Source organism: Streptomyces sp. NPDC023157 (assembly GCF_055560575.1).
In genome coordinates, this window is the sequence record NZ_JBVHIL010000009.1 from 215,202 (window position 1) to 272,385 (window position 57,184).

The 57,184-nt window shown below is 72.2% G+C and carries 49 protein-coding genes (1 of these 49 running past the window's edge); 37 read left to right on the forward strand and 12 right to left on the reverse strand.

What is annotated here, in order from left to right; translation table 11 throughout:
* Positions 1-118 precede the first annotated feature (118 nt).
* The 6 genes from ACZ3ZE_RS29630 (at position 119) to ACZ3ZE_RS29655 (ending at position 6,271) form a co-directional block, all read left to right on the forward strand.
* On the forward strand, positions 119-1,117 hold the full coding sequence (locus ACZ3ZE_RS29630) for an ABC transporter permease (protein WP_361175263.1): 999 nt from the start codon (positions 119-121) through the stop codon (positions 1,115-1,117).
* Entirely contained in the window at positions 1,114-2,217 is a 1,104-nt protein-coding gene (locus tag ACZ3ZE_RS29635) for an ABC transporter ATP-binding protein (protein ID WP_361175260.1), read from the forward strand. Before ACZ3ZE_RS29630 ends, ACZ3ZE_RS29635 begins: the two co-directional genes overlap by 4 nt.
* Complete coding sequence (locus tag ACZ3ZE_RS29640; RefSeq protein ID WP_361175257.1) at positions 2,214-3,332, forward strand: ABC transporter ATP-binding protein; 1,119 nt, start codon at positions 2,214-2,216, stop codon at positions 3,330-3,332. The genes ACZ3ZE_RS29635 and ACZ3ZE_RS29640 overlap by 4 nt, the downstream gene beginning before the upstream one ends.
* 87 nt (positions 3,333-3,419) lie before the next feature.
* Positions 3,420-4,097, forward strand: a complete 678-nt coding sequence (locus ACZ3ZE_RS29645) for a trimeric intracellular cation channel family protein (RefSeq protein ID WP_361175254.1) — start codon at positions 3,420-3,422, stop codon at positions 4,095-4,097.
* A 23-nt stretch (positions 4,098-4,120) separates the two neighbouring features.
* A complete protein-coding gene (locus ACZ3ZE_RS29650) occupies positions 4,121-4,960 on the forward strand; it encodes a thioesterase family protein (protein ID WP_361175251.1) in 840 nt (279 codons plus the stop codon).
* 147 nt (positions 4,961-5,107) lie between these two features.
* Positions 5,108-6,271: a cysteine desulfurase family protein gene (locus ACZ3ZE_RS29655; RefSeq protein WP_361175248.1), complete on the forward strand. Its 1,164-nt coding sequence runs from the start codon at positions 5,108-5,110 to the stop codon at positions 6,269-6,271.
* On the opposite strand, the gene ACZ3ZE_RS29660 is transcribed toward ACZ3ZE_RS29655, so the two are convergent.
* Positions 6,264-7,019 (reverse strand): N-acetylmuramoyl-L-alanine amidase, encoded by a 756-nt coding sequence (locus tag ACZ3ZE_RS29660; protein WP_361175244.1) that lies wholly within the window; start codon positions 7,017-7,019, stop codon positions 6,264-6,266. The genes ACZ3ZE_RS29655 and ACZ3ZE_RS29660 overlap by 8 nt on opposite strands.
* A gap of 60 nt (positions 7,020-7,079) precedes the next feature.
* Between ACZ3ZE_RS29660 and mnmA the strand changes: the two genes are divergently transcribed.
* Positions 7,080-8,213: a tRNA 2-thiouridine(34) synthase MnmA gene (gene mnmA, locus ACZ3ZE_RS29665; RefSeq protein ID WP_361623787.1), complete on the forward strand. Its 1,134-nt coding sequence runs from the start codon at positions 7,080-7,082 to the stop codon at positions 8,211-8,213.
* A 59-nt stretch (positions 8,214-8,272) separates the two neighbouring features.
* On the opposite strand, the gene ACZ3ZE_RS29670 is transcribed toward mnmA, so the two are convergent.
* Positions 8,273-8,896: an alpha/beta fold hydrolase gene (locus tag ACZ3ZE_RS29670; protein WP_361623784.1), complete on the reverse strand. Its 624-nt coding sequence runs from the start codon at positions 8,894-8,896 to the stop codon at positions 8,273-8,275.
* A gap of 97 nt (positions 8,897-8,993) precedes the next feature.
* On the opposite strand from ACZ3ZE_RS29670, the gene ACZ3ZE_RS29675 reads away from it, so the two are divergent.
* The 10 genes from ACZ3ZE_RS29675 to ACZ3ZE_RS29720 all read left to right on the forward strand — a co-directional run bounded on the left by ACZ3ZE_RS29675 (position 8,994) and on the right by ACZ3ZE_RS29720 (position 21,194).
* Entirely contained in the window at positions 8,994-9,536 is a 543-nt protein-coding gene (locus ACZ3ZE_RS29675) for an LOG family protein (RefSeq protein WP_361175235.1), read from the forward strand.
* 7 nt (positions 9,537-9,543) lie between these two features.
* The gene (locus tag ACZ3ZE_RS29680) at positions 9,544-10,242 is read left to right on the forward strand and encodes an SDR family oxidoreductase (protein ID WP_442304416.1); all 699 of its coding nucleotides are present in this window, start codon (positions 9,544-9,546) and stop codon (positions 10,240-10,242) included.
* Between the two features lie 35 nt (positions 10,243-10,277).
* Positions 10,278-11,300 carry a methionine synthase gene (locus tag ACZ3ZE_RS29685; RefSeq protein WP_361175229.1) on the forward strand — a complete coding sequence of 341 codons (1,023 nt, stop codon included), beginning with the start codon at positions 10,278-10,280 and terminating at the stop codon, positions 11,298-11,300.
* A 50-nt stretch (positions 11,301-11,350) separates the two neighbouring features.
* Complete coding sequence (gene ligA / locus ACZ3ZE_RS29690) at positions 11,351-13,528, forward strand: NAD-dependent DNA ligase LigA (RefSeq protein ID WP_361175226.1); 2,178 nt, start codon at positions 11,351-11,353, stop codon at positions 13,526-13,528.
* 273 nt (positions 13,529-13,801) lie between these two features.
* The gene (locus ACZ3ZE_RS29695; RefSeq protein WP_361175223.1) at positions 13,802-15,934 is read left to right on the forward strand and encodes a putative bifunctional diguanylate cyclase/phosphodiesterase; all 2,133 of its coding nucleotides are present in this window, start codon (positions 13,802-13,804) and stop codon (positions 15,932-15,934) included.
* Between the two features lie 119 nt (positions 15,935-16,053).
* Positions 16,054-16,350, forward strand: a complete 297-nt coding sequence (gene gatC / locus ACZ3ZE_RS29700) for an Asp-tRNA(Asn)/Glu-tRNA(Gln) amidotransferase subunit GatC (RefSeq protein ID WP_329424456.1) — start codon at positions 16,054-16,056, stop codon at positions 16,348-16,350.
* A gap of 6 nt (positions 16,351-16,356) precedes the next feature.
* The gene (gene gatA, locus ACZ3ZE_RS29705) at positions 16,357-17,859 is read left to right on the forward strand and encodes an Asp-tRNA(Asn)/Glu-tRNA(Gln) amidotransferase subunit GatA (protein WP_361175220.1); all 1,503 of its coding nucleotides are present in this window, start codon (positions 16,357-16,359) and stop codon (positions 17,857-17,859) included.
* Positions 17,860-17,921: 62 nt separating this feature from the next.
* Positions 17,922-18,101 (forward strand): hypothetical protein, encoded by a 180-nt coding sequence (locus ACZ3ZE_RS29710; protein WP_361175629.1) that lies wholly within the window; start codon positions 17,922-17,924, stop codon positions 18,099-18,101.
* 15 nt (positions 18,102-18,116) lie between these two features.
* Positions 18,117-19,628, forward strand: coding sequence for an Asp-tRNA(Asn)/Glu-tRNA(Gln) amidotransferase subunit GatB (gene gatB / locus ACZ3ZE_RS29715; RefSeq protein WP_361175216.1), 1,512 nt, complete (start codon positions 18,117-18,119; stop codon positions 19,626-19,628).
* Positions 19,629-19,784: 156 nt separating this feature from the next.
* The gene (locus ACZ3ZE_RS29720) at positions 19,785-21,194 is read left to right on the forward strand and encodes a ricin-type beta-trefoil lectin domain protein (protein ID WP_361175213.1); all 1,410 of its coding nucleotides are present in this window, start codon (positions 19,785-19,787) and stop codon (positions 21,192-21,194) included.
* Positions 21,195-21,201: 7 nt separating this feature from the next.
* Here the strand turns inward: ACZ3ZE_RS29720 and ACZ3ZE_RS29725 are convergent, their stop codons facing one another.
* A complete protein-coding gene (locus tag ACZ3ZE_RS29725; protein WP_467261438.1) occupies positions 21,202-22,434 on the reverse strand; it encodes an acyltransferase family protein in 1,233 nt (410 codons plus the stop codon).
* 247 nt (positions 22,435-22,681) lie between these two features.
* Here ACZ3ZE_RS29725 and ACZ3ZE_RS29730 point away from each other — a divergent pair, with 247 nt between their 5' ends.
* The 5 genes from ACZ3ZE_RS29730 (at position 22,682) to ACZ3ZE_RS29750 (ending at position 31,171) form a co-directional block, all read left to right on the forward strand.
* Complete coding sequence (locus ACZ3ZE_RS29730) at positions 22,682-24,790, forward strand: phosphocholine-specific phospholipase C (RefSeq protein WP_361175626.1); 2,109 nt, start codon at positions 22,682-22,684, stop codon at positions 24,788-24,790.
* A gap of 164 nt (positions 24,791-24,954) precedes the next feature.
* Positions 24,955-27,249, forward strand: coding sequence for an MMPL family transporter (locus ACZ3ZE_RS29735; RefSeq protein ID WP_361175207.1), 2,295 nt, complete (start codon positions 24,955-24,957; stop codon positions 27,247-27,249).
* Positions 27,227-27,784, forward strand: coding sequence for a GNAT family N-acetyltransferase (locus ACZ3ZE_RS29740; RefSeq protein ID WP_361175205.1), 558 nt, complete (start codon positions 27,227-27,229; stop codon positions 27,782-27,784). The genes ACZ3ZE_RS29735 and ACZ3ZE_RS29740 overlap by 23 nt, the downstream gene beginning before the upstream one ends.
* Positions 27,785-27,918: 134 nt before the next feature.
* Positions 27,919-28,092 (forward strand): hypothetical protein, encoded by a 174-nt coding sequence (locus tag ACZ3ZE_RS29745; RefSeq protein ID WP_361175202.1) that lies wholly within the window; start codon positions 27,919-27,921, stop codon positions 28,090-28,092.
* Between the two features lie 7 nt (positions 28,093-28,099).
* Complete coding sequence (locus tag ACZ3ZE_RS29750; RefSeq protein ID WP_467261440.1) at positions 28,100-31,171, forward strand: helix-turn-helix transcriptional regulator; 3,072 nt, start codon at positions 28,100-28,102, stop codon at positions 31,169-31,171.
* Between the two features lie 22 nt (positions 31,172-31,193).
* Here the strand turns inward: ACZ3ZE_RS29750 and ACZ3ZE_RS29755 are convergent, their stop codons facing one another.
* The 3 genes from ACZ3ZE_RS29755 to ACZ3ZE_RS29765 form a co-directional block, all read right to left on the reverse strand.
* Positions 31,194-31,448, reverse strand: a complete 255-nt coding sequence (locus ACZ3ZE_RS29755) for a DUF6191 domain-containing protein (RefSeq protein ID WP_467261442.1) — start codon at positions 31,446-31,448, stop codon at positions 31,194-31,196.
* 13 nt (positions 31,449-31,461) lie between these two features.
* Positions 31,462-32,628 carry a PQQ-dependent sugar dehydrogenase gene (locus tag ACZ3ZE_RS29760; RefSeq protein ID WP_361175193.1) on the reverse strand — a complete coding sequence of 389 codons (1,167 nt, stop codon included), beginning with the start codon at positions 32,626-32,628 and terminating at the stop codon, positions 31,462-31,464.
* A gap of 62 nt (positions 32,629-32,690) precedes the next feature.
* Entirely contained in the window at positions 32,691-33,695 is a 1,005-nt protein-coding gene (locus tag ACZ3ZE_RS29765) for an aldo/keto reductase (RefSeq protein WP_467261444.1), read from the reverse strand.
* Positions 33,696-33,770: 75 nt separating this feature from the next.
* Here ACZ3ZE_RS29765 and ACZ3ZE_RS29770 point away from each other — a divergent pair, with 75 nt between their 5' ends.
* From ACZ3ZE_RS29770 to ACZ3ZE_RS29805, 8 genes are all read left to right on the forward strand, one after another.
* Positions 33,771-34,733, forward strand: a complete 963-nt coding sequence (locus tag ACZ3ZE_RS29770; RefSeq protein ID WP_361175187.1) for a 2-hydroxyacid dehydrogenase — start codon at positions 33,771-33,773, stop codon at positions 34,731-34,733.
* A 668-nt stretch (positions 34,734-35,401) separates the two neighbouring features.
* Positions 35,402-38,161: a putative bifunctional diguanylate cyclase/phosphodiesterase gene (locus ACZ3ZE_RS29775; protein WP_361175623.1), complete on the forward strand. Its 2,760-nt coding sequence runs from the start codon at positions 35,402-35,404 to the stop codon at positions 38,159-38,161.
* Between the two features lie 241 nt (positions 38,162-38,402).
* Positions 38,403-40,256, forward strand: a complete 1,854-nt coding sequence (locus ACZ3ZE_RS29780) for an acetolactate synthase large subunit (protein WP_361175184.1) — start codon at positions 38,403-38,405, stop codon at positions 40,254-40,256.
* 40 nt (positions 40,257-40,296) lie between these two features.
* Positions 40,297-40,824, forward strand: coding sequence for an acetolactate synthase small subunit (ilvN, locus tag ACZ3ZE_RS29785; protein WP_046905405.1), 528 nt, complete (start codon positions 40,297-40,299; stop codon positions 40,822-40,824).
* Between the two features lie 128 nt (positions 40,825-40,952).
* Entirely contained in the window at positions 40,953-41,954 is a 1,002-nt protein-coding gene (gene ilvC / locus ACZ3ZE_RS29790) for a ketol-acid reductoisomerase (protein ID WP_361175181.1), read from the forward strand.
* Between the two features lie 236 nt (positions 41,955-42,190).
* Complete coding sequence (gene serA, locus ACZ3ZE_RS29795; RefSeq protein WP_361175178.1) at positions 42,191-43,780, forward strand: phosphoglycerate dehydrogenase; 1,590 nt, start codon at positions 42,191-42,193, stop codon at positions 43,778-43,780.
* Between the two features lie 89 nt (positions 43,781-43,869).
* Positions 43,870-44,448, forward strand: a complete 579-nt coding sequence (locus ACZ3ZE_RS29800; protein ID WP_361175175.1) for a TetR/AcrR family transcriptional regulator — start codon at positions 43,870-43,872, stop codon at positions 44,446-44,448.
* A 113-nt stretch (positions 44,449-44,561) separates the two neighbouring features.
* Positions 44,562-44,711 carry a hypothetical protein gene (locus tag ACZ3ZE_RS29805; protein WP_361175173.1) on the forward strand — a complete coding sequence of 50 codons (150 nt, stop codon included), beginning with the start codon at positions 44,562-44,564 and terminating at the stop codon, positions 44,709-44,711.
* 33 nt (positions 44,712-44,744) lie between these two features.
* Here the strand turns inward: ACZ3ZE_RS29805 and ACZ3ZE_RS29810 are convergent, their stop codons facing one another.
* Positions 44,745-45,923, reverse strand: a complete 1,179-nt coding sequence (locus tag ACZ3ZE_RS29810) for a PucR family transcriptional regulator (protein ID WP_361175170.1) — start codon at positions 45,921-45,923, stop codon at positions 44,745-44,747.
* Between the two features lie 193 nt (positions 45,924-46,116).
* Here ACZ3ZE_RS29810 and ACZ3ZE_RS29815 point away from each other — a divergent pair, with 193 nt between their 5' ends.
* Together ACZ3ZE_RS29815 and pruA are read left to right on the forward strand one after the other, a co-directional pair.
* Complete coding sequence (locus tag ACZ3ZE_RS29815) at positions 46,117-47,100, forward strand: proline dehydrogenase family protein (protein ID WP_361175167.1); 984 nt, start codon at positions 46,117-46,119, stop codon at positions 47,098-47,100.
* A 34-nt stretch (positions 47,101-47,134) separates the two neighbouring features.
* Positions 47,135-48,775, forward strand: a complete 1,641-nt coding sequence (gene pruA / locus ACZ3ZE_RS29820) for an L-glutamate gamma-semialdehyde dehydrogenase (protein ID WP_361175164.1) — start codon at positions 47,135-47,137, stop codon at positions 48,773-48,775.
* An 80-nt stretch (positions 48,776-48,855) separates the two neighbouring features.
* Here the strand turns inward: pruA and ACZ3ZE_RS29825 are convergent, their stop codons facing one another.
* The 3 genes from ACZ3ZE_RS29825 to ACZ3ZE_RS29835 form a co-directional block, all read right to left on the reverse strand.
* Positions 48,856-49,755, reverse strand: a complete 900-nt coding sequence (locus ACZ3ZE_RS29825) for an alpha/beta fold hydrolase (protein WP_467261446.1) — start codon at positions 49,753-49,755, stop codon at positions 48,856-48,858.
* Between the two features lie 113 nt (positions 49,756-49,868).
* Entirely contained in the window at positions 49,869-50,627 is a 759-nt protein-coding gene (locus ACZ3ZE_RS29830) for a hypothetical protein (protein WP_361175158.1), read from the reverse strand.
* Complete coding sequence (locus tag ACZ3ZE_RS29835) at positions 50,624-50,965, reverse strand: PadR family transcriptional regulator (RefSeq protein ID WP_361175155.1); 342 nt, start codon at positions 50,963-50,965, stop codon at positions 50,624-50,626. The genes ACZ3ZE_RS29830 and ACZ3ZE_RS29835 overlap by 4 nt, the downstream gene beginning before the upstream one ends.
* Positions 50,966-51,255: 290 nt before the next feature.
* On the opposite strand from ACZ3ZE_RS29835, the gene ACZ3ZE_RS29840 reads away from it, so the two are divergent.
* Positions 51,256-51,387: a hypothetical protein gene (locus ACZ3ZE_RS29840; protein WP_361175153.1), complete on the forward strand. Its 132-nt coding sequence runs from the start codon at positions 51,256-51,258 to the stop codon at positions 51,385-51,387.
* 50 nt (positions 51,388-51,437) lie between these two features.
* Here the strand turns inward: ACZ3ZE_RS29840 and ACZ3ZE_RS29845 are convergent, their stop codons facing one another.
* On the reverse strand, positions 51,438-52,214 hold the full coding sequence (locus tag ACZ3ZE_RS29845; RefSeq protein WP_363293437.1) for a class I SAM-dependent methyltransferase: 777 nt from the start codon (positions 52,212-52,214) through the stop codon (positions 51,438-51,440).
* A 135-nt stretch (positions 52,215-52,349) separates the two neighbouring features.
* Between ACZ3ZE_RS29845 and ACZ3ZE_RS29850 the strand changes: the two genes are divergently transcribed.
* Together ACZ3ZE_RS29850 and ACZ3ZE_RS29855 are read left to right on the forward strand one after the other, a co-directional pair.
* Positions 52,350-53,390, forward strand: a complete 1,041-nt coding sequence (locus tag ACZ3ZE_RS29850; protein ID WP_363293436.1) for a 3-isopropylmalate dehydrogenase — start codon at positions 52,350-52,352, stop codon at positions 53,388-53,390.
* A gap of 245 nt (positions 53,391-53,635) precedes the next feature.
* Positions 53,636-54,727, forward strand: a complete 1,092-nt coding sequence (locus tag ACZ3ZE_RS29855) for a branched-chain amino acid aminotransferase (RefSeq protein ID WP_361175144.1) — start codon at positions 53,636-53,638, stop codon at positions 54,725-54,727.
* 16 nt (positions 54,728-54,743) lie between these two features.
* Here ACZ3ZE_RS29855 and ACZ3ZE_RS29860 read toward each other — a convergent pair whose 3' ends face one another.
* The gene (locus ACZ3ZE_RS29860; protein ID WP_467261448.1) at positions 54,744-56,177 is read right to left on the reverse strand and encodes a cytosine permease; all 1,434 of its coding nucleotides are present in this window, start codon (positions 56,175-56,177) and stop codon (positions 54,744-54,746) included.
* 119 nt (positions 56,178-56,296) lie between these two features.
* On the opposite strand from ACZ3ZE_RS29860, the gene ureA reads away from it, so the two are divergent.
* Entirely contained in the window at positions 56,297-56,995 is a 699-nt protein-coding gene (gene ureA / locus ACZ3ZE_RS29865) for an urease subunit gamma (protein WP_361175139.1), read from the forward strand.
* A protein-coding gene (locus tag ACZ3ZE_RS29870) for an urease subunit alpha (protein ID WP_361175136.1) crosses the window boundary here: on the forward strand, positions 56,995-57,184 show its 5' end (the start). 1,493 nt of this gene lie beyond the right edge of the window; only the first 190 of its 1,683 coding nucleotides appear in the window; it begins with the start codon at positions 56,995-56,997; its stop codon lies off the right edge, out of view. Before ureA ends, ACZ3ZE_RS29870 begins: the two co-directional genes overlap by 1 nt.

Consider the following 57,184-nt stretch of genomic DNA (forward strand, 5'->3'; position numbering starts at 1 on the left):
TTCTAAACCCCCCGCCCCCCCCCGGCCCCCCCGCGGTTTGGGCCTCGGGGCGGGGGGGGGGGGGGGGGGGGGGCGGGGGGGCCGGGGGGGGCCCCCGGCCCCCCGACCGGCCGACCGCATGCTTGCATACATAATCCGACGGCTCTTCGCCGTCGTCATGATGCTGCTCGTCGTCACTCTGGTGACGCTCAGCATCTTCTTCCTCATCCCCAAGCTGACCGGCAGCGACCCTGCCGCGATGTTCGTCGGCAAGCAGGCGGATCCGGCTGCCATCGAGGGCGTCCGTCAGAAGCTGGGCCTCGGCGATCCGATCCTGGTGCAGTTCTGGCACTTCGTCTCCGGAATCTTCGTCGGCCGCGACTACGTGGGCGGCGGCGACTCCATCCACTGCGCGGCGCCCTGCTTCGGCTACTCGTTCAAGACCGAGCAGGACGTCTGGTCCATGCTGGTCGACGCCTTCCCGATCACCCTGTCCATGGTCATCGGCGCGGCCGTGCTGTGGCTGGTCCTCGGCGTCTCCACAGGTGTGCTCTCCGCGCTCAAGCGGGGCACGATCGTCGACCGCGCGGCGATGATCACCGCGCTCGCCGGCGTCTCGCTCCCCATCTTCTTCACGGCCATGCTGGCGATGCTCGTCTTCCGCACCCAGCTGGGCTGGCTCGACGCCACGTACGTACCGCTCGGCGAATCGATCGGCGGCTGGTTCGGCGGTCTGATCCTCCCGTGGGTCACCCTCGCCTTCCTGTACGCGGCGATGTACGCGCGCCTCACCCGCGCCACCATGCTGGAGGTCCTCGGCGAGGACTACATCCGCACCGCCCGGGCCAAGGGCCTGCCGGAGCCGGTCGTGCTCGGCAAGCACGCCATGCGCTCCACCATGACCCCCATCCTGACCATCTTCGGCATGGACCTCGGCGCCCTCGTCGGCGGCGCGATCCTGACGGAGACCGCGTTCAACCTCCAGGGCCTCGGCTGGATGGCCATCAAGGGCGTGAGCGACCGCGACCTGCCGCTGATCATGGCCGTCACGCTCATCACCGCCGCCTGTGTCGTCCTCGCGAACCTCGTGGTGGACCTTCTGTACGCAGTGATCGACCCCCGAGTGAGGCTGGCATGACCGACAAGCTGGCACAGACCGGCGCCGCCGTCGGCGAGCCGGTCGCCACCGGGAACGCGCCCTCCGACGCGTTCCTCGACGTCCGCGACCTGAAGATCCACTTCCCGACCGACGACGGCCTGGTGAAGTCGGTCGACGGCCTCAGCTTCCAGTTGGAGAAGGGCAAGACCCTCGGCATCGTGGGCGAGTCCGGCTCCGGCAAGTCGGTCACCTCGCTCGGCATCATGGGCCTGCACACCGTCGGCCAGTACGGCCGGCAGAAGGCCCGCATCTCCGGCGAGATCTGGCTCAACGGCCGGGAGCTGCTCACCGCCGACGCGGACACCGTGCGGAAGATGCGCGGCCGCGAGATGGCGATGATCTTCCAGGACCCGCTGTCCGCGATGCACCCGTACTACACGGTCGGGCACCAGATCGTGGAGGCCTACCGGGTCCACCACCCCGTCGACAAGAAGACCGCCCGCAAGCGGGCCGTCGAACTCCTCGACCGGGTGGGCATCCCCGAGCCGGCCAAGCGCTTCGACAACTACCCGCACGAGTTCTCCGGCGGCATGCGCCAGCGCGCGATGATCGCGATGGCGCTGGTCAACAACCCCGAACTGCTCATCGCGGACGAGCCGACCACCGCGCTCGACGTGACCGTCCAGGCGCAGATCCTCGACCTGATGCGGGACCTCCAGAAGGAGTTCGGCTCCGCGGTCGTCATCATCACCCACGACCTCGGCGTGGTCGCCGAGATCGCCGACGACATCCTCGTGATGTACGGCGGGCGGTGCGTGGAGCGCGGTTCGGCCGAGGACGTCTTCTACGAGCCGAAGCATCCCTACACCTGGGGCCTGCTGGGCTCCATGCCGCGCATCGACCGGGAGCAGACCGAGCGGCTCATCCCGGTCAAGGGCAACCCGCCCAGCCTCATCAACGTTCCCAGCGGCTGCGCCTTCAACCCGCGCTGCCCCTACGCGGACGTCCCCAAGGGCGGCATCACCCGGACCGTACGCCCCGAGCTGACGGAGACCGGTTCCCGACACTTCTCGGCCTGCCACATGTCGCAGGAGGAGCGGAACCGGATCTGGACCGAAGAGATTGCGCCGAAGCTGTGAGCGAGACGACGGAACCCCTGCTGAAGGTCACCGGCCTGCAGAAGCACTTCCCCATCAAGAAGGGGCTGCTGCAGCGCCAGACCGGCGCCGTGAAGGCGGTCGACGGCATCGACTTCGAGGTCTACCCCGGGGAGACCCTCGGCGTGGTCGGCGAGTCCGGCTGCGGCAAGTCGACGATGGGCCGCCTGATCACCCGCCTGCTCGAACCGACCGGCGGGAAGATCGAGTTCGAGGGCACGGACATCTCGCACCTCGGGGTCGCGAAGATGCGTCCGCTGCGCCGCGACGTCCAGATGATCTTCCAGGACCCGTACGGTTCCCTGAACCCGCGCCACACGGTCGGCGCGATCGTCTCGGCCCCCTTCAAGCTGCAGGGCGTCGAGCCCGAGGGCGGCGTGAAGAAGGAGGTCCAGCGCCTCCTCGGCCTGGTCGGCCTCAACCCCGAGCACTACAACCGCTACCCGCACGAGTTCTCGGGCGGCCAGCGCCAGCGCATCGGCATCGCCCGCGCCCTCGCGCTCAAGCCCAAGCTGGTGGTCGCGGACGAGCCCGTCTCCGCCCTGGACGTCTCCATCCAGGCGCAGGTGGTCAACCTCCTGGACGACCTCCAGGAAGAGCTCGGCCTCACCTACGTGATCATCGCGCACGACCTGTCGGTCATCCGGCACGTGTCGGACCGCATCGCCGTCATGTACCTGGGCAAGGTCGTCGAACTCGCCGACCGCAAGTCCCTGTACGAGTCCCCGATGCACCCGTACACCCGCGCGCTGATGTCCGCGGTCCCGATCCCGGACCCGCGCCGCCGGGGCCAGAAGACCGACCGGATCCTGCTGACCGGTGACGTCCCGTCGCCGATCGCCCCGCCGCCGGGCTGCCGCTTCCACACCCGCTGCTGGAAGGCGACGGAGGTGTGCAAGACCCAGGAGCCCCCGCTCCTGGAGCTGCGGCCGGGCCAGCGCGTGGCCTGCCACCACCCGGAGAACGCCGAGGGCGTGACGGTCCCCGCGGCCCGCGAGTCGGTGGAGGTCACGATCACGAAGAAGCCCGAGCCGGCCGAGCCGGAGCCGTCCGCCGAGGAAGCGGACACGACGGACGAGCCGACCCCGGAGTCCTGAACACCCGCGAGGCCCCCACCGCCCGCCCGGCGGTGGGGGCCTCGCGTCCGTGTGTGCGCCCCCGGGAACAACCGGGACAATGGGGCGGTGCTCCACGATCTGTTCAATCCCTCCGTCCAGCACGCCCTGGACCTCATCGGCATCTTCGTCTTCGCGATCTCCGGCGCCCTCCTCGCCGTCCGCAAGAACTTCGACGTCTTCGGCATCGCGGTCCTCGCCGAGGCGACGGCGCTCGGCGGCGGCATCGTCCGCGACCTGATCATCGGCGCGGTGCCCCCGGCGGCCTTCACGGACCTCGGCTACTTCCTGATGCCGCTGGTCGCGAGCGTCCTGGTCTTCTTCCTGCACCCCGAGGTGGAGCGCACCCAGACCGCGGTCAACGTCTTCGACGCGGCGGGCCTCGGACTCTTCTGCGTCACGGGCACCACCAAGGCGTACGACTACGGCCTCGGCCTCACCTCCTCCGCGGCGCTCGGCCTGGCGACGGCCGTCGGCGGCGGTGTGCTGCGCGACGTGCTGGCCAACGAGGTGCCGTCGCTGCTGCGCTGGGACCGCGACCTGTACGCCGTGCCGGCGATGGTGGGCGCCACGATGGTGGTGCTGTGCATCCGCTTCGACGCGCTCAACGCGTTCACGAGCGGCGCGGCCGTGCTCACCGCGTTCCTGCTGCGCCTCCTGGCGATGCGCTACCACTGGCGGGCGCCGCGCGCCTGGAACCGGCGTTCCTCGGGCCGGGAGGAGCCCGAAAAAGCTACCGCTCAGTAGCTAAATACTGTACGGTCGCCGCCATGAGCACGAGCATCGAGGCGACGAGCGAGTTCGACCGCGACACGGCCGTCACCCTGCGCGCCCCGGGCGTCTACGACGCCGAACTCTCCGCGGGGTGGACGATCATCCAGGCGGTCAACGGCGGCTACCTCCTCGCCCTCCTCGGCCGAGCCCTCGGCGACCACCTGCCGCACCCGGACCCGTTCACCATCTCGGCGCACTACCTGACGCCGTCCGTGCCGGGCCCGGCGGTCATCCGCACGGAGACGGTCCGCACCGGCCGCACCCTCTCCACCGGCCAGGCCTCCCTCTTCCAGTACGCGGAGGACGGCACCGAGATCGAGCGCATCCGCGTCCTCGCCTCCTACGGCGACCTGGACGCGCTCCCCGCCGACGTCCGCACCACCGCGACCCCGCCGGCCATGGCCCCCATCGACCAGTGCTTCGGCGCCTCGGACGGCCCGACCCCCCAGATCCCCGGCTCCTCGGCCATCACGGAACGCCTGGACATCCGCCTGGACCCGGCGTGCGTGGGCTGGGCGATCGGCGCACCCTCCGGCAAGGGCGAGATGCGCGCCTGGTTCGGCCTGGCCGACGCCCGCGACCCGGACCCGCTCTCCCTCCTCCTCACGGTCGACGCACTCCCGCCGACCTCCTTCGAGCTGGGCCTCAAGGGCTGGACCCCCACGGTGGAGCTCACCACCCACGTCCGCTGCCGCCCGGCCCCCGGCCCCCTGCGCGTCTCCATCACCACCCGCAACCTGGCCGGCGGCTTCCTCGAAGAGGACGCGGAAGTCTGGGACTCCGCCGACCGCCTGGTAGCCCAGTCCCGCCAGCTGGCAAGAGCACCACGAGCCTGACAGCGGCACCCGGCCCCCGTGAACCCGCGGGTGTCGGGGCGAGGGCTCGGAAGCGAGTGCAGGGGACGAAGGCCACGGCGGGATCCCACCGCCACAAACAGGCCACACGACGGCCCGCCCACCCCGGCCTCGTAGAATCGACCCACCATGGCTTACCTCGACCACGCGGCGACCACGCCCATGCTCCCCGAGGCGATCGAGGCGATGACCGCCCAGCTCGCCGTCACGGGCAACGCCTCCTCGCTGCACGCCGCAGGCCGACGCGCCCGGCGGACCGTTGAGGAGGCCCGCGAGACGCTCGCGAGCGCGCTCGGCGCCCGCCCCAGCGAGGTCGTCTACACCTCGGGCGGCACCGAGGCCGACAACCTCGCCGTCAAGGGCCTCTACTGGGCCCGCCGCGCCGCCGACCCGCGCCGCACCCGCGTCCTGTCGAGCCCGGTGGAGCACCACGCCGTGCTGGACGCGGTCGACTGGCTGGCCACCCACGAGGGCGCCACGGTCGAGTACCTCCCGGTGGACCGGTACGGCCGGGTGCACCCGGAGGCCCTGCGGGAGGCCATCGCCCGCGACCCAGGCTCCGTCGCGCTCGCGACCGTGATGTGGGCGAACAACGAGATCGGCACGATCATGCCGGTCCGCGAACTGGCGGACGTGGCGGCCGAGTTCGACGTGCCGCTGCACGCCGACGCGGTCCAGGCCTTCGGCCAGGTCCCGGTGGACTTCGCCGCGTCGGGCCTCGCCGCGATGACGGTCTCGGGCCACAAGATCGGCGGCCCGTACGGCATCGGCGCCCTGCTCCTGGGCCGCGAGTACACCCCCGTCCCGGTCCTGCACGGCGGCGGCCAGGAGCGCCATGTCCGCTCCGGCACCCTCGACGTCCCGGCCGTCGCGGCCTTCGCCGTGGCCGGACGCCTCGCGGCGGAGGACCGCGAGGAGTTCGCCCGTACGGTGGGCGCCCTGCGCGACGAGCTGGTCACGGCGGTCCGTACGGCGGTCCCCGACGCGCTGCTCGGCGGCGACCCGGACGACCGCCTCCCGGCCAACGCGCACTTCACGTTCCCCGGCTGCGAGGGCGACTCCCTGCTCCTCCTCCTGGACGCCGCCGGCATCGAGTGCTCGACGGGCTCCGCGTGCACCGCGGGCATCGCGCAGCCGAGCCATGTGCTGCTCGCGACGGGCACGGACCCGGACCTGGCCCGCGGCACCCTCCGCTTCACGCTCGGCCACACGTCCACCAAGGAGGACGTGGCGGCGGTGGCGGAGGCGATCGGCCCGGCGGTGGAACGGGCGAGGACGGCCGGCCTCAGCTGACCGGGGCGGGCGTCCGGTCCAGCCGCGCCCGCTCCTTCCGTACGAGCCCGATGTACCGCTCCCAGTCCCAGTGCGGCCCGGGGTCGGTGTGGTCGGTCCCCGGCACCTCGACGTGCCCGATGATGTGCTCCCGGTCGACGGGTATCCCGTACCGCCGGCATATGTCGGCGGTCAGCCGCGCCGACGCCCCGTACATCGCCGCCGTGAAGTCCTCGGGCCGGTCGACGAAGCCCTCGTGCTCGATGCCGACGCTGCGCTCGTTCATGTCGCGGTTGCCCGCGTGGAAGGCGACGTCGAGCTCGCGGACCATCTGCGCGATGTGCCCGTCCTTGCGCACCACGTAGTGCGCGGCGGCCGCGTGTGCGGGGTCCTTGAAGACCTTCAGCGCCGAGGCGTAGCTGCCCTGCACGACATGGATCACGATCCGGTCGACGACGTAGTCGTCGGGCCGGTCCGCCCGCCGCCAGTTGTAGCGGGACGCCGCGCTCCACTCGGCGCCCTTGTGGTCGAGTTCGCCCTCGGTCCGCCGCCGCTCGGTCCCCGGCAGCCGCCACCACAGCCGGGCCAGCTCCTCCCGGGCGAGCACGGCGGTGCCGACGACGGCGACCCCGCCCCCGAGCAGGAACGCCCGCCGCCCGGGCCCGCCCTTCCGCTGACCGCCCTTCCCGCTCTTGCCGCCCCCGCCGCTCTTCGCGCGCTTGCCGCTCGTCCCGCTCGTCCCGCTCTTGCCGTTCCCCTGGTTCCCCATATGACCGAGAACGCTTACTCCGGCGACCACGGTTCCCCGGCCCCGTACCCTGGTAGGGCTATGACTCAGACCCCGCAGCAGCGCCCCCTCCGTGTCCTCGCCGCCATGTCCGGCGGGGTCGACTCCGCCGTCGCCGCGGCCCGCGCCGTAGAGGCCGGCCACGACGTCACCGGCGTGCACCTCGCCCTGTCCGCGAACCCGCAGTCCTTCCGTACCGGGGCGCGGGGCTGTTGCACCATCGAGGACTCGCGCGACGCCCGCCGGGCGGCCGACGTCATCGGCATCCCGTTCTACGTGTGGGACCTGGCGGAGCGCTTCCGCGAGGACGTCGTGGACGACTTCGTCGCGGAGTACGAGGCGGGCCGCACGCCCAACCCGTGCCTGCGCTGCAACGAGAAGATCAAGTTCGCGGCGCTCCTCGACAAGGCCCTCGCCCTCGGCTTCGACGCCGTGTGCACCGGCCACTACGCGACGGTGCTGGTGCGCGAGGACGGCACGCGCGAGCTGCACCGGGCCTCGGACATGGCCAAGGACCAGTCGTACGTCCTGGGCGTCCTCGACGAGAAGCAGCTGGCGCACGCCATGTTCCCGCTCGGCGACACCCTGACGACGAAGGACGAGATCCGCGCGGAGGCGGAGCGGCGCGGCCTGGCGGTCGCGAAGAAGCCCGACAGCCACGACATCTGCTTCATCGCGGACGGCGACACGCAGGGCTTCCTCGCCGCCCGCCTGGGCAAGGCGGAGGGCGACATCGTCGACGAGTCGGGCGCCACGATCGGCACCCACGAGGGCGCGTACGGCTTCACCATCGGCCAGCGCAAGGGCCTGCGCATCGGGCACCCGGCCCCGGACGGCAAGCCCCGCTACGTCCTCGACATCTCCCCGGTGAACAACACGGTCACCGTCGGCCCCGCCGAGTCCCTGAACGTCACGGGCCTCACCGCGATCAAGCCCCGCTGGTGCGGCACGCCCCCCGAGGGCCCCGGCCGCTACACCGCCCAGCTCCGCGCCCACGGCGGCGAGACGCCGGTCGACGCGGAACTGACGGACGGCGAACTGACGGTCACCTTCGACGAGCCGGTCAAGGGCGTGGCCCCCGGCCAGGCGATCGTCCTGTACGACGACACGCGCGTGGTGGGCTCGGCGACGATCGCGACGACGGTACGAGCGACCGCGGCGCGCCAGCGAGCCTGACGGCCCGGGTCCGGCCAGGCCGGGTCCGTCTCAGCCCGCCCCGACCGGCCCCGGCCCGATCACCCGCCGTCCCGCCCCGCCCCGGCGTACCCGTCCCCGTCGAGGTCGAGGAACCCCTCCAGGAACTCCGCCAGCACCGGCGCGAGCACGTGCGGTGCCACCTCGTGCGTCTGCCCCGTGAGCGTGCGGTGCCGTCCGCGGGGGACGGCCGCGGCGACGGTGCGGGCGGCCCGGCGGGTCCCGGCGGGGCTGGAGCCGCCGTCGAGCACGAGGACGCGGGCCAGGACCCGGCCGAGCCCGTCGGCGGCCTCGGCGGCGTACGGCGGCTCGTACACGGACACCGCCCCGACCGGCACCCCGGCCGCCGCGGCGGCGAGCGCGAGACCGCCGCCGGAGGCCGTGCCGTGCACGGCCGCGACCCCGCCGACGGCGTCCACGAGGAGCGCGAGGTCCCCGATCTCTCGCTCGACGGGGCCCGTCCCGCCCCGCCGCTCGTAGACGACGACGGGGAATCTCCGGGCGAGCAGCCCGGCCAGTGCCCGTTCGCCGCCGGCCGTCCCGGGGCCCCCGCCCACCAGGATGACCGGCGGCCCGTCCCCGTACCGCTCGTAGGGGATCCGTGTCCCGTCCTCTGCCGTGACCAGGCCCGGGGCCCGGCCCGCCGTGAAGTACACCTCGTCCATGGAAGCTCAGACCGGGACGGCTCCCGGAACTCATCGCTCCCCGGCGGAACTTCCCGGAAAATCCTCGATGCCGGTCCGAAGGCCTACCGTGGGGCCCATGAACATCTGCGTCTTCCTCTCCGCCGCCGACCTCGACGCGCGCTACACGACCCCCGCCCGCGACTTCGCCACCCGCCTCGGCAAGGCCGGCCACACCCTGGTCTGGGGCGGCTCCGACTCGGGCCTGATGAAGGTCGTCGCGGACGGCGTGGAGGAGGCGGGCGGGCGTCTGGTCGGCGTCTCGGTCGACTTCCTCGCCGCGAAGGCCCGCCCCCGCGCGGACGAGATGGTCGTGACGAAGGACCTCGCCGCGCGCAAGGCGCTGCTGCTCGCCAAGTCGGACGCGATCGTCGTCATGGTCGGCGGCACGGGCACCCTCGACGAGGCCACCGAGATCCTGGAGCTGAAGAAGCACGGCAAGCACACCAAGCCGGTCGTGCTGCTCAACACCGAGGGCTTCTACGACGGCCTGAAGGCCCAGTTCCGCCGCATGGAAGAGGAGGGCTTCCTCCCGCTCCCGCTGGCCGACCTGGTCTTCTTCGCGGAGGACGGGGCGGCGGCGCTGCGGTATCTGGAGGAGGCCGTGGCCTCGCGCGGATGATGCGAGCATGGGCCCCATGGCTACTCATGTGATCACCGGAGCGGGCTCCGGCATCGGTGCCGCCGTCGCGCGGCGGCTGCACGCGCGCGGGGACGAGCTCGTGCTGCACGCGCGGAACGCGGGGCGGGCGAAGGAGCTGGCGGCCGAGTTCCCGGGGGCGCGGACCCTCGTCGGGGACCTCGCGGAGCCGGACCGGCTGTCCTGGGCGTTCTCGCACCAGACCCTGCCCGAGCGGGTCGACACCCTGCTGCACATCGCGGGCGTGGTCGACCTCGGGCCGGTCGGTGAGCTCACCCCCAAGACCTGGCACCACCAGCTGAACGTCAACCTGGTGGCCCCCGCCGAGCTGACCCGGCACTTCCTGCCCCAGCTGAGGGTCGCCAGGGGCCATGTCGTCTTCGTGAACTCGGGCGCCGGCCTCAACGCGCACGCCGCGTGGAGCGCGTACGCCGCCTCCAAGCACGGCCTCAAGGCGCTCGCCGACTCCCTGCGCCACGAGGAGCACGGCAACGGCGTCCGGGTCACCTCGGTGTACCCGGGCCGCACGGCCGGCCCCATGCAGGCGAAGGTGCACCAGCAGGAGGGCAAGGAGTACGACGCCGAGAAGTGGATCGACCCCGAGTCCGTCGCCACGACGATCGTCATGGCGATCGACCTGCCGCGCGACGCCGAGGTCAACGACCTGTCGGTCCGCCCGGGACGCTGATCCGCCGGCCGCCTGCCTCCACGTACGCTTCCCGGGTGAGCGAGAAGAGCGACAAGAACGCATTCCCCTGGGCCCCCGCCACCGGTGTCGGGTCCATGCCCGGCGGTGACGCGCGGGAGGCCGCCAAGACCGTCAGCGGGTCCTTCGAGGACTTCCCGTTCCTGGCGGAGCTGCCCGCGCGGGGGCCCGGTGCGGACATGATCGGGCGGACCGTGGGGCTGCTCGTCGAGCTGTACGCGCACGTGGAGCCCAGCGGCTGGCGGATCAGCGACCGGCCGGGGCGCGACACCCGGCGGGCGAAGTCCTGGCTGGGGGAGGACCTCGACGCCCTGGAGGAGTTCACCCAGGGGTACGAGGGGCCGCTCAAGGTGCAGGCGGTGGGGCCGTGGACGCTCGCGGCGGCGCTGGAGCTGCGGGGCGGCGAGGCGATGCTCGGGGATCCGGGGGCCGTACGGGATCTGGCGGGCTCGCTCGCGGAGGGGCTGCGCGGGCATCTCGCCGAGGTCCGCAGGCGCGTCCCGGGCGCCCGTCTCGTGCTCCAGTTCGACGAGCCCTCGCTGACGTCGGTGCTGCTCGGGCAGATCCGTACCGCCAGCGGCTACCGCACCTACCCGGCCGTCGACCGGCAGGTCGTGGAGGGCACGCTGCGCGAGGTGATGGCGGCGCACGACGGGCCGGTGGTGGTGCACTCCTGCGCCCCCGGCGTGCCGTTCGGGCTGCTGCGGCGGGCCGGCGCGGCCGGTGTCTCGTTCGATTTCGGGCTGCTCACCGAGCGTGACGAGGAGCCGATCGGCGAGGCGGTGGAGGGCGGGACCGTGCTGTTCGCCGGTGTGGTGCCGTCGACGGACCCGGCCTCGGGGGCATTGTCGGACCCGGGCGGTAGCGTCATGGGTGTCAGGACGTTGTGGCGCAGGCTGGGGCTGAATCCGGGGACTCTCGCGAAGTCCGTGGTGGTCACCCCGACCTGTGGCCTCGCGGGCGCCTCTCCGGAGTACGCCCGCAAGGCGCTCGCCCACTGCGCCCGGGCGGCGAGATCGCTCGCGGACAACCCTGAGTGACCGGGGTGACCGGGGTGACCGGGTTTCAGGCATCGGGAGGACGAGGAACGGTGGCAGTCGAACAGGGGGCCCCCGCCGAGGCGCGGGAGAAGCACGCCGAGCTGGCGGAGCAGGTCGAGGAGCACCGCTTCCGGTACTACGTGAAGGACCAGCCGGTCGTCAGCGACGCGGAGTTCGACCGGCTCCTGCGGGCCCTGGAGGCCCTGGAGGAGGAGTATCCGGAGCTGCGGACGCCGGACTCGCCGACCCAGAAGGTCGCCGGGGCGTACGAGACGGAGTTCACCTCCGTGGAGCACCGCGAGCGGATGCTGTCCCTGGACAACGCGTTCGACGACGCGGAGCTGTCCACCTGGGCCGAGCGCGTCGGCCGGGACGTCGGCACCTCCGACTTCCACTACCTGTGCGAGCTGAAGGTCGACGGCCTGGCCGTGAACCTGACGTACGAGCACGGCAGGCTGACCCGCGCGGCGACCCGCGGCGACGGCCGCACCGGCGAGGACATCACGCCGAACGTGCGGACCATCGCGGACGTCCCGGACCGGCTGCACGGCGACCGGGTCCCGGCGCTCGTGGAGATCCGCGGCGAGGTCTACTTCCCGATGGAGGCCTTCGAGGGGCTGAACGCGCGGCTGGTCGAGGCCGGCGACAAGCCCTTCGCCAATCCGCGCAACGCGGCGGCGGGTTCGCTGCGCCAGAAGGACCCGAAGGTGACGGCGACCCGCCCGCTGCACATGGTGGTGCACGGCATCGGCGCCCGCGAGGGCTTCGACATCGACTGCCTGTCGCACGCCTACGAGCTGCTGCGCGAGTGGGGCCTGCCCACCGCCCGGCACAACCGGGTGGTCGACTCGCTCGACGGCGTACGGGAGTTCATCGCGTACTTCGGTGAGAACCGGCACTCGGTGGAGCACGAGATCGACGGGGTCGTCGTCAAGCTGGACGAGATCCCGCTCCAGGGCCGGCTCGGCTCCACGGCCCGCGCCCCGCGCTGGGCGATCGCGTGGAAGTACGCGCCGGAGGAGGTCAACACCAAGCTGGTCGACATCAAGGTCGGCGTCGGCCGCACCGGGCGCGTCACGCCGTACGCGCAGGTGGAGCCGGTGACGGTGGCCGGTTCCGAGGTCGAGTTCGCCACCCTGCACAACCAGGAGGTGGTGAAGGCCAAGGGCGTGCTCATCGGCGACACGGTCGTGCTGCGCAAGGCCGGTGACGTCATCCCGGAGATCCTGGGCCCGGTGGCGGACCTGCGGGACGGCAGCGAGCGGGCGTTCGTGATGCCGGCGGAGTGCCCGGAGTGCGGCACGCCGCTGAAGCCGATGAAGGAGGGGGACATCGATCTGCGCTGCCCCAACGCGCGGACGTGCCCCGCCCAGCTGCGGGAGCGGCTGTTCTTCCTGGCCGGCCGCCAGTGCCTGGACATCGAGAACTTCGGCGCGGTCGCGGCGGCGGCGCTCACCCGCCCGCTGGAGCCGGCCCGGCCGCCGCTGCTCGACGAGGGCGATCTGTTCGACCTGACGATCGAGCAGCTGCTGCCGATCAAGGCGTACGTCCTCGATCCGGACAGCGGACTGCCCAAGCGGGACCCGAAGACCGGCGAGGAGAAGATCGTCACGGTCTTCGCCAACCAGAAGGGCGAGCCGAAGAAGAACGCGCTGGCGATGCTGGAGAACATCGCCGCAGCGAAGACGCGCCCGCTGGCCCGCTTCATCAACGGCCTGTCGATCCGTCACGTGGGCCCGGTGGCGGCCGAGGCGCTGGCCCGCGAGTTCCGTTCGCTGGAGCGGATCGAGCAGGCGAGCGAGGAGGAGCTGGCCGCGGTCGACGGCGTCGGCGGGATCATCGCGACGGCGGTGAAGCAGTGGTTCGCCGAGGAGTGGCACCGGGAGATCGTGCGCAAGTGGCGGGCGGCCGGGGTGAGCCTGGAGGACGAGGGCGCCGGCGAGGAGACCGGGCCGCGTCCGCTCGACGGTCTGACGGTGGTCGTGACGGGCACCCTGCAGAACTTCACCAGGGATGGCGCAAAAGAGTCGCTCCAAGCCGGTGGAGCGAAGGTGACAGGTTCCGTTTCGAAGAAGACCGCCTTTGTCGTTGTCGGGGACAACCCGGGTTCGAAGTACGACAAGGCGATGCAGCTGAAGGTTCCGGTTCTGAACGAGGAGGGCTTCGCCGTCCTGCTGGAACAGGGTCCCGAAGCAGCTCGGGAGGTGGCCCTCCCGGTCGCCGAGTAGTCCCTCGACAGGCCGCGGAGGCTCACCCGTTCGGCGCATACCAGATCGTTACGGGTGGCCGGGTCGCATTCGGGCAAGAGAGGAAGAGCGCTGCCCGTCGGAGCCCTCCGCGGCCTAGTGTGGTGACCGTGCGTCCGTCGCGCACGGCTGTGTGAGGGCCCTGCCGGACGCAGGAGCAGGACACGCGGTACGACGAGCGACGGCACGACGGCCCAGTGGCATGACGACGGCCCCCGCGTTGCGACGGCACCGCCGGCTGTGAGAGGGACGGGAATGAAACCGACCGAGAGTGCCGCCCCGGTCGCACGACCCCAGGGCCGTGCGGCGTTCGTGGGCATCACCTCCGGGCTGCCCGGAGCGCTGGTGGGCATCGCCGCCGTCGTGCTCACCGCCGGGCTGTACCGGACGCTCAGCGCAGGCCAGGGGCTCTTCCCCGGCGGCGGCACCGGCTGGTCGCTGGCCGTCCTCACCGGGCTCATCGTCGGCCATCTGGTCGCGCTCGGCCGCGACCGCTGGTGGGGCGGCACCGGCTCCGGCGCCGCCCTCACCCTGGCCGTCCTGCTGCTCTACGGCTGGGTGCCCGCCTGTCTCGTCTCCCTCTCCGTCGTCGTGCTCGTCGCCGCCGCCCGCCGCAACCGCTGGCGGCACGGCCTGCTGCACGGCGCCGTGGACGTGATCGGCGCCTGCGCCGCCGCCCTCGTCCTCGCCACGTTCGGCGACGTCCCGACCGTCGCCGACCCCTGGCAGCCCCTCGACTGGGGGATCGCCGACGTACCGGAAGTGGTGCTCGCCGCCGTCGCCTACCTCGTGGTGACCCGCATGCTCCTGTGGTACGCGCTCGCCCCCCAGAGCGGCACCCTGCCCACCGCGGCCCGCACCGCCCTGCTCCGCCAGGGCCTCGTCGCCGTCGCCCTGCTCGGCATCGCCCCCCTCATCTGCGTCGTCGCCGTCGCCCACCCCGCGATGCTGCCGCTCTTCGTCGTCCCGCTGATCGCCCTCGACTCCACCCTGTGGATCGCCCGCGCCCGCGCCGAGGAACAGCTGCGCGACCCGCTCACCGGACTGCCCAACCGCCAGTGGCTCCTGGAACGCACCTGGACCGCTCTGGAGGAGGCCGAGGGCGAGGGCGTCCGCTCCGCGCTCGTCCTCATCGACCTCGACCGCTTCCGCTCGGTCAACGACACCCTCGGGCACCTCGCCGGCGACCGGCTGCTCCTCCAGATCGCCGAACGGCTCCGCCTCGCCCTGCCCCGCGGCGCCGAGGCCGCCCGGCTCGGCGGCGACGAGTTCGCCGTCCTGCTGCCCACCGCCGACTCCACCACCAGCGCCCAGCGCGTCGCCCGCCACCTCGTCGCCGAACTCTCCTCGCCGCTCGACCTCGACGGGCTCACCCTCGTCCTGGAGGCCAGCGCCGGCGTCGCCGTCTTCCCCGAGCACGCCCTCGACGCCGAGGGCCTGCTGCGCCGCGCCGACGTGGCGATGTACCAGGCCAAGCGGGACCGCACCGGCGTCGAGGTGTACGAGTCGAAGCGCGACTCCAACACCCCCGACCGCCTCGGCCTCCTCGGCGACCTGCGCCGCGCCCTCGACGCCGGCGACGTCGAACTGCACTACCAGCCCAAGGTCCGCTTCGACGGCCAGGTCGCCGGCCTGGAGGCGCTCGTCCGCTGGGTCCACCCCGAGCGCGGCAAGGTCCCGCCGGACGAGTTCATCGCCATCGCCGAGTCCTCCGGCCTGATGCCCCACCTCACCGAGTACGTCCTGGAGACCGCCCTCGCCCAGGTCGCCCGCTGGCGCGCCCAGGGCCTCAACGTGCCGGTCGCCGTCAACGTCTCCCCGCGCGACGTCCACACCCCCGGCTTCGCCGGCGCCGTCGCCGCCCGGCTCGCCCGGCACGGCGTACCCGCCGGGGCGCTCCAGCTGGAGATAACGGAGCACGTCCTCCTGGAGGACCCGCAGCGGGCCGCCGACACCATGGCCGGGCTCACCGGTCACGGCGTCAAGATGTCGCTCGACGACTTCGGCACGGGCTACTCCTCCCTCGTACACCTGCGCCGCCTCCCGGTGAGCGAGCTGAAGATCGACCGCTCCTTCGTCGCCCGGCTGGCCGTCGACAACGAGGACGCCGAGATCGTCCGCTGCACCGTCGACCTCGCCCACTCCCTGGGCCTGCTCGTCGTCGCCGAGGGCGTCGAGGACGACGAGACCTGGGAGCGGCTGCGCGACCTGGGCTGCGACGCGGTCCAGGGCTGGCTGGTCGCCGCCGCGATGCCGCCCGGCGAGGCCACCGCCTGGCTGCTCGCCCGCGGCGAGCACGGCTGGCGCCGCCCCTCGGAGATCGCCGCGCTCGCGGCGGAGCAGGCGGCGGCGGACCTCGACCACCCGTCGGGACACGTGGTCCAGTGACGCCCGGGCCCCCGCCGGGAGACCCCGCGCCGACGGGATGACCCCTCCCTGTTCGTGAGGGCGGCCCGCGCCCCATAGGATTGCGGTACATCCACAAGACTCACCCTGAGGATCTCTGCATGCCTGGCATCACGCGCGAGGAGGTCGCCCACCTCGCACGGCTGGCGCGTCTGGAACTCGCCGACGGAGAGCTCGACCACTTCGCCGGTCAGCTCGACGACATCATCGGTGCGGTCGCCCGCGTCTCCGAGGTCGCCGACCAAGACGTACCGCCGACCTCCCACCCGCTGCCGCTGACCAACGTCATGCGCGCGGACGAGGTCCGTCCGTCGCTCACCCCCGAGCAGGCGCTCTCCGGCGCCCCGGCCCAGGAGCAGCAGCGTTTCAAGGTGCCGCAGATCCTGGGGGAGGACTAAGAAGTCATGACGGACAACAGCCTCATTATCAAGCTCACCGCCGCCGAGATCGCGGCGAAGATCGCCTCCGGCGAGCTCACCGCCGTCCAGGTCACCGAGGCCCACCTGGCCCGGATCGAGGCCGTGGACGAGAAGGTCCACGCCTTCCTGCACGTCGACCGCGAGGGCGCGCTGGCGCAGGCCCGCGCCGTGGACGAGAAGCGTGCCCGCGGCGAGAAGCTGGGCCCGCTCGCCGGTGTCCCGCTCGCGCTGAAGGACATCTTCACCACGATGGGCATCCCGACCACGGTCGGCTCCAAGATGCTCGAAGGGTGGATCCCGCCCTACGACGCGACCCTCGTCAAGCGGCTGAAGGCCGCCGACGTGGTCATCCTGGGCAAGACCAACATGGACGAGTTCGCGATGGGCTCCTCGACGGAGAACAGCGCGTACGGCCCGACCGGCAACCCGTGGGACCTCACCCGGATCCCCGGCGGCTCCGGCGGTGGCTCCTCGGCCGCGCTCGCCGCGTACCAGGCCCCGCTCGCCATCGGCACGGACACCGGCGGTTCCATCCGCCAGCCCGCCGCCGTCACCGGCACGGTCGGCGTCAAGCCGACCTACGGCGCGGTCTCCCGCTACGGCATGGTGGCCTTCTCGTCCTCGCTCGACCAGGGCGGCCCCTGTGCCCGTACGGTCCTCGACGCGGCCCTGCTGCACGAGGCCATCGCCGGGCACGACCCGCTCGACTCGACCTCCATCGACGCGCCGGTCCCGCCGGTCGTCGAGGCGGCCCGCAACGGCTCGGTCGCCGGGATGCGCGTCGGCGTCGTCAAGCAGTTCCGCGGCGAGGGCTACCAGGCCGGTGTCGTGCAGCGCTTCGACGAGTCCGTCGAGCTGCTGAAGTCGCTGGGCGCCGAGATCGTGGAGCTGGACTGCCCCACCTTCGACCTCGCGCTCTCCGCGTACTACCTGATCGCCCCGTCGGAGTGCTCCTCCAACCTGGCCCGCTTCGACGGTCTGCGCTACGGCCTGCGCACCGGCGACGACGGCACCCGGTCCGCCGAGGAGGTCACCGCGCTCACCCGCGAGGCCGGCTTCGGCCCCGAGGTCAAGCGCCGCATCATCCTCGGTACGTACGCGCTGAGCTCGGGCTACTACGACGCCTGGTTCGGCTCGGCCCAGAAGGTCCGTACCCTCATCACCCGCGAGTTCGAGGCCGCCTTCGAGCAGGTCGACGTGATCGTCTCCCCGACGACCCCGACCACCGCCTTCGCGATCGGCGAGCGCGCCGACGACCCGATGGCGATGTACCTCGCGGACCTGTGCACCATCCCGACCAACCTGGCGGGCAACGCCGCCATGTCGCTGCCCTGCGGCCTCGCGCCGGAGGACGGCCTGCCGGTCGGGCTGCAGATCATCGCCCCCGCCCTGAAGGACGACCGGCTCTACAAGGTCGGTGCCGCCGTCGAGGCCGCCTTCGTGGAAAAGTGGGGCCACCCGCTGCTTGAGGAGGCTCCGTCGCTGTGAGTACCAGTGCACTGCAGAAGGCCAAGGGCTTCAAGAAGTCCAAGACCGGCACGTACGTCTCGATGGGCACCACCGCGTTCGGCGTCATCAGCGTGGCGAAGCAGGTCAAGAAGGCGCGCGCCGAGCACGACACGCTGAAGCTGGTCGACGCCGTCGTGTCCGCCGCCGCCATCGTCACCGGCCTCGCGATCCTGTACCGCGAGCTGAAGCGTCTCGGCGACGACGACGTCCTGCTGGGCTGAGAGGGAAGTTCCACCGTGACTGTCACTGAACTGCTGTCGTACGAAGCGGCGCTCGCCACGTACGACCCCGTCATGGGCCTTGAGGTCCATGTCGAGCTGGGCACCAAGACCAAGATGTTCTGCGGCTGCTCGACCGAGCTCGGCCAGGACGCCAACACGCAGACCTGCCCGACCTGCCTCGGTCTGCCGGGCGCGCTGCCGGTCGTCAACGCGATCGGCGTCGAGTCCGCCATCAAGATCGGTCTCGCGCTGAACTGCGAGATCGCCGAGTGGTGCCGCTTCGCCCGGAAGAACTACTTCTATCCGGACATGCCGAAGAACTTCCAGACCTCCCAGTACGACGAGCCCATCGCCTTCGACGGCTACCTGGACGTCCAGCTGGAGGACGGCGAGATCTTCCGCGTGGAGATCGAGCGCGCCCACATGGAGGAGGACACCGGCAAGTCCACCCACATCGGTGGCGCGACCGGACGCATCCACGGCGCCTCGCACTCGCTGCTCGACTACAACCGGGCCGGCATCCCGCTCATCGAGATCGTCACCAAGCCGATCGTCGGTGCGGGGGAGCGTGCTCCCGAGGTCGCCAAGGCGTACGTGGCGGAGCTGCGCGAGCTGATCCGCGCCCTGGGCGTCTCCGAGGCGCGCATGGACAAGGGCCAGATGCGCTGCGACGTCAACCTGTCGCTGATGCCGAAGGGTACGACCACCTTCGGTACGCGTTCGGAGACGAAGAACGTCAACTCGCTGCGCTCCGTGGAGCGGGCGGCGCGCTTCGAGGTCCAGCGCCACGCCGCGGTCCTGCAGTCGGGCGGCTCGATCCTCCAGGAGACCCGTCACTTCCACGAGGACGACGGCAGCACCACCTCCGGCCGGATCAAGGACAACGCCGAGGACTACCGCTACTTCCCGGAGCCGGACCTGGTCCCGGTCGCCCCGGCCCGTGCCTGGGTCGAGGAGCTGCGGGCGACCCTGCCGGAGCTGCCGCGGGTGCGCCGCAACCGGCTGCGCGAGGAGTGGGGCGTGTCCGAGCTGGACATGCAGGCCATCCTCAACGCGGGCGCGGTCGACCCGATCGTCGCCACCATCGAGGCGGGCGCCGACGCGGCGTCGGCGCGCAAGTGGTGGATGGGCGAGCTGGCCCGTAACGCCAACGAGCAGGGCGTCGCGCTCGACGAGCTCCCGATCACCCCGGCGGACGTCGCCCGCGTGTCGGCCCTGGTCGCCTCCGGTGACCTGAACGACAAGCTGGCCCGCCAGGTCATCGAGGGCGTCCTCGCCGGCGAGGGCACCCCGGACGAGGTCGTCGAGAAGCGCGGTCTGAAGGTCGTCTCGGACGACGGCGCGCTCGGCACGGCCGTCGACGAGGCCATCGCGGGCAACGCGGCCATCGCCGACAAGATCCGCGGCGGCAAGGTCGCGGCGGTCGGCGCGCTGGTCGGCGCGGTCATGAAGGCCACGCGTGGTCAGGCCGACGCGGCGCGCGTGAAGGACCTGATCCTGGAGAAGCTGGGCGTCAGCGAAGGCTGATCCGGCTCTTCCCGTACGGGCACGAGGGCGCCCCGCACCGGAGCTTCGGCTTCCGGGCGGGGCGCCCTGTCGTGTGCGGAGGAGCTGTGGATACGATCGCGCCGATCAGCACATGATCTTTCTGCTGCCTGCACATCGAACCGTACGGGGGAACGTATGTCCGCCTCTCGCAGAGCCCTGGCCTTCCTGGCCGCGGGCTGTCTGTCACTGATAGGCCTCCAGGCCGGTCCGCTCGCGGCGGAGGCCGCCGCGGCCACCGACAGCGGCCAGTTCCAGGGCGTCAACTGGGCCGACCCGAGGGACAACTACGCGAGCGACGAGCTGGTCCTGTCGGGTCTGTCGAAGACCGACGACTTCACGACCACCTACGCCAAGGCCGGGGCGATCGTCGGCCAGTTCCAGAGCAAGTTCGGCGTGAACACGGTCCGGATGCCCGTCAACCCGGCCACCGTCAACGGCCCGTACTGGCAGTCGTACACGGGGGCCATCGACGCCGCCCTGCACAAGGGCGCCAAGGTCCTGCTCGGCTACTGGGAAGCCCCCGAGACGAAGGACGGGCGGATCGACAACCAGGCGTCCTACGACGCCATGTGGTCGACGATCATCGCCAAGTACGGCGACTCCCGCCAGGTCTACTTCGAGCCGATGAACGAGCCGTTCGGCTACACCGCCGCGCAGTGGACCGACACGGCCGCCCGCTGGCTGACCGACCACGGCCAGAACATCGCGCGCGAACGCGTTTTCGTCGGCGGCACCGGCTACAGCGAGGACGTGCGCCCGGTGTGCGCCGACTCCCGCCTGACCGGCACCCACCTCTCCCTGCACCACTACGGCTTCTGGCACGGCGACTGGACGGACCGCGCCCAGTGGGCAGCCGACCTGCGCACCAAGGTCGGCGGCTGTGCCTCCCGTACGGTCCTCACCGAGTTCGGCGCGACGCTGACCACCGGTCTCGACTACAACGGCCCGACCAACGGCTCCCACGAGATCGCCTACCTCCAGGGCGACACGGACACCCTGCGCGAGCTCGGCATGGGCTCGGTCTACTGGCCGGGGCTGCGCAACGGCGACTGGTACAGCCTCACCGAGCTCCAGGGCACCGGTACGGACCTGACGCTGCGCACCACCAACCAGTCCGCCGCCGACCGGCTCGCCTGGGCCTGGTTCGGCACCGGCCGCCCCTCCGTCGCCAACGGCGTGCTGCGCGGCGTCGGTTCCGGCCACTGCCTGGACGTGCCCGGCGCCTCGAAGGAGGCCGGCAGCTCGCTGATCATCTGGTGGTGCACCGCCGGCTCGCCGAACCAGCAGTGGGCGTACACCCCCGAGAAGGAACTGCGCGTCTACGGGAACATGTGCCTGGACGCGGACCACGGCACGCGCGCACTGATCATCTGGTACTGCAACGGCGGCGACAACCAGAAGTGGAACCTCAACGCCGACGGCACGGTGACCAACCAGATGAACGGCTTCAACCTGGACGTCTCGGGTGAGGCCACCGCCCCGGGCAGCTCGGTCGCCCTCTGGTACGGCAACGGCGCGCCGAACCAGCGGTGGCAGCGTTCCTGACCTCTGCTCAGCTTGTGAAGGCGGGCTTCTCCGCGGGCTTCAGCCCGCGGCGGAGCCCGTTTCGCATGAGGCGGCCCACCGGGCGCTCGACCCAGCGGTGGATGGCGTAGGAGAGCAGCAGCACGGAGCTGGTGGTGACGGCCAGGGTGCCCCAGTGCCCGAGCGCCGGGACGTGGTGGGTGAGGCCCTTGGCGAACGGGATGCCGATGCTCACGTGCAGCAGGTAGAACGGGTACGTGAGGGCGCCGGCGGTGATCAGCCAGCGGTGGCGCACGTGCCGCAGCGGCCCGAGCGTGGCCAGCATCAGCACGCCGAGGAACGCGGTGAGGAGCAGCGCGCTCAGCGTCCAGGAGACGGTGTTCGTCGTGCCGGACGTGGCGAGGTGCCAGTTCACCCGGATCTGGAGCACGCTGAGCTGGTAGGCCCAGGCGAGGCCCATCAGGGTCCACAGCATCAGGTTCTGCCCGAAGCGGCACATCAGGTAGAGCACGATCCCGGCGACGAAGAGGCCCGCGTAGGTGCTCAGGACGAACTGGTCGAGCAGGGTGAGCCGCTGGGAGTGGGTGACGAACGCGGCGACCAGCCACACGGTGCAGAAGCCCAGCATCCGCTCGTACGTGGCGCCGAACCTCAGCACGAGGACCATGAGCAGGTAGAAGCGGGCCTCCACGTCGAGGGTCCAGGCGACGCCGTTGAGCAGGTCGGACCCGAGCGGCCCGGGGAGCATCGTCAGGTTCGCGACGAGCGCCCGGGGATGGAGCATGGTCCCCGGGTCCTCGGTCCGCAAGGGGATCAGCGCGACCCGTACGCAGATCAGCAGCAGTACGAACCAGTACGCCGGGAACAGGCGGGAGATCCGCGACACGGCGAACTCGCCCGGGGTGCGGCCCCAGGCGCTCATACAGATGACGAACCCGCTGATGAGGAAGAACATCTCGACGCCGAGCCAGCCGTACATCGCGGCCCGGTGCACGAGGTACGCGAAGACCTTCGGCGACTCGCCCCAGGTGCCCAACTTCGGCGTGCCGAGGAAGTGGAACGCGGCCACGGTGAGCGCCGCGACCAGACGCAGCCCGTCGACCACGGCCAGCCGGGGCGGCCCGGCCGAGGGCCCGGTGGTGGCTTCGGCCGGGGCTCCGGCGGGGGCTCCGGCGGAGGGCTCGGCGGGGCGTTCGGCGCCGCGCGCCGGGGCCTGTTCGTCCGGGATCGCGGGCCGTTCAGGCGTACGGGTGGCGTTCATGTGTTCCTCACGGATCGGTTGCCCCCGTACGACCCGCTACCCCCTTGGATGGTTGCCCGCACCTCATGAGTGGCTGAAAATCGCTTGGACGCACGGGCTGTTCCCTTGGACGTTCACCGTCGTGTCCTCGTCGGGTCTTCTCTCCGTCATCCGGTCTCACTACCGTCCTCGCCGTACCACCCAATGGCTCGACGAGGAACCATTGGTCGTCAGGTCCGCGACTCGGAGGTCGGTCTTGTCCACGGAGATGAACCGGGAGCTGTCCCGCAGGAGGCTTCTCGCGCTGGGCGGCGGTGCTCTCGGCGTCGCCGCCGCAGGATCGCTTCTGCCGCCGTCGTTGCAGGCCGCGATGGCTGCCGAGCCGCCGGCCGGGGGGCTTTCGGCGGTGCGGCACGTCGTGATCCTGATGCAGGAGAACCGTTCCTTCGATCACTACTTCGGCACCCTGCGCGGCGTCCGCGGATTCGGCGACCGCAACGCCATTGAACTGCCCTCCGGCAGGCCCGTCTTCGAACAGCCCGGCGCGGCCGGCCGGACCGTGCTGCCGTTCCCCGTCCGCGGGGCCGCCGAGACGCAGAAGAAGGACCTCCAGTACATCGGCGACCTCGACCACTCCTGGGGCGGCGGCGGGAAGGCGTGGCACGGGGGGTGGATGGACGGGTGGGTTTCGGCCAAGACCGCGGCCACCATGGCGTACTACGACCGGCGTGACATCCCGCTGCACTACGAGCTCGCCGACACCTTCACCATCTGCGACGCCTATCACTCCTCGATCCACACCTCCACCAGCCCCAACCGCAACCACCTCTGGTCCGGCTGGACCGGCCACGAGGCCGACGGCAGCCGCGCCGTCACCAACGCCGCCTACGCGGAGGGCACCCACCCCGGCTACGGCTGGTCCACCTACGCCGAGCGGCTCGAAGCCGCCGGGCGCAGCTGGAAGACGTACACCGAGTGGGAGAACTTCACCGACAACAACATCGAGTTCTTCACCAGCTTCAAGAACGTCGCCCGCAAGGCGCTCGCGGGCACCGGCGGCCACACCTTCATGGAGTCCTTCTACGCCGCCGTCCGCGACACCGACGACCCCGCCGAGCGGAGCCGTCTGCTCGGACTCCTGGAGGAGGGCGTGGCGACCCTCACCGACGCCGAGCGCTCCCTCTTCGAGCGCGGCCTCCGCCGGGTCGAGACCGGCACCCTCGCCGACGCCTTCCGCGCCGACGTCGCCGCCGGGACGCTCCCCGAGGTCTCCTACCTCGTGCCCTCCGCGGTCGACTCCGAGCACCCCGGCGCCTCCTCGCCGGTCGCCTCGGCCTCCCTCGTCTACAAGGTGCTCGACGCGCTCGGCGCCCACCCCGAGGTCTGGCGCCACACCGTCGTGCTGATCAACTACGACGAGAACGACGGCTTCTTCGACCACGTGCCCCCGCCCGTCCCGGCCGCCGACGACCCCGCGGGCGACGCCGAGCGCTGGAAGGGCCAGCCCACCGGCCTCGGCATCCGGGTCCCACTGCTGGTGGTCTCCCCGTGGTCGGTCGGCGGCTTCGTCTGCTCCGAGACCTTCGACCACACCTCCGTGATCCGCTTCCTGGAACAGCTGACCGGGGTCCAGGAGCCCAACATCACCCCCTGGCGGCGGGCCGTCACCGGCGACCTCACCTCCGCCTTCGACTTCCAGCGCACCCGCAGGCAACCGCCCGTCGAGCAGCCCGGACCCGTCCCGCCCTTCACCGGCCGCTGGCGCCCGCAGCCGCCGGCGGTGCAGGCGATGCCCGTCCAGGAGCCCGGCACCCGCCCGGCGCGCCCGCTGCCGTACCAGCCGGACGCCTCGGCCACGGTCGGCGAGGGCACCGTCACCGTCGCGCTGCGGAACACCGGCCGGGCGAGCGCGCACTTCGCGCTCTACCCGTACGCGGGCGAGTTCGCCGTCCCGCAGCACCGGGATGTAAGGGGCACGGCGCAATGGGCGGTCCCCCTTACCGGGGAGCGGTACCGCTTCACGGTCACCGGCCCCAACGGCTTCCGCCGCGAGTTCGAGGGCCCCGCCGACGCAGGCGCCCAGCTCGCCTCGCGCGTCGACCATCACGACCGTGACCTGCACCTCACCGTCCGCAACGACTCCGCGGCCCCGGTCTCCTTCACCGTCCGGCCGCTCGGCTACGTGGACCCCGAGGACCTCGGCGGCCACGGCCGCTGGACCCGTACCGTCACGGTCAAGCCCGGCCGGACCCGTACCGTCGTGCACTCCGCCGCCGACGCCGACGGCTGGTACGACGTCGAGGTGACCGGCCCCGACGGCTTCCGCCGGCGCCTCATGGGTCACATCGAGAACGGGCGCCCCAGCGTCTCCGGGTAGCGGGGCAGAGGGAGCGCCCCGGGCACGGCCGACCGTCCAGGAAGGGCCGGGACCTCGGTCCCGACCCTTCCGGGCAGGCTGTGAGGATCGCCACGAAACGGTCAAACGATCACTTTTGGCTGTAACAGTGGGGCCAGTACCGATCCACCCAGGGAGCGCGTCCGTTGGCAGCCATCGCACGGTGGTGCATCAAGCACCGCCTCGTCGCCGTTCTCCTCTGGCTCCTCGCCCTCGGCGGGACCGTGACCGGAGCGGCGATCGCCGGCAGCGCGTACTCCAACGACTACGAGGTCCCCGGCACCGAGTCCGGCCGGGCCACCGCCCTGCTCGAACAGGGCTTCCACGGCGCCGGCGGGGACAGCGACACCATCGTCTGGCACACCGACCGCGGCAGCGTCCGCGCCGCCGGAGTCGAGCAGCGGATGACCGCCATGCTCGACCAGGTCGCCGAACTCCCCGGCATCGCCTCCGTCGCCTCCCCGTACGGCCCCGCCCAGGGCCAGATCAGCGAGGACGGGCGCACCGCCTACGCCACCGTCACCTTCGACGCGCAGGCCGACGACATCCCCAAGAGCGAGGCCCAGGCCCTCGTCGACACCGCCAGGGCCGCCGCCACCGCCGACGTCCAGGTCGCGCTCGGCGGCAGCGCCGTCGCCCTCACCGAAGCCCCCGGCGGGCACATCGCCGAGGCCGTCGGCGTGATCGTCGCTGCGGTCGTCCTCTTCGTCGCCTTCGGCTCGCTCGCCGCCTCCGTGCTCCCCATCGCGACCGCCCTGGTCAGCGTCGGCACTGCCTACTCCGGCATCGTGCTCCTCGGGCACCTCATGACAGTCGCCGACTTCGCCCCGATGCTCGGCATGCTCATCGGCCTGGGCGTCGGCATCGACTACGCGCTGTTCATCGTCACCCGGCACCGCAAGGGCCTCAAACGCGGCCTGTCCGTGCCCGAGGCCGCCCGGACCGCCGTCGCCACCACCGGCCGCGCCGTCGTCTTCGCGGGCGCCACCGTCTGCATCGCCCTGCTCGGCATGCTCATCCTGCGGCTCAGCTTCCTCAACGGCGTCGCCATCGCCGCCTCCCTGACCGTCGTGCTCACGGTCGCCGCCTCCGTCACCCTGCTGCCCGCGCTGCTCTCTCTCATCGGGATGCGCGCCCTCAGCCGCAGGGAACGCCGCCACCTCGCCGAACACGGCCCCCAGCCCGAGCTGCCCACCGGCTTCGCCGCCCGCTGGTCCGCCTTCGTCGAGCGCCACCCCAAGCTGCTCGGCGCGGTCGCCGCCGTCGTCATGCTGGTGCTCGCGCTGCCGACCTTCTCCCTCCACCTCGGCACCTCCGACCAGGGCAACAACCCCGCCACCGCCACCACCCGGCAGGCCTACGACCTGCTCGCCGACGGCTTCGGCCCCGGCGTCAACGGGCCGCTGACCCTCGTCGCCTCCCTCGACGGCGCGGACGCCAAGGTGGCGATGAACGAGCTGCCCGCCACGCTCGCGCACACCAAGGGCGTCGCCTCGGTCTCCCCGGTCACGTACAACAGCGGCGGCGACACCGCCGTGCTCACCGTCGTGCCCGACTCCTCGCCCCAGTCGAAGGCCACCAGCGAGCTCGTCGACCGCCTCCGCGACGACGTCCTGCCGGCCGCCGCCGACGGCACCTCGCTCCAGGTCCACGTCGGCGGCGTCACCGCCTCGTACGACGACTTCGCCGAGATCATCGTCGGCAAGCTGCCGCTCTTCGTCGGCGTCGTCATCACCCTCGGCTGCGTCCTGCTGCTGCTCGCCTTCCGGTCAATCGGCATCCCGCTCAAGGCCGCCGCGATGAACGTCGCCGCCGTCGCCTCCGCCTTCGGCATCGTCGTCGCGATCTTCCAGTGGGGCTGGGGCAGCGAACTCCTGGGCCTCGGCAGCGCCGGGCCGATCGAGCCCTTCCTGCCCGTGATCATGGTGTCGGTGCTCTTCGGGCTCTCCATGGACTACCAGGTCTTCCTGGTCAGCCGGATGTACGAGGAGTGGCTGGAGACCGGCGACAACCGCCGGGCGGTCCGGGTCGGCCTCGCCGAGACCAGCCGCGTGATCAACTCCGCGGCGGTCATCATGATCTCCGTCTTCCTCGCCTTCGTTCTCTCCGGCGACCGGGTGATCGCCATGTTCGGCATCGCGCTCGCCGCCGCCGTCGCACTCGACGCCTTCGTCCTGCGCACCCTCCTCGTACCCGCCCTCATGCACATGCTCGGCGGCGCGAACTGGTGGCTGCCCCGCTGGCTGGACCGTCGGCTGCCCCGGATCAGCATCGAGCCCCCCGAGTGCCGGGCCGCCGCCGACGCCCGTGACGCCGACGCCGGTGTCGCCGATGCCCGTGACGCCGGTGCCGCCGCCGCCGGGCGTGCGAAGATCCCTGCGCAACGAGTGACCGTTCCGCAGGCCGAGGAGCAAGACGATGTTCGCGATATCGCTGGGTGACGACGGTGCCGAGCTGACCCCGCTGGAGCCCTGGCAGGCCGAGGAACTCCTCGCGCACATGGACCGGGGACGGGAGTTCATCGGCGCCCACGTCGGCCTGCCCGACGTCGTCACCGACCTCGACTCGGCCCGCCGCTACCTCCAGGGGTACGCCGACAAGACCGCCCGCGACGCCGGCCGGCTCTACGGCATCCGCGTCGACGGCGAGCTGGTCGGCGGCGTCATGTTCCGGATCTTCGACACCGAGAGCGGGATGGCCGAGGCCGGCTGCTGGGTCGAGCCCGGGTACGCGGGCCGGGGCCTGGTCACCCGCGCCTGCCGGGCCATCCTCGACTGGGCGATCGAGCAGCGCGGCATCCACCGCGTCGAGTGGCACGTCTCCTCCGAGAACGCCCCCAGCATCGCCGTCGCCCGCCGCCTCGGCATGAGCCGCGACGGCGTCCTGCGGGAGAGCTACCCCTACCGCGGCAAGCGCGCCGACATGGAGGTGTGGTCCGTCCTGGCCCACGAATGGCGGGCGGCCAAGACCTCCTAAGGCACCTCAGGCGCCGCCTAAGGCCCCCCGTACGCCGAACATGCGGCACTCTCCCCATGTGGCCGCACCCCCTGGGCGAGGAAAGTAGTGCTCATCGCAAGGAGCGATGAGCACGAAACCTCAGGGAGCACGCCATGTTCGCCTACGAACTCCACCGCATCCACCACGCCGAGCTCGTCCGCGAGGCCGCCGCCGAGCGTCTCGCCCACGAGGCCGCCCGCACCGCCAACGGCCGCCGCCGGGCGCGGAAGCAGGACCCCGAGGGGCGGGTGAACAGCGACCAGGACCGCTTCGCCCGGGCCGCGTGACCCCCTTATGGGTGCGAACGCGGACGTCTGTGCGATGCTCGGCGCCGTGGAGAACAAGTCAGTGAGCCCCGTGTTCGTCGGCCGGTCCGGCGAACTCACCGCCCTCACCGAGGCGCTCTCCCGCGCGACCGCGGGAGAGCCCCAGGCCCTGCTCCTCGGGGGTGAGGCCGGGGTTGGAAAGACCCGCCTCATCGAGGAGTTCACCGCACTCGCCCGCACCCAGGGCGCGGTCGTCGCCCTCGGCGGCTGCGTCGAGATCGGCGCCGACGGACTGCCCTTCGCCCCCTTCTCCACCGCCCTGCGCGCGCTGCACCGGCGCCTCCCCGAGGAGCTGGCCGCCGCCGCCCGCGGACACGAGGGCGAACTCGCCCGCCTCCTCCCCGAGTTCGGCGACGTCACCCACCACGAGCCGGCCGCCGAGGACTCCACCGCCCGCCTCTTCGAGCTGACCGTACGGCTCCTGGAACGCGTCGCCGCCGACCGCACCGTCGTCCTCGTCCTGGAGGACCTGCACTGGGCCGACGCCTCCACCCGGCACCTCCTCGCCTACCTCTTCCGCACCCTGCACCGCGGCCGCATCGTGGTCGTCGCCACCTACCGCGCCGACGACATCCACCGCCGCCACCCGCTGCGCCCCCTCCTCGCCGAACTGGACCGGCTGCGCTCCGTCCGGCGCATCGAACTCGCCCGCTTCACCCGCACCGAGGTGCACCGCCAGCTCACCGGCATCCTCGCCGCCGAACCCAGCCCCGTCGTCCTCGACGAGGTCTTCGAACGCTCCGACGGCAACGCCTTCTTCGTCGAGGAGCTCATCGCCTCCCACACGTGCGGCACCGCCCTCGGCTCCCTCAGCGAATCCCTCCGCGACCTCCTCCTGGTCCGCGTCGAGGCCCTGCCCGACGACGCCCAGCGCGTCGTCCGCGTCGTCGCCGAGGGCGGCTCCACCGTCGAGTTCGACCTGCTCGCCGCCGTCGCCCGGCTCGCCGAGGACGAACTCATCGAGGCCCTGCGCGCCGCCGTCGGCGCCAACATCCTGCACGCCGCGCCCGACGGCGACGGCTACCGCTTCCGGCACTCCCTCGTCCGCGAGGCCGTCAGCGACGACCTGCTGCCCGGCGAGCGCTCCCGGCTCAACCGCCGCTACGCCGAAGCCCTGGAGGAGGACCCCGGCCTCGTCCGCGCCGACGCCCGCGCCAACCGGCTCGCCACGTACTGGTACCACGCCCACGACGCCGCCCGCGCCCTGCCGGCCGTCCTGCGCGCCTCCGTCGAGACCCGCAAGCGCTACGCCTACGCCGAGCAACTGCGCCTCCTCGAACGCGCCATGGAACTCTGGGACGAGGCCCCCGCCGAGATCCGCCGCGGCCTGCGCCCCATGGACTACGCCGAGGCCTACCCGTCCTGCGGCTGCGACCCCGACACCCCGCTCAGCTACCTCGACCTGCTCGCCGAGGCCGCCGTCGCCGCCCGGCTCTGCGGCGAACGCGAACGCGCCCTGAAGATCGGCAAGATGGCCCACCGGCTGCTCGACAACGCCGAGGACGCCGACCCGCTGCGCTCCGCCTGGTTCTGGGTCGAGCGCGCCCGGCTCCAGTCCAACCTGGCCCGCGGCGACGGCTGGGACGAGATCGCCCGCGCCCAGGAACTCGTCCGCGGCCTGCCGCCCTCCGCCGTCCACGCCGTGGTGCTCGCCTTCGCCGCCGGCTGGGGCATGCTCCGCAACCCGGGCGCCGACGCCCTCGCCGCCGCCGAACGGGCCGTCGAGTACGCCCGCCTGGTCAAGGCCGAGGGGACCGAACTCGCCGCCCGGCTCACCCTCGGCACCATCATGGTCTCCGCCGGCGACACCGAGCACGGGCTCGCCGAGATGCGCGAGGTGGGCGAACGGACCCTGGCGCTCGGCCAGTTCCACGAGGCATCCCGCGCCGCCGTGAACATCTCCTCCGCCCTGGAGGGACTCGGCCGCTCCCGCGAGGCCGTCGAGGTCGCCACCACCGGGATCGCCATGGCCCGCTCCCACGGCCTGGTCGACAGCGCCGGCTGGATCCGCGCCAACCTCGCCGAGTCGCTCCTCGCGCTCGGCGAGTGGGACCGCGTCCAGGAGGAGTGCGAACTGCTGCTGCGCACCGGGGCCGCCGGCTCCAAGCCGGGCGGCACCGCCCTGCTCCAGCTCGCCCACCTCGCCGTCGGGCGCGGCGAACCCGCCCTGGCCGCCGCCCGCCTCGCCGAGGCCGCCGCCCGCTACGGCACCCGCGACCCGATCCCGCAGTACACACTGCCCATGACGCACCTGACGACCGCCGTCGCCGCCGCCGAGGGCCGCCTCGCCGACGTCCGCGCGGAGCTCGCCGCGGTGGCCGGGGCCGGCTTCCCGGCCGGCACCCACCGCTACGGCTGGCCGCTGGTCCTCGTCGCCGCCACGGCCGAGGCCGACGCCCGCGGACTGCCGGCCGCCGCCGAGGGCCGCGCCGCCGCCCTGGACGCGATACGCCGGTGTGTCCGGTCGCTGGCCGCCCCGGCGCCCGTGTGGCAGGCCTACGGGCTCCAGGTCTCCGCCGAGCTGGCCCGTGCCGAGGGCCGGGACACCGTCGAACGCTGGGCCGAGGTCGTCGCCGCGTTCACGCCGCTGGACCGCCCGCAGGAGCTGGCCCGGGCCCGGCACCGGCTCGCCGACGCGCTGCTCGCCGAGGGAGGCCGGCGCGAGGAGGCCGCCGCCCTGATGCGCGAGGCCCACGCCACCGCCGTACGCCTCGGGGCGCATCCGCTGCGCGAGGACGTCGAGCTGCTCGCCGCCCGCGCCCGCCTCCCGCTGCACGCCCCCGGAGGGGCCGGCGGCCCTGCGGAGCCGGAGCCGGCCGACGAGGCCGCCGACGCCTTCGGGCTCACCCCGCGCGAGCAGGACGTGCTGCGGCTGGTCGCCGAGGGGCGGACCAACCGCCAGATCGCCGAGGAGCTGTTCATCTCACCGAAGACGGCGAGCGTCCACGTCTCCAACATCCTCGGCAAGCTGGGCGTCGCCGGGCGCGGCGAGGCCGCCGCCCTGGCCCACCGCCTGCGCCTCCTGGAGCCGACCGCGTAGGGCCGCCCTTCGGATCAGACCCCTAGGAGGCCGCGCCCGGGTCGCCGGCCTCCCGGTCGCCGGTCTCGCGGTCGCCGGTCTCCCGGTCGTCCGCCGCGGGGGAGGGCTCCTCGGCGGCGCCGGGCAGGCGTATCACGACCTTGCCGGAGGTGAGGTCTATCGGGCCCTTGTGCGGGTCCGCGTCGCCCATGTCCTCCCTGGTCAGGGCGAGCCGCTGCCGCTCGTCGTCGGTGTGCTTGCGGCCCGGCGCGAACAGGTCTTCCATCAGGTTGAACATCCGCCTCGCCTTCCTAACCGACCTCCAGCCGGAGGATCTTGTCGTCACCGGGCCCGGGGGTACCCCGGGTGTCGGTCTCACTGGTCACGAGCCAGAGCCGGGTGCCGCCCGCGGTCGCCAGGACCGTGCGCAGCCGCCCGTACTCACCCGTCAGGAACGCCTCGGGCTCCCCGGAACGTTCCGCTCCGGAGAGCGGGACGCGCCACAGTCTCTCGCCCCGCAGTCCGGCCATCCAGACCGCCCCCCGCGCGTACGCGATCCCGCTGGGCGAGGCGTCGGCGGTCCGCCACTGGGCGACCGGGTCCGTGTACCCGGCCCGGCCCGCGCGGCCCTCCACCACCGGCCAGCCGTAGTTCTTCCCCGGCCCGATCAGGTTCAGCTCGTCCCAGGTGTCCTGCCCGAACTCGGACGCCCACAGCCGCCCGGCCGGGTCCCAGGCCAGTCCCTGGACGTTCCGGTGCCCGTACGAGTAGACCACGGAGCCCGGGAAGGGGTTGCCCGGCGCCGGGCGGCCCTCCGGGGTCATCCGCAGGATCTTCCCGCCGAGCGAGCCCCGGTCCTGGGCGAGCCCGGTCCGCCCGGTCTCGCCGGTCCCGGCGTACAGCATCCCGTCCGGCCCGAAGGCGATCCGCCCGCCGTTGTGGATCACCCCCTTGGGGATGCCGGTGAGCACCGGCTCGGGGGCGCCGAGCCGGTCGCCCGGCCCGCCCTCGTACCGCATGCGGACGATCCGGTTGTCCGTCGCCGAGGTCAGGTAGGCGTACACCCAGCCGTCCCGCACGGCCAGCCCGAGCAGTCCGCCCTCACCGCCCGGCACCACCCCGGGCACCACGCCGAGCGCGGTCTTCCGGCCGGTCCGGGCGTCGACCCGGGTGACCGTCCGCTCGTCGCGCGAGGAGACGAGCAGGTCCCCGCCGGGCAGCTCGGCGAGCCCCCACGGCGATCGCAGCCCCTCAGTGAGCACACCCGCGACACGCGGCGCCCCCGGGGACGCCGGCGCCGACGAGGCGGCCGGGCCGGAGGAGGGCGGTGCGGAGGAGGGCGGTGCGGAGGAGGGCGGTGCGGACCCGCCTCCCGCGCTCCCGCCGGACGACGAGCACCCGGCGGTCAGCACCAGCACGACGGCGACCCCCGCCGCGCCTCCCACGACGGTTCGGCCTCGACCTCGACCTCGGCCCATGATCCCGGTCCCTTCCGGCGACGGTGTCTCCCCTTGATACACCGCAGGACCCGCCGGACGCGTCAGTCCCACGACCCCCGCGCCGCCGGCAGCGCGGCGATCTCCGCCAGGTCGGCCCCGTCGAGGGCCAGCTCCGCCGCCCGCGCGTTCTCCACGGCCCACCGCTCCCGTTTCGCGCCCGGGATCGGCACCACGTGCCGGCCGCGGCCCAGCACCCACGCCAGCGCCACCTGCGCCGGGGTGACGCCGTCGCCGTGCCGGGCCGCGACCCGGCGCAGGCCGGCGATCACCGGCTGGTTGGCCGCCATCATCTCGGCCGTGAAGCGCGGATGCCGGGCGCGCAGGTCGTCCTCCTCGAAGCCGCCGCCCGGGGTGAGCGTCCCGGTGAGATAGCCGCTGCCCAGCGGCATCGCGGCGAGGAAGCCCACACCCCGCGCCGCGCACCAGGGCAGCAGCCGCTCCAGGGCCTCCGGCGCCCAGACCGAGAGTTCGGCCTCGACCGTCGCGACGGGGAAGACCTGCTGGATCCGCTCCAGCTGCCGGATCGTTCCCTCATAGCCGCCGGCCGCCCGGCCCCGCCGGGTCGCCCGCGCGCCCACCGCGCACAGCCCGAGCGCCCGCACCTTGCCCGCGCGCACCAGCTCGGCCATGGCGCCCCAGGTCTCCTCGACCGGCACCTCCGGGTCGGCCCGGTGCAGCTGGTAGAGGTCGATGACATCGGTCTGGAGCCGCCGCAGCGACGCGTCGCAGGCCCTCCGCACGTACCCGGGACGCCCGTTGGCCACGATGTGCTGGTCGCCGCCGACGAGCAGCCCGCACTTCGTCGACACGAAGACGTCCGCCCGGCGCTCCTTCAACACCCGCCCCAACAACAGCTCGTTGGTGAACGGCCCGTACATGTCGGCGGTGTCGAGCAGACTGGTCCCGGCGTCCAGCGCCGCGTGCACCGTCCGCAGCGAGCTGTCGCCCCGCCGCTGTGAACCGCTGTACGCCCAGTGCATCGGCATGCATCCGAGGCCCACCGCACCCACATCGAGCGCCGCCGCCCCGATCGTCCTGCGCTCCACCTGCCGGTACCCCTCCCTCTGCCACCCCCCAAAGTAACCAATCGCGCGCGGGATTCTTCGCATAGCCTCCCGGTCATGACGTTCGATGACACCGCCGCTGACGTGTGGCTTCCGATTCCCGTGGACGAGATCGAGGGACTTCCCGCGCCGGGCGCGTCGGGCCTGAACTACCGTTTCTGGGACGGCGGGCCGGAATTCCCGGCCGATCCCGCGCACTGCGCCTTCTACGTCGTCCCGTACATGAAGGGCGAGGAGATCGCGGTGCGCCCGCTCGCCGGGATGACCGCGGTCCGCGCCGTGCAGACGCTCTCCGCCGGCATCGACCACGTGACGCCCGGGATCGACCGGCTGCGCCCCGGCGTCCGGCTGTGCAACGCCAAGGGCGTCCACGAGGCCAGCACCGCCGAACTCACCCTCGCCCTGATCCTCGCCTCGCTGCGCGGCATCCCCGGCTTCGTCCGCGGCCAGGACGCGGAGGAGTGGCGGGCCGGCTTCTACCCGGCGCTCGCCGACAAGTCGGTGCTGATCGTCGGTTACGGTTCGATCGGCGCCGCCATCGAGGACCGGCTCGCCCCCTTCGAGTGCGCGCGGGTCGTGCGCGTCGCGCGCTCCGCACGTGCCACCGAGCGCGGTCCCGTACACCCGATGACCGAACTGCCCGCGCTGCTGCCCGAAGCCGACGTGGTCGTGCTCTCCACACCGCTCACTCCGGCCACCCGGCACCTCGCCGACGCCGGGTTCCTCGCCCGCATGAAGGACGGAGCGCTGCTGGTCAACGTGGCCCGCGGCCCCGTGGTGGACACCGCCGCCCTCCTGAAGGAGGCCGAGAGCGGCCGGATCACCGCGGCGCTCGACGTCACCGACCCGGAGCCACTGCCCGCCGGGCACCCGCTGTGGCACGCCCCCGGTGTGCTCATCAGTCCCCATGTCGGCGGCTCCACCTCGGCGTTCATGCCGCGCGCCAAGCGTCTGCTGGCCGCACAGCTGACCCGGTTCGCGGCCGGGGAGGAGCTCGCGAACCTGGTCCTGACCACCTGAGACGCGCGCCCCCGGAGCGCGCCGGGAGCGAGCCTCCCAGCTCGTCACGGAGAGTACTGCGACCCTGTCCCTGAGTGACGATCCTGGTGTATCGTCCCGGAGCGGGGGACTGCGTCGAGAACGGGCGGACGCTGGGGAGCGAAGTGACGGATCATCAGATTCCGAGGGGGGTGGCGGGTGGAGCACGGCCGAGCGAGCGACGATCCGACGCGGCGGGGCCGACGGCCCACCCGTGCCCCACAGCCGCCCTGCCGGACCGACCGGGCCCCGGCCGGCCCACCGCGACCGGCCCCGGCGGGGACGGCCGCGCCGTCACCGGCACCGACACCCCCGCCGTCCCCGTGCCCCGCACGGGCGACGACCCGGCCCCGCCGCAGGGCGGCGACCGCGCGCCGGACACCGGTGCCGGACCCGGCCGGACCCCCGCCACTCCCCGTGCCGAGGACCCCGCGGCCTCCTGCGGCCATGCCGTGCCACGCCCCGACGCGCAGACCGACAGCCTCTGCGGGCCCGGCGCGCACGGGCACCCCGGCGACGGCCCGGAGGTCCCGGTGAGCACTCCCGGGACACTCGTCCGGCAGCGGCCCGCGAGCGGCGGGGCCGGCCTCCGGTCCGGCGCCGGCCGGACCGCCCCGGGGCCGGGCCGCCAGGGGCCCGGAGCCGGGGGAGTGCTCACCCAGATCGGGCTCGGCCTGGTCTGCGGGGGATACGCCACCGGCGCCGCCCTCGGCTGGGGCTCCGTGGAACTCGCCCTCGTCATGGGCGACTTCGGCCTGAGCGCCGCCGCGCTCGCCGCCGCCGTCTCCTGCTTCCTGTACGCCCGCAGTCACCGCGGCAGCTTCCGCCCCGCGTGGCTCCTCTTCGCCTTCTCGTCCTTCATGGCCTCCGTCGGCAACGGCATCTGGGGCTGGTACGAGGTCGTCCTCCGCCGCGCGGTGCCCACCCCCTCGCTGGCCGACCTCTGCTTCCTGCTCTTCGCGCCGCCCGCCATCGTCGGCCTGCTCGTCCTCGCCAAGAAACCCGTGACCCGGGCCGGCTGGGTCTGCCTCGCGCTCGACGCCTGGCTCATCGGCGGATCCCTGCTCACCCTCTCCTGGAGCCTCGCCCTCGCGCACACCGCGCGCGTGGAGGCCGCCGAGGGCGAGAGCGTCGCCCGCGCCGCGCTCTCCCTCGCGTACCCGCTCCTGGACATCGTCCTCGTCAGCATGGTGCTGGCCCTCCACTTCCGCCGCTCCCACATCAACCGCTCGGCGATCAACACCGCCATCGCGGCCCTCGCGCTCACCGTGCTGTGCGACGCCCTGTTCACCTCGCCGCTGCTGCGCGAGCACTACAGCTCCGGCCAGATCCTCGACGCCGGCTGGTTCGCCGGCTCCCTGCTGCTCGCCTACGCGCCCTGGGGCGCCCGCCGCACCGTGGACCCGGCCGCCGCCCGCGCCCGGCATCCGCACAGCCGCCCCCTCGCCGGGTCGCTCGCCGCCCTCACGCCCTACCTCGCGGCCGCGGTCTGCACGCTCGGCATCCTGTACAACGTCGTCGAGGGACGCAGAGTGGACCGCGTGGTCGTCCTCACCGGCTGCACGGTCGCGCTCGCCCTGGTCCTGCGGCAGGGCATCATGCTGCTCGACAACATCGCCCTCACCCACGAACTGGCCCAGAAGGAGAACCACTTCAGGTCCCTCGTGCAGGGCTCCAGCGACGTCATCATGATCGCCGCGCCCACCGGGATACTCCGCTACGTCAGCCCCGCCGCCTCCGGGGTGTACGGCCGCGACGCGGAGGAGCTGATCGGCTCCGAGCTGGCCTCCCTCATCCACCCCGAGGACCTCGGCGGCGTCGTCCACGAAGTGCGCCGCTTCCTCGCCGCACCGCCCTCCGAGGAGCCCACCACCCGGATCGAGTGCCGCTTCCGCTCCGGCCGCGGCGACTGGCTCAACGTCGAGTCCACCGTCAACCGGCACCAGGGCGGCCTGATCTTCAACAGCCGGGACGTCACCGACCGCGTCCGCCTCCAGGCCCAGCTCCGGCACAACGCCGAGCACGACCCGCTCACCGACCTGCCCAACCGGGCGCTGTTCACCGAGCGGGTCCGGGGCGCCCTCGGCGGCCGCCGCGCCTCCGACCCCGGCACCGCCGTGCTCTTCATCGACCTCGACGGCTTCAAGGGCGTCAACGACCGCCTCGGCCACCAGGCGGGCGACGAGCTCCTCGTGCAGGCCGCCCGCCGCCTCCAGGACTCCGTACGGGCCGGGGACACCGCCGCCCGGCTCGGCGGCGACGAGTTCGCCGCGCTCATCCTCGGCGACGGCAACCGGGACCGGGCCGCCCGCGAGTGCCAGGTGCACGAGATCGCCGACCGGCTGCGCGTCACGCTCTCCCAGCCGTACCGCGTCGACGCCGTCAACGAGGTGCGGGTCGCCGCCTCCATCGGCGTCGCCTTCGCCGAGCCCGGCATGGGCGCCGGGGACCTGCTGCGCAACGCCGACCTCGCGATGTACCGGGCCAAGGCCGCCGGCAAGAACCGCGTCGAGCTCTACGCCCCGCAGATGCAGGCCGAGGTCGTCCGCCGCACCGAGCTCGCCGCCCGGCTGCGCACCGCGCTGCACGACGGCGAGTTCGCGCTGCTGCACCAGCCCGTGGTGGACCTGGCCACCGGCCGGATCACCGCCGTCGCCGCCCAGGCCCGCTGGCGCTCCGCCCAGGGCATCCTCTTCACCCCGGCCGAGTTCCTGCGCGTCTCCGACGGCAGCGAGCGCATCTCCGAACTCGGCCGCTGGCTCCTCGAGGAAGCCGTCGAGCAGGCCGCCGAACGGGCCGGCATCGGACACCGCACCCCGGTCACCATCCGGCTCTCCGCCCGCCGGCTGCTCGACCGCTCGCTGCCGCTCGGCTCCGTCGAGGCCCTGCTGACCCGGCACGGCCTGCCCTCCGGCTCCCTCATCATCGAGCTGGCCGAGAGCGACCCCCGGGACCCCCGGGTCAACTTCGACGAGCTGGAGCAGCGCCTCGCCGCCCTGCGCCGCCTCGGCGTGAAGATCGCCCTGGACGGATTCGGCAGCGGACACGCCGCCATCAACGCGCTGCGCCGCCTCCCCGTCGACATACTGAAGCTGGACCGGGGCCTGGTCGAAGGCATCGTGGAATCGGCCAGGCTGCGCAAGATCACCAGTGGGCTGCTGCGGATCGCCGGCGACCTCGGGATGCAGTCCGTGGCCGACGGGGTGGACGTGCCCGAGCAGGTGCTCGCCCTGCGCTCGATGGGCTGCACCCATGGTCAGGGCATGGCCTTCGCGGGCCCGCTGGACGAGTACCGGCTGCGCCGGGCCCTGGTGCGGGACGAGTACCCGCTGCCCGGACCCGTCCCGGTGAGTGTCGGAAACCGTCCCCCGATCCGCTCACATACTGAGACGCCCGTCCCACCCACTTGACAGTGACTGTGCGTCGGGGAGAGGGTCAGTGCCATGCGCACCCGAATTCTCGTACTTGGAAAGCGCGTCGGCTGAGGCAGGGCCAGAGAAGGCCCGCCTGTAAACGCACCCGACGCGCTCCCCTCGCTTGCCTCCCGGCACGAGGGGTTTTTTGTTGCATCGACTCCCCCCGAAGTCGTAACGAACCCTCGCAAAACGCCTCGCACACCACCTCGCACCAACCCTCTGCTTCGAGAAGAGAATGCTGATGACCGAGCAGGCCACCGGGCACCATCCGCAGCCGCGGCCCCGTAACGGCGCGCAGCCCGCCACCACCGTCGAGCACGTCACGGGTGCGCAGTCCCTCATCCGCTCTCTCGAGGAAGTGGGCGCCGACACCGTCTTCGGCATTCCGGGCGGAGCGATCCTGCCCGCGTACGACCCGATGATGGACTCGAAGCGGGTGCGTCACGTCCTGGTCCGGCACGAGCAGGGCGCGGGCCACGCCGCCACCGGCTACGCGCAGGCCACCGGCCGGGTCGGCGTCTGCATGGCGACCTCGGGCCCCGGTGCCACCAACCTGGTCACGCCGATCGCCGACGCCCACATGGACTCCGTCCCGCTGGTCGCGATCACCGGCCAGGTCTCCTCCAAGGCGATCGGCACGGACGCCTTCCAGGAGGCGGACATCTGCGGCATCACGATGCCGATCACCAAGCACAACTTCCTGGTCACCAAGGCCGAGGACATCCCGCGGACCATCGCCGAGGCCTTCCACATCGCCTCCACCGGCCGCCCGGGCCCGGTCCTGGTCGACATCGCCAAGGACGCCCTCCAGGCGAAGACCACCTTCAGCTGGCCGCCCACCACGGACCTGCCCGGCTACCGCCCGGTGACCAAGCCGCACGCCAAGCAGATCCGCGAGGCCGCCAAGCTGATCACCGGCGCCAAGCGCCCCGTCCTCTACGTCGGCGGCGGCGTCCTGAAGGCCGGCGCCACCGCCGAGCTGAAGGTCCTCGCGGAGCTCACCGGCGCCCCGGTCACCACCACCCTGATGGCGCTGGGCGCGTTCCCCGACAGCCACCCGCTGCACGTGGGCATGCCGGGCATGCACGGTGCGGTCACCGCCGTCACCGCGCTGCAGAAGGCCGACCTGATCGTCGCCCTCGGCGCCCGCTTCGACGACCGCGTCACCGGCAAGCTGGACAGCTTCGCCCCGTACGCCAAGATCGTCCACGCCGACATCGACCCGGCCGAGATCGGCAAGAACCGCGTCGCCGACGTCCCGATCGTCGGTGACGCCCGCGAGGTCATCGCCGACCTGGTCCAGGCCGTCCAGGCCGAGCACAGCGAGGGCCACCGCGGCGACTACACCGCCTGGTGGAGCGACCTGAACCGCTGGCGCGAGACCTACCCGCTCGGCTACGACCTGCCGGAGGACGGCAGCCTCTCGCCGCAGCAGGTCATCCAGCGCATCGGCGAGCTCGCCCCCGCCGACACCATCTACGCGGCCGGTGTCGGCCAGCACCAGATGTGGGCCGCCCACTTCATCAACTACGAGCGCCCGGCCACCTGGCTGAACTCCGGCGGCGCCGGGACGATGGGCTACGCGGTCCCCGCCGCGATGGGCGCCAAGGCCGGCATGCCGGACCGTCCGGTCTGGGCGATCGACGGCGACGGCTGCTTCCAGATGACCAACCAGGAACTGGTCACCTGCGCGCTGAACAACATCCCGATCAAGGTCGCCATCATCAACAACGGCGCCCTCGGCATGGTCCGTCAGTGGCAGACCCTGTTCTACAACCAGCGCTACTCCAACACGGTGCTGCACTCCGGCCCGGACGACGTCAACCCGGGGGCGCGGGGCACCCGTATCCCGGACTTCGTCAAGCTGTCCGAGGCCATGGGCTGCGTCGCGCTGCGCTGCGAGGACCCTGCCGACCTGGACAAGGTCATCGAGCAGGCCAACGCCATCAACGACCGCCCGGTCGTGGTCGACTTCATCGTCCACGAGGACGCGCAGGTCTGGCCGATGGTCGCCGCCGGAACCTCCAACGACGAGGTCATGGCCGCCCGGGGCGTCCGCCCCGACTTCGGCGACGGCGAAGACGACTGACGAGCGAAGAGCCGAAGAGCCAAGGGAAGAGACCCACACCATGTCCACCAAGCACACGCTCTCCGTCCTGGTCGAGAACACGCCCGGCATCCTCGCCCGGATCGCCGCCCTGTTCTCCCGCCGCGGCTTCAACATCGACTCGCTCGCCGTCGGTGTCACCGAGCACCCCGACATCTCCCGCATCACCATCGTGGTCAATGTCGAGGACCTGCCCCTGGAGCAGGTGACCAAGCAGCTCAACAAGCTGGTCAACGTCCTGAAGATCGTCGAACTCGAGCCCAGCGCCGCGATCCAGCGCGAGCTCGTCCTGGTGAAGGTCCGCGCCGACAACGAGACCCGCTCCCAGATCGTCGAGATCGTCCAGCTCTTCCGCGCGAAGACGGTGGACGTCTCGCCGGAGGCGGTCACCATCGAGGCCACCGGTTCGAGTGACAAGCTGGAAGCGATGCTCAAGATGCTGGAGCAGTTCGGCATCAAGGAGCTCGTGCAGTCCGGCACCATCGCCATAGGGCGTGGCGCCCGGTCCATCACGGACCGGTCCCTGCGGGCCCTCGACCGCAGCGCGTGACACACCCGTCCGTCAACGGGCGCTGACCGCGGGTCCATCCGGCGGTCCGCCTGGCGAGACCCGAAATCCTTCCTCCCGCACCCCGCCGTACGGTGGGACGCAACACCAGCACCTCAAGGAGATACCCAGTGGCCGAGCTGTTCTACGACGCCGACGCCGACCTGTCCATCATCCAGGGCCGCAAGGTCGCCGTGATCGGGTACGGCAGCCAGGGCCACGCCCACGCGCTGTCGCTCCGTGACTCGGGTGTCGACGTCCGTGTCGGTCTGCACGAGGGCTCCAAGTCCAAGGCCAAGGCCGAGGAGCAGGGCCTGCGCGTCGTCACCCCGGCCGAGGCCGCGGCCGAGGCCGACGTCATCATGATCCTGATCCCGGACCCGATCCAGGCCCAGGTCTACGAGGAGTCCATCAAGGACAACCTCAAGGACGGCGACGCGCTGTTCTTCGCCCACGGCTTCAACGTCCGCTTCGGCTTCATCAAGCCCCCGGCCCACGTGGACGTCGCCCTGGTCGCCCCGAAGGGCCCGGGCCACCTGGTCCGCCGTCAGTACGAGGAGGGCCGCGGCGTCCCCGCGATCGCCGCGGTCGAGCAGGACGCGACGGGCAACGCCTTCGCGCTGGCGCTCTCCTACGCCAAGGCCATCGGCGGCACCCGCGCCGGTGTCATCAAGACGACCTTCACCGAGGAGACCGAGACCGACCTCTTCGGCGAGCAGGCCGTCCTCTGCGGTGGCGCCTCCGCGCTCGTCAAGGCGGGCTTCGAGACCCTGGTCGAGGCCGGCTACCAGCCGGAGATCGCCTACTTCGAGTGCCTCCACGAGCTGAAGCTGATCGTCGACCTCATGTACGAGGGCGGCCTGGAGAAGATGCGCTGGTCCGTCTCCGAGACCGCCGAGTGGGGCGACTACATCACCGGCCCGCGGATCATCACCGCGGACACCAAGGCCGAGATGAAGAAGGTCCTCACGGACATCCAGGACGGCACCTTCGCCAAGAACTGGATGGACGAGTACCACGGCGGTCTGAAGAAGTACAACGAGTACAAGACCCAGGACGAGAAGCACCTCCTGGAGACCACCGGCAAGGAGCTGCGGAAGCTCATGAGCTGGGTGAACGACGAGGAGGCGTAAGCCCCTCGGTGCGGGGCCGGACAGGGTGTCCGGCCCCGTGCCACATCTATGGACACCCCGTCCAACCACGGACGGGTGATCCTTCCAACGAGGCGTATGAGCTGCGCCGACGCACCACTACACTGCTCAACAACATACGCGTCAGGCCCACAGCGTCGTGCGCTTTCACGCGGCAAGCCCCCTCCACGCCTGCGGCCGTCGGGACGGCCGTCCGCACTGGATCTGTGAGGACTCACGTGAGCTCGAAACCTGTCGTACTCATCGCTGAAGAGCTGTCGCCCGCCACCGTAGACGCGCTGGGCCCGGACTTCGAGATCCGGCACTGCAACGGCGCCGACCGCGCCGAGCTGATCCCCGCGATCGCCGATGTCGACGCCATCCTGATCCGTTCCGCGACCAAGGTCGACGCGGAGGCCATCGCCGCCGCGAAGAAGCTCCGGGTCGTCGCCCGCGCCGGCGTGGGCCTGGACAACGTGGACGTCTCCTCGGCCACCAAGGCCGGCGTGATGGTCGTGAACGCCCCGACCTCCAACATCGTCACCGCCGCCGAGCTCGCCTGCGGCCTCCTGGTCGCCACCGCGCGCAACATCCCGCAGGCCAACACCGCCCTGAAGAACGGCGAGTGGAAGCGCTCGAAGTACACGGGCGTCGAGCTGAGCGAGAAGACCCTCGGCGTCGTCGGCCTCGGCCGCATCGGTGTCCTGGTCGCCCAGCGCATGTCCGCCTTCGGCATGAAGATCGTCGCGTACGACCCCTACGTGCAGCCGGCCCGCGCCGCCCAGATGGGGGTGAAGCTGCTGGCCCTGGACGAGCTCCTGGAGGTCGCCGACTTCATCACCGTCCACCTGCCCAAGACCCCGGAGACCGCCGGTCTCATCGGTGACGAGGCGCTGCACAAGGTCAAGCCCTCGGTCCGGATCGTCAACGCCGCGCGCGGCGGGATCGTGGACGAGGCGGCGCTGTACTCGGCGCTGAAGGAGGGCCGGGTCGCCGGCGCGGGCCTCGACGTGTACGCGAAGGAGCCCTGCACCGACTCGCCGCTCTTCGAGCTCGACGAGGTCGTCTGCACCCCGCACCTGGGCGCCTCCACCGACGAGGCCCAGGAGAAGGCCGGTATCGCGGTGGCCCGTTCGGTGCGCCTGGCGCTCGCCGGCGAGCTCGTCCCGGACGCGGTCAACGTGCAGGGCGGCGTCATCGCCGAGGACGTGAAGCCGGGTCTGCCGCTGGCCGAGAAGCTGGGCCGGATCTTCACGGCGCTGGCCGGCGAGGTCGCGGTGCGGCTGGACGTCGAGGTGTACGGCGAGATCACCCAGCACGATGTGAAGGTGCTCGAACTCTCCGCGCTCAAGGGCGTGTTCGAGGACGTGGTCGACGAGACCGTGTCCTATGTGAACGCCCCGCTCTTCGCGCAGGAGCGCGGTGTCGAGGTCCGCCTCACCACCAGCTCCGAGTCGCCCGACCACCGCAACGTGGTCACCGTGCGCGGCACCCTCTCGGACGGCCAGGAGGTGTCGGTCTCCGGCACGCTCGCGGGCCCCAAGCACCTGCAGAAGATCGTCGCGGTCGGCGACTACGACGTGGACCTGGCGCTCGCCGACCACATGGTGGTGCTGCGCTACGAGGACCGCCCGGGCGTCGTCGGCACGGTCGGCCGGATCCTCGGCGAGGCCGGTCTGAACATCGCGGGCATGCAGGTCTCCCGTACGGAGGAGGGCGGCGAGGCGCTCGTCGTGCTCACCGTCGACGACACGGTCCCGGCGGCCGTGATCGCCGAGATCGCGGAGGAGATCGGCGCCAACTCGGCCCGCTCGGTCGACCTGGTCTGACGCACGGGTCCACTCGGACGCGTTCTCCGTACCCGGTCGATAGACGCACGTCTTACACAGGTGTCTATCGACCGGGTACAGTGCTGTCCATGGGACACAAGGAAGATCTGCTCGAAGGCGCCAAGCGCTGCCTCCTGGAGAAGGGCTACGCCCGCACGACCGCCCGTGACGTCGTGGCCGCCTCGGGCACCAACCTCGCCTCCATCGGCTACCACTACGGCTCCAAGGACGCCCTGCTCCAGCAGGCCTTCCTGGCCCTCACCGAGGAGTGGGGCCAGCGGGTCGGCGCGGCGGACGCCGAGGGGGCCGGGGAGCCGCCCGCCGACCCGTACGAGCGCTTCCGCGCCGTCTGGGAGCCCCTGATCGGCGCCGCCGAGGGCAGCCGCCCGGTCTGGAAGCTGCAGACCGAGGTCGTCACCCGGCTGGACGACGACGAGAAGCTGCGCGAGGCGATCAAGGAGCCGCAGCGCGAGGGCCGCCTCGGCATGGCCGAGGGCATGCTCGGCCTCGACCCCGAGGCCGACCCCGAGAAGGCCCGCGTCGCCGGGCTGCTCCTCCAGGCGCTCGCGACCGGCGTGATGATCCAATGGGTGGTCGACCCGGAGACCGCGCCGAGCGCCGACGACCTGACGGCCGGCCTGAAGGTGCTGATGGGCGAGCGGGACTGACGCCCCGTCCGTCCTGAAACGGTCACAGCCCGCCCGGAGCCGTCGCCTCCGGAGCTCCGCTGCTGCTGTCATGGCAGGGACCACGCCCACCCGCGATGCCTCCAGGAGGCCCCGTGTCCCAGCGCCGCACCACCAGGTTCCTGCTCGGTCTCTTCGCCGCCGGACTGCTCATCGGCGGAGCCGCCCAGCTCGCCAAGATCACCTCGGACGCCCCCGCGGCGCGGACGGTCGCCATGAACAAGGCGGAACTCGTCGGGGCCTGACGCCCCGCCGCCACGGCCGCTCCAGCTCGGCGGCTACAGCTTGGCCGCCTTCAGCGCCATGTGCAGCAGCAGCCGGTCCTCGCCCGCGTCCAGGTCGAGGCCGGTGAGCTGTTCGACGCGGGAGAGGCGGTAGTAGAGGGTCTGGCGGTGGATGCCGAGGGCCGTCGCCGTGCGGCCCGCCTGGCCCGCGTGGTCGAGGAACACCTCGGCGGTGCGGGCCAGTTCGGCGTGGGCCGGGGCCAGCAGGGTGCGGACGGCCGGGTCGGGTTCGGCCGGCGGGAGCGCGGTCAGCAGCCGGTACGGGCCGATCGTGGACCACTCCGCGAGCGGGCCGAGGTGCGGCTGGGCGGTCGCCGCGCGGGCGGCCGAGCCCGCCTCGTGCCAGGACACGTCCAGGTCCGCGAGCCCCCGCCGGGGCGTGCCGACCCCGGCGACGGCCGTCGGGCCCGCCGTGCCGCGCAGCCGGCCGGCCGCGGTGACGGCGGGGGAGAGGTTGTCGGCCGAGCGGAGCCGCACCAGCACGGCGAGCGCGCGCGGGGCGGCGGCGGGGACCGGGGCGGGGGCGCCGGACGGGGCCGCCGCGGGCCGCCACGGCACCGTGCACAGGGCCGCCGCGCCCGGCACCGTACGCGGCGACGGGGAGTCCTCCGCGGCCCAGGGCGCCAGGCAGACCAGGGCGTGCAGGCCGTCCGCGTCCGGGCCGAGGGCGGTGCGCAGGGCGGCGAGCGCCATGTCGTACTGCCAGCCGCGCTCGGCCGACAGGGCGGCCCGCAGCTCCCGGGAGAGGTCCGCCCCGGCCCGCTCCTCGTCGGCGAGCAGGTCACCGATCCGGGCGGCGACCTCCATGGCGGCGGTGAGCTGCGCGTGCGAGGGGCCGGGCTCGGCGTCGAGCAGCCAGACGTAGCCGAGGACGACACCCCGATGGCGTACCGGAAGACAGATCCGGTCCCGGAAGACGCCCGCGTCCGGGGCGGCCGGGATACGGACCGGGCCGGTCGCCCGGGTGATGCCGAAGCCCTCGAACCAGGCCCGGACGGCGGGGGTGGACTTCCGGGTCAGGATCGAGCGGGTGCGGACCGGGTCCATCGCCTCGTCGTCGTCGCTGTCGTGCGCGCCGAAGGCGATCAGCCCGAAATCCCGGTTCTCCAGGGTCGCGGGGGCGCCGAGCAGCGCCGAGATCTCGTCCACCAGCTCCTGGTAATCGCCCTTCACGGCGCCATTCTCGCACCGCTCGCGCCGTCCTTCAGACAGATGTCTGAGAGCGTGGCCACGGATGCGTGACAGCTGTAGATGGCGGACGATCGGAGCGGTCCTTAGGTTTCACGGTGGTTCTTCGTGCTGTTCCCGGTTGCTTACGAAAGATCGGGTAGAGCACCTTTCGTCACCCTGCCCTCTGGAGGTACCCGTGCTGGGTCCCGTGATCCTCGCCGCGTCGCGCAGCGACAAGATGCGCCGTTTCGTGTCGGCCGCCCCCGGGACCAAGCAGGTCGTGGCACGCTTCATCGCCGGCGAGTCCGTCCATGACGTCGTCCCGATCGTGCAGGACCTGGCGGCCCGCGGCCTGGAGGTCACCCTCGACGTGGTCGGTGAGGACATCACCACCGTCGAGCAGTCCCACGCCGCCCGCGACGCCTACCTGGAGCTCATCGGGCGTCTCAAGGAGCTGGGCCTGGGCGCCCGCGCCGAGATGTCCGTGAAGCTGTCGATGTTCGGCCAGTCGCTGGAGATCGAGGGCAGCGAGCCCGCAGGGCTCTCGGTTGAGGGTGGTGGTGGGCGACGGGCGGGCGGCCACGAGCTGGCCCTCGCGAACGTGCGCCCCGTCGTGGCGGCCGCCGCCGAGATCGGCACCACGGTCACCCTGGACGCCGAGGACCACACCACCCTCGACTCGATGTTCGCCATCCACGAGGAGCTGCGGAAGGACTACCCGCAGACCGGCTGCGTCATCCAGGCGTACCTCTTCCGCACCGAGGAGGACGCCCGCCGCCTCGCCGCCAACGGCTCGCGCGTGCGGATCGTGAAGGGCGCCTACAAGGAGCCCGCCGAGGTCGCCATCCAGGACAAGCCGGAGATCGACAAGGCGTACGTCCGGATCATGAAGATCCTGATGGAGGGCGAGGGCTACCCGATGATCGGGTCCCACGACCCGCGCCTGATCGCCGTCGGCCAGGAGCTCGCCCGCCGCGCCGGGCGCAAGCTGGACGAGTACGAGTTCCAGATGCTGTACGGCATCCGCAGCGAGGAGCAGAACCGGCTCGCGGCCGAGGGCCACCGGATGCGCGTCTACACCGCCTACGGCACCGACTGGTACGGCTACTTCATGCGCCGCCTCGCGGAGAAGCCGGCCAACCTGCTCTTCTTCGTCCGCTCCATCCTCACCAAGGGCTGAGCCCCCCACCTCTCTAGAAGGAGTCCCGAGACCCATGGACGCTGTCACCCAGGTCCCCGCTCCGGTCAACGAGCCGGTGCACGGCTACGCCCCCGGTTCCCCCGAGCGCGCCCGTCTGGAGGTCAAGCTCAAGGAGCTGGCCGACAACCCGCGCGACCTGCCGATGACCATCGGCGGCGTCAAGCGCATGGGCGGCGGCGAGCGCGTCGACGTCGTGCAGCCGCACAACCACAAGGCCGTCATCGGCACCTTCGCCGGCGCCACCCAGCAGGACGCGCAGGACGCGATCGACGCCGCCCTCGCCGCCGCCCCGGCCTGGCGCGCGATGTCCTTCGACGACCGCGCGGCGATCATCCTGCGCGCCGCCGAGCTGCTCGCCGGCCCGTGGCGCGAGACGCTGGCCGCCTCCACCATGCTCGGCCAGTCGAAGACCGCCCAGCAGGCCGAGATCGACACCCCGTGCGAGCTCGTCGACTTCTGGCGCTTCAACGTGGCCTACGCCCGCCAGATCCTGGCCGAGCAGCCGCCGGCCAACTCCCCGGGCGTGTGGAACCGACTGGACCACCGCCCGCTGGAGGGCTTCGTCTACGCGATCACGCCGTTCAACTTCACGGCCATCGCGGGCAACCTGCCCACCGCCCCCGCCCTCATGGGCAACGTGGTGGTCTGGAAGCCGTCCCCGACCCAGACCCACTCCGCCGTGCTCCTCATGGAGCTCCTGGAGGAGGCCGGTCTGCCGAAGGGCGTCATCAACCTGGTGACCGGCGACGGCATCGCCGTCTCCGAGGTGGCCCTGAACCACCGCGACCTGGCCGGCATCCACTTCACCGGCTCGACCAAGACCTTCCAGCACCTGTGGAAGACGGTCGGCAACAACATCGAGACGTACCGCTCCTACCCGCGGATCGTCGGCGAGACCGGCGGCAAGGACTTCGTCGTCGCGCACCCGAGCGCCGACCGCGCCATCCTGAAGACCGCGCTGACCCGTGGCTCCTTCGAGTTCCAGGGCCAGAAGTGCTCCGCGTCCTCGCGCGCGTACATCCCGGCCTCCCTCTGGAACGACGGGTTCAAGGAGGAGTTCGCGGCCGAGGTCGACGGCATCAAGATGGGTGACGTCACCGACCTGTCGAACTTCATCGGCGCCGTCATCGACGAGCGTTCCTTCGCCAAGAACAAGGCCGCGATCGACCGCGCGAAGGCCGACGCCTCCTGCACGATCGTCGCCGGCGGCACGTACGACGACTCGGAGGGCTACTTCGTCCGCCCGACCGTCATCGAGTGCACCGACCCGGAGAACGAGGTCTTCACGACCGAGTACTTCGGTCCGATCCTCGCGGTGTACGTGTACGACGACAGCTCCGCCGCGAAGTACGACGAGATGCTGACCCAGATGGAGTCGGTCTCGGACTACGCGCTCACCGGCGCGGTCATCGCCAACGACCGCGCGGCCGCCGCGTACACGATGGAGAAGCTCCGCTTCGCCGCGGGCAACTTCTACATCAACGACAAGTCGACCGGCGCCGTCGTCGGCCAGCAGCCGTTCGGCGGCGGCCGCGCCTCCGGCACCAACGACAAGGCCGGCGCCCCGCAGAACCTGATGCGCTGGACGCTGACCCGCGCCATCAAGGAGACCCTGGTCCCGCCGACCGAGTACGGCTACCCCCACATGGGCTAACCCCCCCGCCGCGTGAGCGGCCCCTGATCACCGCCCCCCTCCTCTACCCCCAATTGAGGACGGGGGCGGTTCTCATTCCCTCATTCCCCCACGTGTCGCTTCAGGAAGTCGCCGATCAGTTCTGCGATCGCCGGCGCGTGGGTCTCCAGGGCGAAGTGGCCCGTGGGCAGGAGGTGGATCTCGGCGTCCGGGAGGTCGCGGCGGAAGGCCTCGGCGCCGGCCGGGACGAAGACCTCGTCGCCCTCGCCCCAGACGGCGAGCAGCGGGACCCGGGAGGTGCGGAAGTACTCCTGGAAGGCCGGGTAGAGGGCGAAGTTGGAGCCGTAGTCGGAGATCAGGCCCAGCTGGACGGCGTCCTGGCCCGGGCGGGACATGAGGGCGGCGTCGTGGTGCCAGGCGTCCGGGCTGAGGAGCTCCCGGTACGCGGCGGGGACGCCCGTCTCGTACTGCCAGCGGATCCCGTCGAGGGAGCGGATCGCGCGGACCGGGGCCTCGGTCTCGGGGGTGCGCTCGGCGATCAGGGCGAGGACGGGGGCCCAGGCGTCGGCGCCGAGGCCCTCCTCGTAGGCGTTGCCGTTCTGGCTGACGATCGCGGTGATCCGCTCGGGGTGGGCGAGGGCGAGGCGCAGGCCGATGGGGGAGCCGTAGTCCTGGATGTAGAGGGCGAAGCGGTCGAGGCCGAGGGCCTCGGTGAACTCGGAGGTCAGCGAGGCCAGTTCGGCGAAGGTGTACGGGAAGTCGGCGGCGTCCGGGGCCGCGCTGCGGCCGAAGCCCAGGTGGTCGGGGGCGATCAGGCGGTAGCGGTCGGCGAGCCGGGGGATCAGGTCGCGGAACATGTGCGAGCTGGTCGGGAAGCCGTGCAGCAGAAGCAGGACGGGGGCGTCGGCGGGGCCCGCCTCCCGGTAGAAGATCTCGTGGCCGCGGACGGTGACGGTGCGGTGGTGGACGGGGAGCACGGGCGACGCGGGCAGCACGGACATCTCTTCTAACCCCTCTTGTGCGCATGACTGGTTATGGGGAGAGTCAAGCCGGTGTGGGCTAACCTGTCAATGGTGGTTTGGGGGTTAGGGAGAGGGTCGGGCGGCGGCGGGGGTCAGGGGGTGTCCGCGGTGGCTCCCTTCTCGTTCTTCGCCGCCACCTCGCCCCGGGCCGTCTCCAGCTTCGCGGTGTACACCGCCGACAGTGCCCCGCCCAGGGCGATCAGCATCGCCAGTCCCGGCAGCCCCAGCGACACGTACGCGGCGCCCGTGGCCACGGTCCAGACGGCGAGCAGAGCTTTGGCGCGGCGGCTCAGGAAGAGGCGTCGGAGCGGTGTGGCGGGTACCGCGGCCAGGGCGCCGGCGGGGCCGTCCGTCGCCGCCTTGGGGCGTTTGAAGTAGCCGTACACCAGCCACTCGCCGCACAGCTCCCAGCCTTCGGGGTCCAGCTCGTCGAGCACCTTCGCGCGGCGCCGGCCGCTGAGCACCTCGCGCCGGTACTCCCAGGCGAGCGGCGCCCCGGGCGCCCGGCGGCAGACGAAGCGGCCCAGGGAGTCCAGGTGCTCGACCTCCCAGCCCTGGTCGCCGTGGACGGTCAGCATCCGCCGGTCGTTGAAGAGGTCCGCCGTCCAGGTCCACCGCTCCGCCGCGTCGTGCGGCTCCCCGGGCGTCGGCGCGAGCCCGCCGAGCGAGGCCGCGAAGCGGGCGGCGGGGCCGAACTCCTCCTCCGGCGCGGTGCCCGACTCGGCGAGGTGGCCGCGCAGCTCGTCGACCGTGCGGGCGATCTGCTCCTCGGGCACCTCGGCGGCGCGCAGCGCGCCGGACAGTTCGGCGAAGTAGCGGTCGGTGCGGGTGTCGGTGGGCCGGGTGCTCATGGTGTGGTTCCCCCTGGGTGCAACTGGGTGCCTACGGCCCGGTGGAACTGCGTCCAGGCCTCGCTCTCGGCCGCGAGATGGGTCCGCCCGGCGTCCGTGAGCCGGTAGTAGCGGCGTCCGGGGCCCCGTTCGGCGGCCCGGAACTCGGCCTCGACGAGGCCGGCCTCCTCCAGGCGGTTCAGTACGGGATAGAGCGTCCCGCCCTTGATCTCGCCGAGCCCCGCCCCGGCGAGTGCCTTGGCGATCTCGTACCCGTAACTCTCACCGTCGGTCAGGCAGGAGAGGACGAGCAGGTCGAGGACTCCCTTGAGCCAGCTGGATCTGCGGTCTGCGGCCATGGCGGCATTCCATCACTACCTAGGTAGGAATGCAATCTAGATAGTGGGGCGAGTGCCGTCTCAGATAGTAGGAAGTCCGAGTAATTGTGGAGACAGTTCGGCCGAGCTGTCCTAGCTTTGTAGAAGCCGAACGTCCCGCTCCATCGAGCGCAGGGCGGTCGAGAGCGTCCCGCCCCGAGCAGGCAACCCCTGCGGCGGCGCTCCCCGCCCCTTCCGGCGCCTTCGATCACCACCGATCTCGCATCACCGTGGATCTCGGATCAACGCTGATCTCAAGGAGTCGATCTCTCATGGCCGCTCAGACCACCCGCCGCGTCCGCCACTCCGCCGCCCGCCCCAGTGACGACGCCCGCAAGAACGCCGCAGCCGCCCTCCAGCGCGCCCTCGACCGCCGGGACAACGGCGGCGAGACCGGTCACTGACCGGGCCGCGCCCCCTCGGGTGAGTGCCCGCCGCCCGGCCGCCCGCTCCCTCAGGGGCCGGCCGGCCCGCCCGCGGGCTTCCTCGCCTCGATCAGGGTGCGTGCCGAGTGCGCCACGAACGGCCCCCGGTCGCGGATGAGCGCGTCCAGCGCGCGCAGCCGCGGCAGCATGGCCTCCACCGTGAAGCCGGGCACGATCCAGATCACCTTGCGCAGGAACCAGACCACGGCCCCGACGTCGTGGAACTCCATCCGGAGACGCTCCGCGCGCACGTCGACGACATCGAGGCCGGCCGCCCGGGCCGCCGCGCCCTCGTCGTCGGGGTGCCGCAGCCGGGCCGCCTCCGGCTGCGGGCCCAGGAAGAACTCGACCAGCTCCCACACGCTGGCCGGTCCCACGTGCTGGGCCAGATACGTGCCCCCGGGTCGCAGCACCCTGGCGATCTCGTCCCACCACACGGTCGCCGGATGGCGGCTCGTCACCAGGTCGAAGGCCGCGTCGCCGAACGGCAGCGGCGGCTCGTCCGGGTCCGCGACCACCACCACCCCGCGCGGGTGCAGCAGCCCGGTCGCCCGCGCGATGTTGGGCGGCCACGACTCGGTGGCCACGGCCGTCCGGGGGAGCGCCGGCACACCGGCCAGCACCTCGCCGCCCCCGGTCTGGATGTCGAGCGAGGCCGCGGCCGTCGCCAGCCGGGCGCCGATCAGCCGCTGATAGCCCCAGGACGGGCGCTGCTCGGTGGCCCGTCCGTCCAGCCAGGAGAAGTCCCAGCCGTCCACGGGCGCCCCGGACGCCTCCGCCACGAGTTCCTCGAAGGTGCGGGTCATCCCTCCATCATCGGCCCCGGCCGACGCTGCCGGGGGACCCCGCCGACCGGCGGCGCGCCTTCCCCGTGACCAGGAGGATCGTCCGCATCCTGGACATGATGTGTCAGACGATGGGACGAAGAGTAGGGTGCCGACATGTCTCACAGCATCGATCTCGCAGTCATCCCCGGCGACGGCATCGGCCAGGAGGTCGTGGCCGAGGGCCTCAAGGTCCTCGCGGCCGTCCTTCCCCAGGATGTGAAGCTGGAGACCAAGGAGTACGACTTCGGCGCCAAGCGCTACCACGCCACCGGTGAGACCCTCACCGACGCCGACCTCGACGCCCTCAAGGGCCACGACGCGATCCTGCTCGGCGCGATCGGCGACCCGTCGGTCCCGTCCGGCGTCCTGGAGCGGGGCTTCCTGCTGAAGCTGCGCTTCGCCTTCGACCACCACGTCAACCTGCGTCCCTCGAAGCTGCTCCCCGGTGTGGCGACCCCGCTCGCCGGCCAGCCCGAGATCGACTTCGTCGTCGTCCGCGAGGGCACCGAGGGCCCGTACACGGGCAACGGCGGCACCATCCGCAAGGGCACCCCGCACGAGGTCGCCACCGAGGTCTCCGTCAACACCGCCTACGGTGTCGAGCGCGTGGTCCGGGACGCCTTCGCCCGCGCCCAGGCCCGCCCCCGCAAGAAGCTCACGCTGGTCCACAAGAACAACGTGCTGACCTTCGCGGGCCACCTGTGGACGAACATCTTCAACAAGGTGGCGGCCGAGTTCCCCGAGGTCACCACCGACTACCTGCACGTCGACGCCGCGACGATCTTCCTCGTCACCGACCCGGCCCGCTTCGACGTCATCGTCACCGACAACCTCTTCGGCGACATCATCACCGACCTCGCCGCCGCCGTCTCCGGCGGGATCGGCGTCGCCGCCTCCGGGAACATCAACCCGGGCGGCGAGTTCCCGTCCATGTTCGAGCCGGTCCACGGCTCCGCCCCGGACATCGCGGGCCAGGGCAAGGCCGACCCCACGGCCACCGTCCTCTCCGTCGCGCTGCTGCTGCGTCACCTCGGCCGCGAGGCCGAGGCCGTCCGTATCGAGGAGGCGGTCACCGCCGACCTCACCGAGCGCGGCGACACGCCCCGTACGACGGCCGAGATCGGCGACGCGCTCGCGGTACGCGTAGCGAGCTGACCCGCCGCTGAACGCTCCACCCCAGCCGCCGGGTCGCACTCCGCACCCGGCGGCTGTACCTATGCGGTCGCAGGGTGCCACCATCGAACCCTGGACCGCGTCACCCACCGTTTTCGTGCAGCGGCCCCCACGAGCGATAATCGAACGTGGGGCCGCGGCATGCGGGAAAGCTCGGACGTCCTAGCAGTACTGCGTAGCGGCGTGAGCGCGGTCCGACACACACAACCGGTGAAGGACAAGCACTCATGACGACGCCCACCATCGAGCTCAAGCCCTCCTCCAGCCCGCTGTCCGACGCGGAGCGCGAGGCGATCCTGGCCAACCCGGGATTCGGCCGCCACTTCACCGACCACATGGTCACCATCCGCTGGACGGAGGGCCGTGGCTGGCACGACGGGCAGCTGGTGCCCTACGGCCCGCTCTCCCTGGACCCGGCCACCAACGTCCTGCACTACGCGCAGGAGATCTTCGAGGGCCTGAAGGCCTACCGCCGCCCCGACGGCTCGGTCGCCACCTTCCGCCCCGACGCCAACGCCCGCCGCTTCCAGTCCTCCGCGCACCGCCTCGCCATGCCCGAGCTGCCGGTCGAGACCTTCGTCGAGGCCTGTGACGTGCTGGTCCAGCAGGACAAGGCGTGGGTTCCGGAGCACGGTGGCGAGGCCTCGCTCTACCTGCGTCCGTTCATGATCGCGACCGAGGTCGGCCTGGGCGTCCGCCCCGCCAACGAGTACCTCTTCGTCGTCATCGCCTCGCCGGCCGGCCCGTACTTCCCCGGTGGCGTCAAGCCCGTCTCCATCTGGCTCTCCGAGAACCGCGTCCGCGCCGTCCCCGGCGGTGTGGGCGACGCCAAGACCGGCGGCAACTACGCGGCCTCCCTGCTCGCGCAGGCCGAGGCGGCGGCCAAGGGCTGCGACCAGGTCGCCTACCTCGACGCCGTCGAGCACAAGTGGGTCGAGGAACTGGGCGGCATGAACCTGTACTTCGTGTACGGGAACAAGATCGTCACCCCGACCCTCACCGGTTCGCTCCTCGCCGGCATCACCCGCGACTCGCTCCTCAAGCTGGCCGCCGACCTCGGCTACGAGGCCGAGGAGGGCCGCGTCTCCATCGACCAGTGGCACGAGGACAGCCGCAACGGCAGCCTCACCGAGGTCTTCGCCTGCGGCACCGCCGCCGTCATCACCCCGGTCGGCACCGTCAAGGCCGACCGCGGCGAGTGGCAGCAGTCCGGCGGGCAGCCGGGCGAGGTCACGATGAAGCTGCGCGACGCGCTGCTCGCGATCCAGACGGGCAAGTCCGAGGACGTCCACGGCTGGATGCACGAGCTGGGCAAGTAACCGGCGGGGACGCCGGTCAGGACTCCGAGTCCACCAGGACGCCCGGGACGGTCTCCGTCCCGGGCGTCTCCCGTGCCGGGGACGGCGTCAGCACGGCGTACAGCGCGCCCCCGACGATCCCCGAGAAGACGAAGCTGCAGTCGATCCCGCCGGTCAGGGCGAGCAGCGGCCCCTCGTACAGCGGCGTCGACACCGCGGCCAGGCCGACCGCCGCGCCGACCGCCCAGGAGACGGTGGCGCGCGGGTGCCAGCCGGCCGCGTACCAGTAGACGCCGCCGCGCGAGCGCCGGTTGTACACCTGGAGCGCCTCCGCGTCGTACCGGCCCCCGCAGCGCACGTGCCCGATCAGGGTGATCACCGCCCAGGGCGTGCCGATCGCGGTGAGCAGCAGCACGAACGAGGTCATCGCGGTCTGCGCGTCCGAGGCGAAGTGGCCCAGGAAGACGAAGGCGGTGGCCACCGCCGCCACGACCAGCGTGGCCCGGGCGCGGGTGGCCTTCGGCAGGATCGCGTCGAGGTCCAGGCCCATCGAGTAGAGCATCAGACCGGCGTTGCCGACCGAGCCGGCGGTCGCCGCGATCAGCAGCGGGACCAGGTACCAGACGGGCGAGGCCGCGACCAGCGGCCCGGCGTACTCCACGCCGCCGCGGGCCGCCAGCGCCGTGTACGTGCCGAAGAGCTGAGGGATCAGCAGGCCGACGACGAGGCCCAGACAGGTGGCGCGCCAGATCTTCTTCGGGCTGTGCTTCGCGGGCGAGATGTAGCGGGTGTAGTCGCCGAGCAGGGTGATGAAGGCGACCGGCCCGCTGAGCCCGGCCGCGACCGCGGCGAGCAGCCAGGTCGGCCAGAACGAGCCCAGCAGATACGGGGTGTCCGGCACCGCGGCGGTGGTGAAGTCCCCGGCGTACGCGACGAGTCCGAGCCCGAGCAGCAGGGTCATGCCGATGGCGAGGGCCTGGCTCAGCTTCAGCAGCAGCCGGTAGCCGAAGACCGCGCCGACCACGGTGAGCGCGGCGAGCAGGGCGTACACGAGGGTGTGCGCCCATCCGCCGGTCGGCAGGCCGACCAGGCGCTCCAGGGTGCCCACCATCACGTCGCCGCCGATCCACAGGGTCAGCGCCGTGTAGCCGAGCGAGAGCAGCAGGCCGACCACCGAGCCGACGAGCCGGCCGCGGACGCCGAAGAAGGCGCCGGAGGAGGTGGACAGGTTGGTGGCGGTGCGCAGCGAGATCAGCGCGAGCGGGGCGGTGACGGCCACGCCGACGAGCGTGCCGGTGACGACCGAGGTGACCGAGGCCCACAGGCCGAGCCCGAAGGAGACCGGCAGCCAGCCGAAGACGATCACGCCGAGGCAGAGGTTGGAGCCGAGCAGGATCGAGACGAGGTCGCGCGGGCCGCTGGTGCGTTCCGCTTCGGGGATGGTGTCGACTCCGCGCTGTTCTATCGCCATGGGGTCTCCCGGGGATTTAGAGTGACGCTCAATGTGACCCACGTGAACTGCGGACGTCAATGCTTGGAACCTTCGGTCTCAGCATTTAGAGTGTTGCTCAAACAGGAGGTGTTTGGCACGTGCGACTGACCCCCACGGAACGCGACCGGCTGCTGCTCTTCGGCGCCGCCGAGCTCGCCCGCGCCCGCCGGGCGCGGGGCCTGCGGCTCAATGTCCCGGAGGCGACCGCGCTCATCGCGGACACCGTCTGCGAGGCGGCCCGCGACGGCAAGCGACTCGCCGAGGCGATCGAGGCGGCCCGCTCCGTCCTCGGCCCCGACGACGTCCTGCCGGGCGTCGCGGACGTCGTCACGGAGGTCCACGTGGAGGCCGTCTTCGACGACGGCTCACGGCTCGCGGTGGTCTCCGCGCCCTTCGGCGGCGGCTCCCTCGGCGAACGGGCGCCGGGCGCGCTGCTGCCGGGACCCGAGCACGCCGACCGCGCGCCCGACCTGCTGCTCCGGGTCCGCAACACGGCGGCGGTGCCGGTCAGCGTGACCTCGCACTTCCACTTCTTCGAGGCGAATCCGCGTCTCCACTTCGACCGTGCGGCGGCGTACGGGATGCGGCTGGCGATCCCGGCGGGCGCGTCGTTCCGTTTCGATCCGGGCGGCGAGGCGGAGGTGGGGCTGGTCCCGATCGGCGGTGCGCGGGTCGCGATCGGTTTCGCGGGGCTGGTCGACGGTCCGCTGGACGCCCCCGGGGCGAAGGAGGAGGCCCTGCGCAGGGCGGTGGCCTGCGGCTACCTGGGCGCCGGGTCCGGCAAGGAGGAGAGCTGATGGATCCCTACGAGTACGCCTCCGTGCACGGCCCCCGCGCCGGCGACCGGGTCGTCCTGGGCGACTCCGGCCTCGTCGTCCGGGTCGAGTCCGACTCCCAGAAGCCCGGCGACGAGTTCCTGGCCGGCTTCGGCAAGACCGCCCGCGACGGACTGCACCTGAAGGCCGCCGCGGTCCGCGAGACCTGCG

Excerpts from the sequence above, each read along its gene's own strand:
- ACZ3ZE_RS29860 (WP_467261448.1), bottom strand. The coding sequence starts at position 56,177 with ATGGCGATAGAACAGCGCGGAGTCGACACCATCCCCGAAGCGGAACGC.
- ACZ3ZE_RS29825 (WP_467261446.1), bottom strand. The coding sequence starts at position 49,755 with ATGTCCGTGCTGCCCGCGTCGCCCGTGCTCCCCGTCCACCACCGCACC.
- ACZ3ZE_RS29750 (WP_467261440.1), top strand. The coding sequence starts at position 28,100 with ATGGGTGCGAACGCGGACGTCTGTGCGATGCTCGGCGCCGTGGAGAAC.
- ACZ3ZE_RS29800 (WP_361175175.1), top strand. The coding sequence starts at position 43,870 with ATGGGACACAAGGAAGATCTGCTCGAAGGCGCCAAGCGCTGCCTCCTG.
- ACZ3ZE_RS29725 (WP_467261438.1), bottom strand. The coding sequence starts at position 22,434 with ATGAACGCCACCCGTACGCCTGAACGGCCCGCGATCCCGGACGAACAG.
- gatC (WP_329424456.1), top strand. The coding sequence starts at position 16,054 with ATGCCTGGCATCACGCGCGAGGAGGTCGCCCACCTCGCACGGCTGGCG.
- ACZ3ZE_RS29730 (WP_361175626.1), top strand. The coding sequence starts at position 22,682 with ATGAACCGGGAGCTGTCCCGCAGGAGGCTTCTCGCGCTGGGCGGCGGT.
- ACZ3ZE_RS29845 (WP_363293437.1), bottom strand. The coding sequence starts at position 52,214 with ATGACCCGCACCTTCGAGGAACTCGTGGCGGAGGCGTCCGGGGCGCCC.
- ACZ3ZE_RS29650 (WP_361175251.1), top strand. The coding sequence starts at position 4,121 with ATGAGCACGAGCATCGAGGCGACGAGCGAGTTCGACCGCGACACGGCC.
- ACZ3ZE_RS29630 (WP_361175263.1), top strand. The coding sequence starts at position 119 with ATGCTTGCATACATAATCCGACGGCTCTTCGCCGTCGTCATGATGCTG.
- ACZ3ZE_RS29675 (WP_361175235.1), top strand. The coding sequence starts at position 8,994 with ATGAACATCTGCGTCTTCCTCTCCGCCGCCGACCTCGACGCGCGCTAC.
- ACZ3ZE_RS29760 (WP_361175193.1), bottom strand. The coding sequence starts at position 32,628 with ATGGGCCGAGGTCGAGGTCGAGGCCGAACCGTCGTGGGAGGCGCGGCG.
- ACZ3ZE_RS29840 (WP_361175153.1), top strand. The coding sequence starts at position 51,256 with ATGGCCGCTCAGACCACCCGCCGCGTCCGCCACTCCGCCGCCCGCCCC.
- ACZ3ZE_RS29710 (WP_361175629.1), top strand. The coding sequence starts at position 17,922 with ATGGGCACCACCGCGTTCGGCGTCATCAGCGTGGCGAAGCAGGTCAAG.
- ACZ3ZE_RS29855 (WP_361175144.1), top strand. The coding sequence starts at position 53,636 with ATGACGACGCCCACCATCGAGCTCAAGCCCTCCTCCAGCCCGCTGTCC.
- gatA (WP_361175220.1), top strand. The coding sequence starts at position 16,357 with ATGACGGACAACAGCCTCATTATCAAGCTCACCGCCGCCGAGATCGCG.
- ACZ3ZE_RS29835 (WP_361175155.1), bottom strand. The coding sequence starts at position 50,965 with ATGGCCGCAGACCGCAGATCCAGCTGGCTCAAGGGAGTCCTCGACCTG.
- ACZ3ZE_RS29670 (WP_361623784.1), bottom strand. The coding sequence starts at position 8,896 with ATGGACGAGGTGTACTTCACGGCGGGCCGGGCCCCGGGCCTGGTCACG.
- ACZ3ZE_RS29695 (WP_361175223.1), top strand. The coding sequence starts at position 13,802 with ATGAAACCGACCGAGAGTGCCGCCCCGGTCGCACGACCCCAGGGCCGT.
- ACZ3ZE_RS29770 (WP_361175187.1), top strand. The coding sequence starts at position 33,771 with ATGACGTTCGATGACACCGCCGCTGACGTGTGGCTTCCGATTCCCGTG.
- ACZ3ZE_RS29745 (WP_361175202.1), top strand. The coding sequence starts at position 27,919 with ATGTTCGCCTACGAACTCCACCGCATCCACCACGCCGAGCTCGTCCGC.
- ilvN (WP_046905405.1), top strand. The coding sequence starts at position 40,297 with ATGTCCACCAAGCACACGCTCTCCGTCCTGGTCGAGAACACGCCCGGC.
- ACZ3ZE_RS29660 (WP_361175244.1), bottom strand. The coding sequence starts at position 7,019 with ATGGGGAACCAGGGGAACGGCAAGAGCGGGACGAGCGGGACGAGCGGC.
- pruA (WP_361175164.1), top strand. The coding sequence starts at position 47,135 with ATGGACGCTGTCACCCAGGTCCCCGCTCCGGTCAACGAGCCGGTGCAC.
- ACZ3ZE_RS29850 (WP_363293436.1), top strand. The coding sequence starts at position 52,350 with ATGTCTCACAGCATCGATCTCGCAGTCATCCCCGGCGACGGCATCGGC.
- ACZ3ZE_RS29755 (WP_467261442.1), bottom strand. The coding sequence starts at position 31,448 with ATGTTCAACCTGATGGAAGACCTGTTCGCGCCGGGCCGCAAGCACACC.
- ACZ3ZE_RS29635 (WP_361175260.1), top strand. The coding sequence starts at position 1,114 with ATGACCGACAAGCTGGCACAGACCGGCGCCGCCGTCGGCGAGCCGGTC.
- ACZ3ZE_RS29680 (WP_442304416.1), top strand. The coding sequence starts at position 9,544 with ATGGGCCCCATGGCTACTCATGTGATCACCGGAGCGGGCTCCGGCATC.
- ACZ3ZE_RS29655 (WP_361175248.1), top strand. The coding sequence starts at position 5,108 with ATGGCTTACCTCGACCACGCGGCGACCACGCCCATGCTCCCCGAGGCG.
- mnmA (WP_361623787.1), top strand. The coding sequence starts at position 7,080 with ATGACTCAGACCCCGCAGCAGCGCCCCCTCCGTGTCCTCGCCGCCATG.
- ACZ3ZE_RS29830 (WP_361175158.1), bottom strand. The coding sequence starts at position 50,627 with ATGAGCACCCGGCCCACCGACACCCGCACCGACCGCTACTTCGCCGAA.
- ACZ3ZE_RS29720 (WP_361175213.1), top strand. The coding sequence starts at position 19,785 with ATGTCCGCCTCTCGCAGAGCCCTGGCCTTCCTGGCCGCGGGCTGTCTG.
- ACZ3ZE_RS29780 (WP_361175184.1), top strand. The coding sequence starts at position 38,403 with ATGCTGATGACCGAGCAGGCCACCGGGCACCATCCGCAGCCGCGGCCC.
- ACZ3ZE_RS29740 (WP_361175205.1), top strand. The coding sequence starts at position 27,227 with ATGTTCGCGATATCGCTGGGTGACGACGGTGCCGAGCTGACCCCGCTG.